57 protein-coding genes, 5 pseudogenes and 2 riboswitches (1 of these 64 cut by a window edge) are annotated in these 57,671 nt (G+C 35.7%); of the genes and pseudogenes, 44 read left to right on the top strand and 18 right to left on the bottom strand.

Annotated features, from left to right (window positions below; all coding sequences use genetic code 11):
* The 3 genes and pseudogenes from AC625_RS12820 to AC625_RS12815 all read left to right on the top strand — a co-directional run.
* Window positions 1-101, top strand: the 3' end of a protein-coding gene (locus AC625_RS12820; RefSeq protein ID WP_049681619.1) for a hypothetical protein. 205 nt of this gene lie to the left of the window's left edge; 101 of the gene's 306 nt are visible here — the last part of the coding sequence; its start codon lies off the left edge, out of view; the stop codon is at window positions 99-101.
* A gap of 442 nt (window positions 102-543) precedes the next feature.
* A pseudogene (locus AC625_RS28385) lies at window positions 544-744 on the top strand (DUF6262 family protein); the annotation flags it as partial.
* Window positions 745-934: 190 nt separating this feature from the next.
* The gene (locus tag AC625_RS12815; RefSeq protein ID WP_156187528.1) at window positions 935-1,486 is read left to right on the top strand and encodes a hypothetical protein; all 552 of its coding nucleotides are present in this window, start codon (window positions 935-937) and stop codon (window positions 1,484-1,486) included.
* Between the two features lie 386 nt (window positions 1,487-1,872).
* On the opposite strand, the gene AC625_RS28750 is transcribed toward AC625_RS12815, so the two are convergent.
* The 3 genes from AC625_RS28750 to AC625_RS12805 are packed head-to-tail and all read right to left on the bottom strand — an operon-like array spanning window position 1,873 to window position 3,060.
* On the bottom strand, window positions 1,873-2,166 hold the full coding sequence (locus AC625_RS28750) for a DUF6198 family protein (protein ID WP_483824053.1): 294 nt from the start codon (window positions 2,164-2,166) through the stop codon (window positions 1,873-1,875).
* Complete coding sequence (locus tag AC625_RS28745) at window positions 2,133-2,324, bottom strand: DUF6198 family protein (RefSeq protein ID WP_483824137.1); 192 nt, start codon at window positions 2,322-2,324, stop codon at window positions 2,133-2,135. Before AC625_RS28745 ends, AC625_RS28750 begins: the two co-directional genes overlap by 34 nt.
* 34 nt (window positions 2,325-2,358) lie before the next feature.
* Window positions 2,359-3,060, bottom strand: coding sequence for a YjjG family noncanonical pyrimidine nucleotidase (locus AC625_RS12805; RefSeq protein WP_049681617.1), 702 nt, complete (start codon window positions 3,058-3,060; stop codon window positions 2,359-2,361).
* Between the two features lie 77 nt (window positions 3,061-3,137).
* Between AC625_RS12805 and yeiL the strand changes: the two genes are divergently transcribed.
* The 8 genes from yeiL to AC625_RS12765 all read left to right on the top strand — a co-directional run bounded on the left by yeiL (window position 3,138) and on the right by AC625_RS12765 (window position 11,067).
* Window positions 3,138-3,809, top strand: coding sequence for a transcriptional regulator YeiL (yeiL, locus tag AC625_RS12800; protein WP_049681616.1), 672 nt, complete (start codon window positions 3,138-3,140; stop codon window positions 3,807-3,809).
* 272 nt (window positions 3,810-4,081) lie between these two features.
* Window positions 4,082-4,191: riboswitch (SAM riboswitch) on the top strand.
* Window positions 4,192-4,319: 128 nt separating this feature from the next.
* Window positions 4,320-5,303, top strand: a complete 984-nt coding sequence (locus AC625_RS12795; protein ID WP_049681615.1) for an aliphatic sulfonate ABC transporter substrate-binding protein — start codon at window positions 4,320-4,322, stop codon at window positions 5,301-5,303.
* A gap of 28 nt (window positions 5,304-5,331) precedes the next feature.
* Complete coding sequence (locus AC625_RS12790; RefSeq protein ID WP_049683721.1) at window positions 5,332-6,168, top strand: ABC transporter permease; 837 nt, start codon at window positions 5,332-5,334, stop codon at window positions 6,166-6,168.
* Between the two features lie 12 nt (window positions 6,169-6,180).
* Window positions 6,181-6,882: an ABC transporter ATP-binding protein gene (locus AC625_RS12785; protein WP_049681614.1), complete on the top strand. Its 702-nt coding sequence runs from the start codon at window positions 6,181-6,183 to the stop codon at window positions 6,880-6,882.
* Window positions 6,883-7,252: 370 nt separating this feature from the next.
* Window positions 7,253-7,331, top strand: a riboswitch (ZMP/ZTP riboswitch).
* A 131-nt stretch (window positions 7,332-7,462) separates the two neighbouring features.
* Complete coding sequence (locus tag AC625_RS12780) at window positions 7,463-8,662, top strand: phosphoglycerate dehydrogenase (RefSeq protein WP_049681613.1); 1,200 nt, start codon at window positions 7,463-7,465, stop codon at window positions 8,660-8,662.
* 304 nt (window positions 8,663-8,966) lie between these two features.
* On the top strand, window positions 8,967-9,182 hold the full coding sequence (locus AC625_RS12775) for a DUF3139 domain-containing protein (RefSeq protein WP_049681612.1): 216 nt from the start codon (window positions 8,967-8,969) through the stop codon (window positions 9,180-9,182).
* 374 nt (window positions 9,183-9,556) lie between these two features.
* Window positions 9,557-10,486, top strand: a complete 930-nt coding sequence (locus AC625_RS12770; RefSeq protein ID WP_049681611.1) for a DMT family transporter — start codon at window positions 9,557-9,559, stop codon at window positions 10,484-10,486.
* Between the two features lie 143 nt (window positions 10,487-10,629).
* The gene (locus AC625_RS12765; protein ID WP_082191261.1) at window positions 10,630-11,067 is read left to right on the top strand and encodes an SRPBCC family protein; all 438 of its coding nucleotides are present in this window, start codon (window positions 10,630-10,632) and stop codon (window positions 11,065-11,067) included.
* 375 nt (window positions 11,068-11,442) lie between these two features.
* Here the strand turns inward: AC625_RS12765 and AC625_RS12760 are convergent, their stop codons facing one another.
* Window positions 11,443-12,705 (bottom strand): DUF445 domain-containing protein, encoded by a 1,263-nt coding sequence (locus AC625_RS12760; RefSeq protein ID WP_049681609.1) that lies wholly within the window; start codon window positions 12,703-12,705, stop codon window positions 11,443-11,445.
* Between the two features lie 687 nt (window positions 12,706-13,392).
* Window positions 13,393-13,725, bottom strand: coding sequence for a YmaF family protein (locus AC625_RS12755; RefSeq protein WP_049681608.1), 333 nt, complete (start codon window positions 13,723-13,725; stop codon window positions 13,393-13,395).
* An 806-nt stretch (window positions 13,726-14,531) separates the two neighbouring features.
* On the opposite strand from AC625_RS12755, the gene AC625_RS12750 reads away from it, so the two are divergent.
* The 4 genes from AC625_RS12750 to AC625_RS12735 are packed head-to-tail and all read left to right on the top strand — an operon-like array spanning window position 14,532 to window position 17,621.
* Window positions 14,532-14,975 carry a MarR family winged helix-turn-helix transcriptional regulator gene (locus AC625_RS12750; protein ID WP_049681607.1) on the top strand — a complete coding sequence of 148 codons (444 nt, stop codon included), beginning with the start codon at window positions 14,532-14,534 and terminating at the stop codon, window positions 14,973-14,975.
* A 51-nt stretch (window positions 14,976-15,026) separates the two neighbouring features.
* Complete coding sequence (locus AC625_RS12745; protein ID WP_049681606.1) at window positions 15,027-15,968, top strand: ring-cleaving dioxygenase; 942 nt, start codon at window positions 15,027-15,029, stop codon at window positions 15,966-15,968.
* 15 nt (window positions 15,969-15,983) lie between these two features.
* Entirely contained in the window at window positions 15,984-17,042 is a 1,059-nt protein-coding gene (locus AC625_RS12740; RefSeq protein WP_049681605.1) for an LLM class flavin-dependent oxidoreductase, read from the top strand.
* A 12-nt stretch (window positions 17,043-17,054) separates the two neighbouring features.
* Complete coding sequence (locus AC625_RS12735; protein ID WP_049681604.1) at window positions 17,055-17,621, top strand: NADPH-dependent FMN reductase; 567 nt, start codon at window positions 17,055-17,057, stop codon at window positions 17,619-17,621.
* A 167-nt stretch (window positions 17,622-17,788) separates the two neighbouring features.
* On the opposite strand, the gene AC625_RS12730 is transcribed toward AC625_RS12735, so the two are convergent.
* Window positions 17,789-18,562 (bottom strand): IclR family transcriptional regulator, encoded by a 774-nt coding sequence (locus AC625_RS12730; protein WP_049681603.1) that lies wholly within the window; start codon window positions 18,560-18,562, stop codon window positions 17,789-17,791.
* 432 nt (window positions 18,563-18,994) lie between these two features.
* On the opposite strand from AC625_RS12730, the gene AC625_RS12725 reads away from it, so the two are divergent.
* From AC625_RS12725 to AC625_RS12710, 5 genes are all read left to right on the top strand, one after another.
* Entirely contained in the window at window positions 18,995-20,158 is a 1,164-nt protein-coding gene (locus tag AC625_RS12725; protein ID WP_049681602.1) for a Gfo/Idh/MocA family protein, read from the top strand.
* Between the two features lie 670 nt (window positions 20,159-20,828).
* Entirely contained in the window at window positions 20,829-21,272 is a 444-nt protein-coding gene (locus AC625_RS12720) for a hypothetical protein (protein ID WP_049681601.1), read from the top strand.
* Between the two features lie 53 nt (window positions 21,273-21,325).
* The gene (locus AC625_RS12715) at window positions 21,326-21,577 is read left to right on the top strand and encodes a hypothetical protein (RefSeq protein ID WP_180320099.1); all 252 of its coding nucleotides are present in this window, start codon (window positions 21,326-21,328) and stop codon (window positions 21,575-21,577) included.
* Window positions 21,578-21,838: 261 nt separating this feature from the next.
* On the top strand, window positions 21,839-21,979 hold the full coding sequence (locus AC625_RS28740) for a hypothetical protein (RefSeq protein ID WP_483824136.1): 141 nt from the start codon (window positions 21,839-21,841) through the stop codon (window positions 21,977-21,979).
* A gap of 139 nt (window positions 21,980-22,118) precedes the next feature.
* Window positions 22,119-22,607, top strand: coding sequence for a MepB family protein (locus AC625_RS12710; RefSeq protein ID WP_049681599.1), 489 nt, complete (start codon window positions 22,119-22,121; stop codon window positions 22,605-22,607).
* Window positions 22,608-23,181: 574 nt separating this feature from the next.
* On the opposite strand, the gene brnQ is transcribed toward AC625_RS12710, so the two are convergent.
* Window positions 23,182-24,522, bottom strand: a complete 1,341-nt coding sequence (gene brnQ / locus AC625_RS12705) for a branched-chain amino acid transport system II carrier protein (protein ID WP_049681598.1) — start codon at window positions 24,520-24,522, stop codon at window positions 23,182-23,184.
* Between the two features lie 790 nt (window positions 24,523-25,312).
* Here brnQ and AC625_RS25905 point away from each other — a divergent pair.
* The 4 genes from AC625_RS25905 to AC625_RS12690 all read left to right on the top strand — a co-directional run bounded on the left by AC625_RS25905 (window position 25,313) and on the right by AC625_RS12690 (window position 28,035).
* On the top strand, window positions 25,313-25,495 hold the full coding sequence (locus AC625_RS25905; protein WP_245645100.1) for an AAA family ATPase: 183 nt from the start codon (window positions 25,313-25,315) through the stop codon (window positions 25,493-25,495).
* A complete protein-coding gene (locus AC625_RS27840; RefSeq protein WP_245645125.1) occupies window positions 25,419-25,580 on the top strand; it encodes a hypothetical protein in 162 nt (53 codons plus the stop codon). Before AC625_RS25905 ends, AC625_RS27840 begins: the two co-directional genes overlap by 77 nt.
* A gap of 417 nt (window positions 25,581-25,997) precedes the next feature.
* Window positions 25,998-26,465 (top strand): MarR family transcriptional regulator, encoded by a 468-nt coding sequence (locus AC625_RS12695; RefSeq protein ID WP_049681597.1) that lies wholly within the window; start codon window positions 25,998-26,000, stop codon window positions 26,463-26,465.
* A gap of 148 nt (window positions 26,466-26,613) precedes the next feature.
* Window positions 26,614-28,035 (top strand): DHA2 family efflux MFS transporter permease subunit, encoded by a 1,422-nt coding sequence (locus tag AC625_RS12690; RefSeq protein WP_049681596.1) that lies wholly within the window; start codon window positions 26,614-26,616, stop codon window positions 28,033-28,035.
* 385 nt (window positions 28,036-28,420) lie between these two features.
* Here the strand turns inward: AC625_RS12690 and AC625_RS12685 are convergent, their stop codons facing one another.
* A complete protein-coding gene (locus tag AC625_RS12685; RefSeq protein WP_049681595.1) occupies window positions 28,421-29,773 on the bottom strand; it encodes an MATE family efflux transporter in 1,353 nt (450 codons plus the stop codon).
* Between the two features lie 130 nt (window positions 29,774-29,903).
* On the opposite strand from AC625_RS12685, the gene AC625_RS12680 reads away from it, so the two are divergent.
* The gene (locus tag AC625_RS12680; RefSeq protein ID WP_049681594.1) at window positions 29,904-30,584 is read left to right on the top strand and encodes a TetR/AcrR family transcriptional regulator; all 681 of its coding nucleotides are present in this window, start codon (window positions 29,904-29,906) and stop codon (window positions 30,582-30,584) included.
* A 102-nt stretch (window positions 30,585-30,686) separates the two neighbouring features.
* Here AC625_RS12680 and AC625_RS25900 read toward each other — a convergent pair.
* The 3 genes and pseudogenes from AC625_RS25900 to AC625_RS12675 form a co-directional block, all read right to left on the bottom strand.
* Window positions 30,687-30,953: pseudogene (locus AC625_RS25900) on the bottom strand (MerR family transcriptional regulator); the annotation flags it as partial.
* Between the two features lie 25 nt (window positions 30,954-30,978).
* Window positions 30,979-31,107 (bottom strand): annotated as a pseudogene (locus AC625_RS26795) (SDR family NAD(P)-dependent oxidoreductase); the annotation flags it as partial.
* A 441-nt stretch (window positions 31,108-31,548) separates the two neighbouring features.
* Complete coding sequence (locus tag AC625_RS12675) at window positions 31,549-32,064, bottom strand: RrF2 family transcriptional regulator (RefSeq protein WP_049681593.1); 516 nt, start codon at window positions 32,062-32,064, stop codon at window positions 31,549-31,551.
* A gap of 137 nt (window positions 32,065-32,201) precedes the next feature.
* Between AC625_RS12675 and AC625_RS12670 the strand changes: the two genes are divergently transcribed.
* The 6 genes from AC625_RS12670 (at window position 32,202) to AC625_RS12650 (ending at window position 37,426) form a co-directional block, all read left to right on the top strand.
* Entirely contained in the window at window positions 32,202-33,050 is an 849-nt protein-coding gene (locus tag AC625_RS12670; RefSeq protein WP_049681592.1) for a sialate O-acetylesterase, read from the top strand.
* Between the two features lie 64 nt (window positions 33,051-33,114).
* Window positions 33,115-33,642: a PadR family transcriptional regulator gene (locus tag AC625_RS12665; RefSeq protein ID WP_049681591.1), complete on the top strand. Its 528-nt coding sequence runs from the start codon at window positions 33,115-33,117 to the stop codon at window positions 33,640-33,642.
* A gap of 141 nt (window positions 33,643-33,783) precedes the next feature.
* Window positions 33,784-34,140: a penicillin-binding transpeptidase domain-containing protein gene (locus tag AC625_RS12660; protein WP_082191084.1), complete on the top strand. Its 357-nt coding sequence runs from the start codon at window positions 33,784-33,786 to the stop codon at window positions 34,138-34,140.
* Between the two features lie 491 nt (window positions 34,141-34,631).
* The gene (locus AC625_RS25895; RefSeq protein ID WP_218971221.1) at window positions 34,632-34,928 is read left to right on the top strand and encodes a tRNA-specific adenosine deaminase; all 297 of its coding nucleotides are present in this window, start codon (window positions 34,632-34,634) and stop codon (window positions 34,926-34,928) included.
* 26 nt (window positions 34,929-34,954) lie between these two features.
* Window positions 34,955-36,181, top strand: a complete 1,227-nt coding sequence (locus tag AC625_RS12655; RefSeq protein WP_049681589.1) for an amidohydrolase family protein — start codon at window positions 34,955-34,957, stop codon at window positions 36,179-36,181.
* A 24-nt stretch (window positions 36,182-36,205) separates the two neighbouring features.
* On the top strand, window positions 36,206-37,426 hold the full coding sequence (locus AC625_RS12650) for an amidohydrolase (protein ID WP_049681588.1): 1,221 nt from the start codon (window positions 36,206-36,208) through the stop codon (window positions 37,424-37,426).
* 211 nt (window positions 37,427-37,637) lie between these two features.
* Here the strand turns inward: AC625_RS12650 and AC625_RS28600 are convergent.
* From AC625_RS28600 to AC625_RS12640, 3 genes and pseudogenes are all read right to left on the bottom strand, one after another.
* A pseudogene (locus tag AC625_RS28600) lies at window positions 37,638-37,730 on the bottom strand (hypothetical protein); the annotation flags it as partial.
* Window positions 37,731-37,732: 2 nt separating this feature from the next.
* Window positions 37,733-37,999, bottom strand: a complete 267-nt coding sequence (locus AC625_RS12645; protein WP_049681587.1) for a phosphocarrier protein HPr — start codon at window positions 37,997-37,999, stop codon at window positions 37,733-37,735.
* 236 nt (window positions 38,000-38,235) lie between these two features.
* Window positions 38,236-38,985: a DeoR/GlpR family DNA-binding transcription regulator gene (locus AC625_RS12640; protein WP_049681586.1), complete on the bottom strand. Its 750-nt coding sequence runs from the start codon at window positions 38,983-38,985 to the stop codon at window positions 38,236-38,238.
* 168 nt (window positions 38,986-39,153) lie between these two features.
* Between AC625_RS12640 and AC625_RS12635 the strand changes: the two genes are divergently transcribed.
* From AC625_RS12635 to AC625_RS28210, 6 genes and pseudogenes are all read left to right on the top strand, one after another.
* Window positions 39,154-39,858 (top strand): ribulose-phosphate 3-epimerase, encoded by a 705-nt coding sequence (locus AC625_RS12635; RefSeq protein ID WP_049681585.1) that lies wholly within the window; start codon window positions 39,154-39,156, stop codon window positions 39,856-39,858.
* The gene (gene hxlB / locus AC625_RS12630; RefSeq protein ID WP_156187527.1) at window positions 39,859-40,425 is read left to right on the top strand and encodes a 6-phospho-3-hexuloisomerase; all 567 of its coding nucleotides are present in this window, start codon (window positions 39,859-39,861) and stop codon (window positions 40,423-40,425) included.
* Between the two features lie 55 nt (window positions 40,426-40,480).
* Complete coding sequence (locus AC625_RS12625) at window positions 40,481-41,647, top strand: mannitol-1-phosphate 5-dehydrogenase (RefSeq protein WP_049681584.1); 1,167 nt, start codon at window positions 40,481-40,483, stop codon at window positions 41,645-41,647.
* 18 nt (window positions 41,648-41,665) lie between these two features.
* Complete coding sequence (locus AC625_RS12620; RefSeq protein ID WP_049681583.1) at window positions 41,666-42,106, top strand: PTS sugar transporter subunit IIA; 441 nt, start codon at window positions 41,666-41,668, stop codon at window positions 42,104-42,106.
* Between the two features lie 77 nt (window positions 42,107-42,183).
* Window positions 42,184-43,623 (top strand): PTS mannitol transporter subunit IIBC, encoded by a 1,440-nt coding sequence (locus AC625_RS12615; RefSeq protein ID WP_049681582.1) that lies wholly within the window; start codon window positions 42,184-42,186, stop codon window positions 43,621-43,623.
* A gap of 318 nt (window positions 43,624-43,941) precedes the next feature.
* Window positions 43,942-44,130, top strand: a pseudogene (locus tag AC625_RS28210) (HAD hydrolase-like protein); the annotation flags it as partial.
* A 32-nt stretch (window positions 44,131-44,162) separates the two neighbouring features.
* Here the strand turns inward: AC625_RS28210 and AC625_RS27830 are convergent.
* Together AC625_RS27830 and AC625_RS12600 are read right to left on the bottom strand one after the other, a co-directional pair.
* Window positions 44,163-44,765, bottom strand: a complete 603-nt coding sequence (locus tag AC625_RS27830) for an IS66 family transposase (RefSeq protein WP_281177273.1) — start codon at window positions 44,763-44,765, stop codon at window positions 44,163-44,165.
* Between the two features lie 376 nt (window positions 44,766-45,141).
* Window positions 45,142-45,759: a TetR/AcrR family transcriptional regulator gene (locus AC625_RS12600; protein WP_049681580.1), complete on the bottom strand. Its 618-nt coding sequence runs from the start codon at window positions 45,757-45,759 to the stop codon at window positions 45,142-45,144.
* Between the two features lie 216 nt (window positions 45,760-45,975).
* Here AC625_RS12600 and AC625_RS12595 point away from each other — a divergent pair, with 216 nt between their 5' ends.
* The 7 genes from AC625_RS12595 to AC625_RS12565 all read left to right on the top strand — a co-directional run bounded on the left by AC625_RS12595 (window position 45,976) and on the right by AC625_RS12565 (window position 54,329).
* The gene (locus AC625_RS12595) at window positions 45,976-47,166 is read left to right on the top strand and encodes a YhgE/Pip domain-containing protein (protein WP_049681579.1); all 1,191 of its coding nucleotides are present in this window, start codon (window positions 45,976-45,978) and stop codon (window positions 47,164-47,166) included.
* Between the two features lie 1,939 nt (window positions 47,167-49,105).
* Window positions 49,106-49,726, top strand: a complete 621-nt coding sequence (locus AC625_RS12590; protein WP_049681578.1) for a recombinase family protein — start codon at window positions 49,106-49,108, stop codon at window positions 49,724-49,726.
* Between the two features lie 125 nt (window positions 49,727-49,851).
* Window positions 49,852-50,775 (top strand): HNH endonuclease, encoded by a 924-nt coding sequence (locus AC625_RS12585; protein ID WP_049681577.1) that lies wholly within the window; start codon window positions 49,852-49,854, stop codon window positions 50,773-50,775.
* Between the two features lie 314 nt (window positions 50,776-51,089).
* Window positions 51,090-51,332, top strand: a complete 243-nt coding sequence (locus tag AC625_RS12580; RefSeq protein WP_049681576.1) for a hypothetical protein — start codon at window positions 51,090-51,092, stop codon at window positions 51,330-51,332.
* 641 nt (window positions 51,333-51,973) lie between these two features.
* Window positions 51,974-53,062: a hypothetical protein gene (locus AC625_RS12575; RefSeq protein WP_049681575.1), complete on the top strand. Its 1,089-nt coding sequence runs from the start codon at window positions 51,974-51,976 to the stop codon at window positions 53,060-53,062.
* Window positions 53,063-53,207: 145 nt separating this feature from the next.
* Window positions 53,208-53,546, top strand: coding sequence for a hypothetical protein (locus AC625_RS12570; protein WP_049683718.1), 339 nt, complete (start codon window positions 53,208-53,210; stop codon window positions 53,544-53,546).
* A 510-nt stretch (window positions 53,547-54,056) separates the two neighbouring features.
* Window positions 54,057-54,329, top strand: a complete 273-nt coding sequence (locus AC625_RS12565) for an HU family DNA-binding protein (protein ID WP_049681574.1) — start codon at window positions 54,057-54,059, stop codon at window positions 54,327-54,329.
* A 254-nt stretch (window positions 54,330-54,583) separates the two neighbouring features.
* Here the strand turns inward: AC625_RS12565 and AC625_RS12560 are convergent, their stop codons facing one another.
* Both AC625_RS12560 and AC625_RS12550 read right to left on the bottom strand, forming a co-directional pair.
* Window positions 54,584-55,858 carry an IS110 family RNA-guided transposase gene (locus tag AC625_RS12560; protein WP_049681573.1) on the bottom strand — a complete coding sequence of 425 codons (1,275 nt, stop codon included), beginning with the start codon at window positions 55,856-55,858 and terminating at the stop codon, window positions 54,584-54,586.
* Window positions 55,859-56,736: 878 nt separating this feature from the next.
* Entirely contained in the window at window positions 56,737-57,036 is a 300-nt protein-coding gene (locus tag AC625_RS12550) for a glycine zipper 2TM domain-containing protein (RefSeq protein ID WP_049681572.1), read from the bottom strand.
* Window positions 57,037-57,671 lie beyond the last annotated feature (635 nt).

Here is a 57,671-nt window from a genome sequence, read left to right as displayed (position 1 = left end):
AGTTGGATAAGGGTGAGCACTTTAGTGAGGGTAAGTTACTATTTAAGTATTCTATTACAAGCTTTGGTGAAAACAGGATGCGTGATACAGGAATCATTTAACTAACAAAGGAGTCGATTATATGCCTGAAATGAGCGAGTTTTGGGGTTTTGAATTAGCTCCATATATTTCGATATTTGGAATAACTGCCTTGGCGCTATGTTGTCTATTTACAGCAAGGACGTATGTGAAGAAATTGTGAATGGGTATTGATAATAGATAGTTAGATGGCTTCGAGTATAAAAACTCGAAGCCATCTTCTTTTTCTGAAAAAAATACCCTTTTATTATCTTACTATAAATTGAATAAATATTTTTAAACTGTTTTCTATTTCACTATGGTAACTCCAAATGAATAACCAAAATAATAGTTATGTTTTTTATTTTAACCACAATTTGATGAAACGGTTCTTACTGGTCAAAAAATACTCATAATAATTTATATTTGTAGTTTTACAAAAAAGATTGATCATTTAGAATTTAACTATACTAACTCCACGATGTCGATATTCGCAAACGGATTGAAGCGTTAAGGCAGCAACAATCACAAGTACCTACACCAAAACAAGTTAAGCGAGAAATAAATGAGAGCAACAAGGATGCCCTTATTGAATCATTGAAACGAAAGATTAAGAAATTAGATGATAACAAACAACTTAGAGAGCAATTGAAGTTTGCTTATGTAGAGGTATATAAAAAAAGGTAAGTTTATTATGGTGAGAACGGTGCTCTTCATCCCTGCTTGTTCAACAAACGGGCCATTTTGCGGAATAACATTCAATAATAGAGTTGGATATTTATGTTAAAATAGAGGGGGGGTAGAATATATACATAGGGGCTGAGCTGAAATTAAAAAAGTTATCTTATGGTTATCGATTATAAGTAGTTTATTCATAATGTTCCTCCAGTTTTTTCAATGGGAACTTATTGAGATATTTACACCATTTTTGATGCCATTTGTATGGTTAATAGTATATGGTTTTTTCTTAGTAGGCTTTATCGTAGCAATCATCGGATTATTTAAGAAAAAGGATTGGAAGCCGTTTGGGATACAGATAATTACTATATTATTATTATTATTATTATTCCTCATTCCATTCAATCAGATTGTATTAGACATAGATTTCAAGGTGAACAAATCGGAAAGAGATGAAATAATTTTAAAAATACACGATGGAACCTTTAGCCCGAATGTTTCTCATAATTCATCACTTATGCACCTACCAGACAAGTATGACCATTTATCAAAGGGTGGGGGAGACATAGTAATTGAAAAACAGGGTGAACATTATTCAGTTCTATTTTTTACATTTCGAGGAGTGTTAGATAGTTTTTCTGGTTTTGTTTATTCTCCGAATGATAAAAAACCACAATCGGGTTCGTTTGGTGGAGATTTTAAACAAATAGTGAAAATAGATGAAAACTGGTATTTTGTTGCTGCTTCTTAAAGTGACAGGTAGATTTGGCATAGTAACTGAGGAACTATTTTTATAGATATTTCATGTTTTTCAATATTCCGTAATCAGGTGCGTTTGTTAAACAAGAAGTAAAAGAGTGGTCCATATTATACATGACTAATATGGACCACTCTTTATTTTTTATGACTTTTTATATTTTAGGTCTTGATAATTTACAAAAGTTTGATAAAAATAACCTCTTTGGATTCTTATCCGTAAGAGGCTATTTTTTAGTCATGCTTTTTATTGAGTTTTTGGTTTCAGCTGATAGTTTTCAAATTTCAATCGTGTATAAGAAATAATGCCGGACAATAAGAAGAAGCTGATAATCGTTCCTTCTCGAATATTGATTGGTAAATTGTATAGTAGTGATATTGTTATTGATAGAATAAATCGACACAATATCTGTACTGAGAGAAAGTGAGTTTTGTTAATTCGGCTATTCGTAAACATAAACTTTCAATAGGAAAAGGAATAATATCTAATGATAAAATAATGCCTATTGTTCCACCGGCTAGTATCGCACCGAAAATAAATAGCCCCATTCTTACTAAATAATTCTCTATGTGAATCATACCGAAAATAGTATAGAGGAAAAAATTAATAACTATTCCAAAGAATAAGATGGAAATGAACATCAAAGTAAATTTCCTGAAATCTTTTTTTTGCATAGGCAGGTATAACCGATTAGAAAAATGAGATTTGCAATGAATGTAATTGTGTCAACCTTGATGGAAGTACATTCAGATATGGATAAATTCATCGCATTAAAACTGCGTACTCCAATATCTGCTTTTAATGTAAGACTAATGCCAATAGCACTTACTATATAGAGTAGAGTAGAATCGATTGAATTACTTTTTTCATGAATCTACCTCTAATAAGTCTAGTATTTGCATTAAATTTGGTATCATATATGTGCTCTTAGGTGAACCTGATTTAGGCATGCTTCTCTTAGGATTAAACCATACGCAATCAATTCCGACATTGATAGCTCCCTGAATATCCGATGTTAAACGATCACCTATCATTAAAAATTCTTCTTTACGATTTATATGCAGGGCATCAAAAATATAGTAAAAGAAATGGGGATTCGGTTTTTCATAACCAATTTCTTCGGAGATAAATAGTTGTTCAAAATATCCTTGTAGCTTGGCATCTCCTAATCTTTTTCTTTGAGTCTTTCCTACACCGTTTGTTCCAATATATAATTTATAATCTTGCTTACTTAAAGCATTTAATAATTCGTGTGCATTGGTAACGGTCTTATGTCCTTGGTTTAAATGTTCACGGTACATAGCTTCAGCTTTTGCTCCGTTTTCATCTATATGAAATTCCTTCAAAAAAAGTGAAAAACGCGTTGTCAGCACGTCTTCACGAGAAATCAAGCCTTCCTCTAATTGATGCCATAATCCATCATTAATGCGCTTATAACATGCAATGGTTTGTTTGTTGTCGGGCAACTCGTATTGCGTAATCATTTGTTTTAAAGCCTTTTCTTCTGAATCTCGAAAATCAAGTATCGTATCATCTAAGTCAAAAATAATATGTTTGTATTTGTTCATTCCTATCCACCTCTTGGTAGTAATATATCGAAAGGAAGAATATAATAATAGGAGATATCTCATATTGAGGTGATAAAATGAAAAAAATCAATTTGAAGGATTACGCTGAAAATTTTGTAGATATATATAATGATATTCAAGAAACTTTTCCGAAAGCAGTTTTACATCAGGCCTTTATTTGTAAGTTTTCTTCTAATGAATATATAGTGCGCTTTGATGAAGATATTCAGTACTTATTTTTATTATTGGATGGGCGGGCAAAAATATATATAGTACACGAAAATGGAAAACGTGCGCTGATTCAGTTTCTAAAGAAAGATGAATTTATTGGTGAATTATCCTTGATTGAGATGGAAAAGAATATAAAAGATGTTGTGGCTATAAATGACTGCGCTTGCTTGGCGGTTCCATTGGTTTCATCGAAAGAACATCTGTTAAATGACAATCTATTTCTCCATAATTTCTCAAAATATTTAGGTGATAAATTACTTAAAAGAACGGATCACTACACAGATATGCAGGATTATGAATTCAAAAATCGATTGGCGAAATATATTCTTCAAATAGAACACGATGAATGTTTTCAAAAGAAGCATACTGAAACAGCAGAATACGTGGGGGGAAGCTATCGACATTTATTATACACACTTAACCAATTCCATGAAGACGGATTATTAGAAAAGAAAGGAAGAAAATATTTTATCATTAATAAAGAAAAGTTAGAACGATTGAGTTCAAAAAAAGATTAATTTAGTTTGATTTGATAACTTGAAATATAAACAAGTTGTTTCACTTTTTTCATTTAAGGCAAGTGAAAATTTAATTTGATGAGAATATCATGGCCTCTTATTTGTAGTATAAGGACGCATTTTTAGATTAAGATTCTAAATTTATTAAACTTTTTTATATAGCCACAATATTGTCTGAAACCCGAATTGAAAATTCAGAAAATTGTTGACATTCATTTTCAGGTGATTTATACTTCAAAACAGATGAACACCCTAATTAAATAATAAATACACTCTTATCGAGAGCGGCGGAGGGAATAGGCCCTGTGAAGCCCGGCAACCATTAAGTGAATGCTTAAAAAGGTGCTAAATCCTGCAGATCATGTGATCTGAAAGATGAGGGAGGTTTTTTTATTAAAACCCTCTTCTTACTAGAAAGAGGTTTTTTTAATGATTATTAAACCAAGTAAACTAATGGGGACTGTTTAATTTATGGGTAGAAGAAAAATAGGGAAAAGTGGAGGTATTAAAATGAAGAATAGGCTTAGAAGTACACTGGCACTAATTGGATTAATATTGCTTTCTGGTTGCTCGAATGATGTAAGTGGTACTGGGACAGATGCTAAACCAAAGAAAATAATCCTCGATTATGCATATTATTCACCGGTCAGTTTGGTATTAAAGGATCAGGGCATTGCTGAAAAAAAATTCAAAGCTGAAGATATTGGTGTTGAATTTGTTCTTAGTCAAGGATCAAATAAAGCATTAGAATTCCTTAGCTCAGAGAGTACCGATTTCGGCTCCGCTGCTGGTGCAGCTGCACTATTAGCTAAAGAAAAAGGTACACCTATCCAAACCGTTTATATTTCTTCGAAACCAGAGTGGACTGCGCTTATGGCAAAAAAAGGTACAATCAATTCTGTTGCTGATTTAAAAGGCAAACGTATTGCAGCTACAGTTGGTACTGACCCCTATATTTTTCTGTTGAGAGCCTTGAAGGAAGCTGGTCTTTCCTCAAAAGATGTCGAAATTGTCAACTTACAGCATAGTGACGGTGCATTAGCCGTACAATCAGGTGATGTTGATGCCTGGGCTGGTCTTGACCCTCATATGGCAAAGGTAGAATTGGAGTCAGACATTCAAATCTTTTATCGTAACCCAAATTTCAACAGCTTTAGCACACTTGATGTTCGCGAGGAATTCGCTGAGAAATACCCTGATTATGTTGAGAAAGTCCTTGAGGCATATGAAGAAGCACGTCAGTGGACAATTGCCCATCCAGATGAAACGGCAGAAATACTTGCTAAAGAAGCTAGCATTTCACTAGAAGTAGCAAAAAAGGAATTGGAACGAAATGACTTTTCAGAACCGATTCCAAGTGATGAACAAAAGGCTATCATTATAGGGTCAGGTGAAGTTCTAAAAGAAAATGGTTTATTAAACAGTTCGACTGATGTTGAAAAGCTGACTGATAAACTATTTAATTCTAAATTTGCCGAAAAAATCCTCAAATGATGGAGCAGAAGGGATTGAAAATAGATTGATGGAGCATAGAGAACATGCAGTTTTAAGTAAGGCGAATAAAACAAAAGAATTACGTTTCACAAAGCCGAAGATAAATCGCAAAGTATTGCTTGGTAGTATCCTGCCGTTGACACTGTTGATTATCTGGGAAGCTTCAGGGAGGATGGGGATAATCGAATCGCACCTTCTTCCTATACCTTCAGTAATAGTAGAAGGGTTGTATCAGATGGCATTGGAAGGAACACTTTGGGGACATATTGGAACAACTTTAATGAGAGTATTTGCTGGTTTTCTTATCGGAACATTCACAGCAGTTATAATCGGATCACTGGTCGGTTATATGAAGATTTTCGAAGAATTAATAGATCCAATTATTCAGGCCTTTCGCTCCATCCCATCTCTTGCTTGGGTTCCATTATTCATCTTATGGATGGGCATCGGGGAATCCTCTAAGGTAATATTGATTGCAGTCGGAGTGTTTTTCCCAGTTTATCTGAATATGGTTGCTGGGATACGGGGTGTAGACAGAAAACTGATTGAAGTCGGTAAAATCTATGGATATACGTCCTTTGAAATTGTCAGCAAAATTATTCTTCCCGCATCACTTCCGTCATTATTAACAGGAATTCGAAGTGGCCTCGGACTTGGTTGGATGTTTGTTGTCGCTGCTGAAATCATGGGAGCCTCAAAAGGCCTCGGATACTTGCTAATAGTGGGACAGAATACGTATTCTCCTGATGTTATTATCGGAAGTATTATCTTATTCGCCATTCTTGGGAAATTCACTGATTGGCTTTTAAAATTTATTGAAGAACGCTCACTAAGATGGCAAGATAGTTATGCAAATCAACGTTAGGAGGGACTTAGAATGTTGTCCGTAGAGCAAGTTTCGCGAACATTTAATAAAAAACAGGTTGGTTTTTCAGATGTTTCGTTCACCGTCAAGGAAGGGGAAATCATCGGTATCCTAGGCACGAGCGGCTGCGGGAAAAGTACATTGCTTCGAGTTCTAGCAGGGCTTGACAAAGACTATACGGGCAAGTTCACATGGGAAAAGGAGCAGGTCGGGATGATGTTTCAGGAGCCCCGTTTAATGCCGTGGCTAACAGTGGAACAAAATGTCGGTTTTGGAATGAAGGGTGATAGCAACTCTACTATTCAAGAGCTGCTCAAGCTAGTAGGATTAGCGGGATTTGAAAAACTTTATCCTAAGGATCTTTCAGGGGGTATGGCTCAACGGACAGCACTAGCACGGGCACTTGTAACTGAGCCCAAGGTTATATTACTCGATGAACCGTTCAGTGCTGTTGATGCTTTTACAAAAATGCAGTTACAGAAGCTTTTGCTTTCCATCTGGAAACAACAGAATACAACCATGTTGCTTGTTACTCATGATATTGATGAAGCATTATTTCTATGTGACAAGATCTTCATCCTTAGAGGCCAACCTGGTGAATTGTATGAGACGATAATAATTTCGGAACCTAAACCGCGAGATCGCGGCGATTTTAAATTAACTACTAGGAAAGCTGAGATCCTTTCTTTACTTGATTTAAAACAAACTGTTTAAAATGAATACCTGCATATTAATTTGGGAATAATTAAAAACTTGTGTATTTTGATTTGACGATTGAAGATATCTTTACATGAGAGAATTGGAAGTAAAGTTACATTATCTAAAGTGTCTGAGAACGTTTTAATATCAAGAGATATAGTTTTTTACAGTATGTGTGATTAATATTTTAGTTGCTAACGACCAAGTTGTATTGGAAGGGGATTAGAATTGGATTAAAGTGAATTCTGTTACATGGTTGTTTATCATCAATTGAGTTAAACCATATCAAGTGTACCAAACAATTCATTCAAAAGAACTAAAATGGATTAATCTTAAAATGATGGTTGAAGATTGCTGAATAATTTGATAAAATACAATAAATGAAAAGACTATGTGTAACTGGCGAAACACGGATCACCGTGAGGGAGCACATAAAGTCGTAGCCGTTCGCCTGGGCAGAGGTAAGGGAAACTTCCCTTGCCTCTTTCTGTATATTAGGAGAGAATATTGAAGGCAATACTATTTTCACATTCCATTTTTTTAGAAAATACAGATTTTCATAAAAATTGAATATTAAAAAAGAGGAGCATACAAAATGAGCACAATAATTTTAGACAAAATGAAAACAATCAAAACTTTAAATAATATTACAGAAAGTGGGCTAAATGTATTCAATAACGATACCTATACTATCGATAATGATACTGAAAACCCTGATGCCATTGTTGTTCGTAGCTTTAACATGCATACAATCGAATTCGGCAATAATTTAAAAGCAATCGCACGTGCAGGAGCTGGTGTTAATAATATTCCAGTTGACAAATGTACAGAGCAAGGTATTGTTGTTTTTAATACCCCTGGTGCTAATGCTAATGCTGTAAAAGAAATGGTACTAACAACATTAATGGCTTCATCTCGTAACCTTTTTGCCGGTGTGGCTTGGACAAAGACATTAGAAGGTGAAGGCGAAAAAATTCCAAAGCTTGTAGAAGCAGGAAAGAAACAATTTGTTGGAAAAGAAATTAAAGGGAAAACTCTAGGTGTAATTGGTTTAGGCGCGATTGGTGCACTTGTAGCGAATGATGCGCTTGATTTAGACATGGATGTGATTGGCTTTGATCCATTCATCTCTGTCGATACAGCTTGGAATTTGTCTCGCAATGTACAGCGCGCTATGACGATTGAACAATTGTTCGCTAACTCTGATTATATTACTGTGCATGTTCCGTTAACCGATGACACTGCAGGAATGTTTAACGAAGAAATATTTAGCATCATGAAGCCAGGAGTTCATATTTTGAATTTCTCACGCGGTGAGCTTGTGAATGAAACAGATATGGAAGCTGCACTTGAAAGCGGGAAAGTCGGAAGATATATTACAGACTTCCCAAATGAAAATGTATTGAAAATGAAAAATACAATTCCAATCCCACATCTTGGTGCTTCTACCCAAGAATCAGAAGAAAACTGTGCCATTATGGCAGCTCGCCAAGTGAAGGAGTTTCTAGAAACAGGAAATATCAAAAACTCAGTGAATTTCCCAAATACTTCCCTTCCTTATACAGGAAAACGACGTGTGGCGGCTTTCCACCTAAACGTGCCAAACATGGTTGGGCAGATCACACAAGCTATATCGAGCCATAACTTGAACATTGCTGACATGGTTAACAGAAGCCGTGGGGAATACGCGTATACGATGATTGATATTGACAATAAAATAATCGGCGATATCATTCCTGATTTGGAAGAAAAAATCAAGCAAATCGAAGGTATCGTTACCACTCGTGTTATTTAAGCATACTTCGATTGAATAAATTTTAGTGTAAGTACGCCTCAATTCCTTTTAGGAGTTGAGGCTATTTTATTTGAGAAGGAAATATAGAAGAATGATCAAATCGTAAAACAAGAACAACTTAATTCGTGTAAACTGAGTTACAAGGAGGAGGTTGATAACTATGAAAAAGTTTATTTTCACTGTAGGAATAGTGGTGTTTTTGCTAGCGGGAAGCATGTTTTATATAATTTAATCTCTTAACCATGGCAGTCCTAAGGAATCTGAAAAGATCGTTTCCTATACAGAAGATAAGGTTATGTAATTTTTGATAAAAGAAAAGGGATACCAAAAAGACGATATATTGAAGGTTGAATCTAAAATAGATCCAAAAGGTTCAGATAAAACGGCATCAAATTATGTAGTTGAAGTTATGTTTTCAGATGAGCCTACTATTTTTTATATGTATAGGGTAGAGGATGGTAAAGTTTATCAACTTGGTCATTCAGGTAGTGCTACAAAACATGTGGACTTAGCTAAATAATGTTTTAAACCTATTGAAACACGCATATTCATATAGATTACGAGTCCATTTCTTATTACAAGCGAAATTCCTTCTCTTATATTAGTTGTTGGTCGTTTCAGATTTATTATTTTAATATAATAAAACCAAAGTGATTTTCCATAATTTTTAGCATATTGGTTGAAATTTAATATATCAATATAATTAAAAACATGAATAAAATGTAACGATGATGATTTTAACTCTTTGTTCTACAAAACAATCCTCTAGAACTAATTATTAATATATTTAATAGTGAAGTTAAGAGAATGTGCTTACATAGTTTAATCAGAGTGTAACGATGGAGTCCTCCATCAAAGAAACAGTTTATGTCAGTATTAAAGGGGGAATGGTTTATGGAAAATCAACGACGCTGGGTCGGGTTTATATTAGTCATACTTGGCGCAACTTTTTGGGGAATTGGAGGTACGGTAGCACAACGTTTATTTCAAGAAGATAGTATAACAGTTGAATGGCTTGTTTCCATTCGCTTATTAATCGCAGGAATTCTACTACTTGTTTTATCATTCATAAAAAATCGAAAACAAGTTTTAAAGATATGGTCAGATAAAAATGCGAGGATACAGATCGTGATATTCGGCTTATTAGGTATGCTTGCCGTTCAATATACTTATATGGCTTCCATTAAGTTAGGGAATGCAGCAGTCGCAACATTATTACAATATTTAGCTCCTGTTTTTATAATCCTTTACCTAGTGTTGGCTAAAGTAAGCAAATTGAAGGCTAGAGATCTAATTGCGGTAGTTTTAGCTTTATCAGGTACATTTTTATTGTTAACGAATGGATCATTGGTTGGGCTTTCGGTACCTATATCTTCTGTCATATGGGGAATACTATCAGGTATTTCTCTTGCTTTCTATACTTTATATGCAGGAGTATTGTTGAAAAAGTGGGGCTCACTAAACGTTATTGGATGGGCCATGATTATTGGTGGAATTGGAATGAGCATAATACAGCCTCCTTGGTCAATTGATTCTAGTACATGGTCACTTGAAACGTATTTTTATATAGGTTTTGTTATTTTCTTTGGCACGATGATTGCTTTTTGGTTTTACATTGAAAGTCTTAAATACTTAAAACCTCAAGAAACTACTTTATTAGGTAGTTTAGAGCCTTTAGCTGCCATCATAACTTCAGTCATATGGCTTCACATCCCATTTGGAGCTTATCAATTTTTTGGTGCTAGCCTTATACTATTTATGGTTCTATATTTATCATTTTTCAAAGATAAATCCGAAAAGGAAGGTTTACGTTTAATAGATTAATGATTCAAATTGAAAAGTTGGTTTGCTTTAACATAGTCACATTCAGAACGCAATTTTATCATTATTCAAGAACAAGATGTATAAGGTATACTTAATGTGAGATCTTATAATATTAAACAAATCGAAGAGGGATGATTTTGTATATGAACAATATGACAAAATTTAAAATAGTAATACCAGCTAATGAGGTATTTGAAGCATTCGTAGACCCTTCAAAAATCGGCAATTTTTGGTTCTCGTCAAGTTCTGAAAGATGGGAGCAAGGTAAGACGGTTACATTGAAATATGATGAATACGACGCACAACTGGATATAAAAATAATAGAAATCGAGCTAAATAAGAAAATTGCATTCAAATGGGGGGAAGCTGAGGAAGAACATCTTGTTACGATTACGCTAACTGAATTGGATTATTCGCATACAATTATTGAAGTGAACGAACAAGGATTTAATGAAAATGATGATGAGCTAGTACATAAATTAGTTGACAATAAAGAAGGTTGGGTTTTTATGTTGACCTGTTTAAAGGGCTATTTAGAATTTGATGTAAATAATTTGAGAACAGGAATCGTGAAGGATTAACCTGATAAAAGTGCCAATTGGCTCTTTTTTATATGCGGATATTTTTCTGATATAGTCATTAAAAGTCAAGTACTAGTTGTTGATTAATTGACATTCTTGTCGAGTGCTGATGTAAGAAATATGCCTGCCCCAATTGTGCTAAGATTCTTTTTAAAGAAAGTGTTTTTATTAAATTTCAAAAAATGTAAAAATAAGTATTAACATGATTGTAAAATTATTAGATGTAAATTCAAAAAACAAAACGGCTGCATTAGAGTAGCCGTTTTGTTTTTCCAAATTAATATAATTCAAATGATTAAGCAATGTAGTAATCATTACATTGCTTTGATCAAGCGAGAGGAACAATGAAGTACTCGCATTTGGTTTTAATGGAAATTATGCTAGCCTAAACAAAGCTTGTATACCTGTTAGTAAGATCCCTATTATAAAACCACAAACTGCTCCGTTCACGCGAATCCACTGTAGGTCTTTTCCAATATTATTTTCCATCATATCAATCAGTGTATCATTGTCTAACTTATCTAAATTCTCTTGTACAAGATTGCCAATTTGTTCATGATTATTTTCAACAAGAATTATTATTTGCTTTTGTATCCAATTATCAATGTCCGCGCTATTTTCTTTTATATTGTCTAATATGTGATTCATTAATGGAATAAGATACATATCAATAAACTCATGATCTTCTACAAGATCTAATGCACTTTTTTGAATTTGTTGAAGACTCTCGGTTATTGTTTGATCAGGTTCCCATTTAGCTAGAAGTTGACCTTTCCATTTTTCAATACTTACTAGTACGTCCTTATTATCGTTAATCCCTTGTATCTCGTTTCGGATATATAAGATTAAAGCTTCTCGATTCGGCTCGTTCTCATATTGCAAACTCTTTATCACACTTAATAAAAGATTTTGCACGATATTGCCGAGTTTTTCCTCGGTAAGCAGACTTTGAATGGATTTAAGTGCAAATTGAAGCATACCATCTGCTTCAATTTTGCTGAGTACATTCATGGAAACTGTTCCTAATCGTTGACTAGTTTGTTCTTTTCTTAACCAAGTCTCAGCTTTTATCAAAATATGATCCAAAGCTTTTTTATCAAACTGTTCGTTAAGCAGTTGTGAACTTACGAGTTGAAGAAATTTGCTCATTTCCATTTTAGATAGAGTCGATATGATTTGTTTTTTTACGAAGGGTGTAATCTTTTCAATTTCTATATATCTAATCATTTGCGTGATCAGTTTAATAATCCCTTTTCTAAACTTATCTGTGTGTATCTGCTTGTCTAAAATGGCGATCAGCTTTTCTGTTAAAGGAATTTGTTTTACTTTTTCCTGAATACTTTCCTTCGAAAGCCAGTCATTTTTCAACATCGAAACAAGTCCATTTGTCATTCTTTTTCGATTATTGGGTAGTAGTGCAGTATGAGGAATTGGTATTCCAAGCGGATGGCGAAATAGTGCAGTAACTGCAAACCAATCGGCTAATCCACCAACAAGCCCCGCTTCAAACCCACCATGTAATAATTCTACCCAAAATGAACCTTGAAATGGGGCAGTTGCAATAAATCCTACCCCCATAATAATTAGTGAATACCTAGCAATTTTTCTCGATGATTTTGATTTTGTTTTTGTTGTCATTAAATTCCCTCATCCTTAAATAATGTACGAGTACTTCAACCATATCATTAGCAAATTTTAAATAGTACTCATGTTAATAATTAAAACTTAATATAGAAATATGTATTACTACTATTTAGTAGTATAACAGGTAGATCAATAAAAATTAACCCTGCATAGGTAAGTGTCATTTATTGAGATAACACGATACTGATATATATTATCTCTTATAAAAACTTCAACATCCATATTATCCAATAAAAATGGAATCATCACTAATTTAGCAATAGCCTACTATGCACAGTGCCATTTGCATTTGAAGATTAAATGAAAAACATTCATCGTGTACATATGTTCAAAGAGCAGATGACTCATTTTACAATCAAACTACTGTATTCTGCCACAAATGGTGTTTTAAGCTCAAGGTGAAGATCATTTCATGTCCAAAAACGCCTGAAGAGTTCGAATATTGTTGTTTTCCTATAGTAGATGAAGGGGAGCCTATTTATAAAGCATATGATACAGAGAAAAACGTGTAAGTGACATCCTTGATTTTCCACAATGTATCTACTAAGAAAAAAATCTCATCTGAAGAGGTTTCCAAAGGTATAAATACATATAAAAGCAGTGAGATTCCCTCATGAATTCTCACTGCTAATCGTTCGCCTCGATAAAAACCTAAGATTAACAGAAAATGTTTGAAATACTTTACTTATTTCCTGGAGCCGGCTGGTCAACCCCCTTTACTCGATGCCGATGTCCATTTGCTTCTGAAGTATAAAAATCGTAATAATGTACATGCATTCCATTTCCTACAGGAATAGCAGGACCCGAATATGCCTGATAATGATGTGTATGACCATCTTCAAAGACCACATAACCTTCTGTGTAATGCACATGGTCATCATCATCCATTTTAACTGGAGGTGAAGTTACATCTAAACACTGATGAACATGACCAGCGTCTACAGATGTATAGTCAACGGACCCATGATTATGGTTTGGTACAAACCCCTGAACAAAATCAACCTTCCCAACCATCCAATCACTCCTAATTACCTTAATCCCGAAAAGGAAATGCCCTGCTCACGTAATAAATGATCGACAAGAAAGGTTTAATGACACTACGGATCTGGCATTATTAATTAACCCTAATCAAGTTTTCTTAAAGGCTTGATCTCCAGTAGTACGATCTTTATTCATTTGGCCGATAATCGGATACGTTTCTATTTGTGGGGCAGTAATTACCTTACATTCTTGGTCTACTTTAGTGAAGTTTCAAAATCACCCCAAACTTTTATTCTGTTTTTACTTAATTTCTTTCAGACTGCTCAATCATGGAATCGATGAACCAAGAATGCCCTACCATAATTTAAAGCCAAAAACCAATTCATTAATAAAGAATCTTGACTGGCTTCTTGAATCCCTTTGTTAAATGTCTACAGTTTACTCCTATATTTTATTTAATAAAATTCAGATTATGTTATGAACAAAGCTAGAAAAAACTTTCCGTATTCATAGGTGAATTACTCTCCGATTAAATTTACATTTATATGCGCAGCAACTCGTTTATTGATCGGTGAGGCCTTAAACTTTTATTTGATTAGTTCCTTTTAAAATCAGAATGTTTCCTATACTTTCATGTATTTAGACAATATTACTCCGTATTAGTAACCGTTATATTCTTATCTTTCTCTTGGTCAAGTGATGTTTTTCGGTTAATTCTTGTTAAGTGAGAAGATTTCAATCAATTTGAATGATACATCAAATTTCGAGATTTTTTGCTTGCTTTCTTTTCATTTGAGTAGTAAAGTGATAACAAGATTAGCGCAGAGGAGGATAACAAAATGCGGAATAATACGCTAGGTTCATTAATTTGGTTACGTTTAATGCGGTTTACGAATCAGAGTAACCAAATGTCGAATGATTTTTTAAAACGATTTGATTTAACAACCGCTCAATTTGATGTTCTCATGCAAATTAGCATTTACCAGCCACTTACGCAGATGGAGTTAGCCGAAAAAGTGACGGTTACGCAAGGTGGTATTTCGCGTATGCTCGTACGTCTTGAAAAAGAAGGATATATTGTACGTAAGCAAGACTGGAAAACGAAGACAATTAGTCTCACAGAGAAAGCGGAAACTATTTTAGAGCAAGCAATGCCTGAACAACTTGCCTTTCAATCGTCATTTTTTGACGATATATTAAGCGAAGAAGAACAAAAAACACTATATACACTAATGACACGTGTCCATAAATATAGCCAAAAAAGAGAATTACCGTCTGAGTAATTTTTTTTACAGCATCATTTGAGTAGTCAAGTTATAAAAGGAGGAACAAACATGTATACAATATCTGGACATCATCATGTTTCGATGCTTACGAAAAATGCGCAAATGAATCATCAATTTTATCAAAATGTATTAGGGCTGCGCCGAGTGAAAAAAACGGTGAACCAAGATAACCCTACTATGTATCACTTATTTTATGGAGATTTAACAGGTAGTGCGGGAACAGAACTGTCGTTTTTTGAAATGCCGATTGTAGGAAGAACTATTCGTGGAACAAACGCAATCACGCAAATTGGTTTACTGGTCCCGTCATTTGACAGTCTTTTATTTTGGAAGAAACGTTTCGAATTATTGGATGTAAAGCATGGTGAAATTACAACATATGCGGGTCGAGATGCTTTACATTTTGAAGATCCAGAAGGCTTACAATTGATTTTGTTAAATAATAATGGTGAAAAAGTTCCTGAAAATTGGTCAGGATGGGAAGGCTCCATCATCGAACGAAGCAATCGCATTTTAGGAATCGGAACAATCGAAATCACAGTACGCTACTTAGCACGTTTAGCGAAAACATTAACGGATATGTTTGGTTATGCTGAAGTGACTCGGTCTGACAAAGAAGCCATTTATCAATCGGTTGCTGGACAGTCATTCGGAGAGATTGTCGTCAAACAGAAAGAAGGACCAAGTGAGAAACCAGGACGAGGAAGTATTCATCATTTAGCCATTCGTGTGAAAGACGAAGAAGAGTTACGCTATTGGGATGAGATCGTTAAAGAACGTGGGTTCCAATCAACAGGGATTGTGGATCGTTTTTACTTCCAAAGCCTCTATTTCCGCGAATCAAACGGTATTTTATTTGAAATTGCGACAGATGGTCCTGGATTCACCGCTGATTCCACAGTGGATGAACTTGGTAAAACTTTAGATTTACCACCATTTTTAGAAGAACAACGTGCTGAAATTGAAGCAAAATTAACACCACTTGATTAAAAGGAGAGAGCAAACATGAAGCAATATCGTATTGATACAGATAAAGGACTTGAATTCGGTTTATATTCAATTGGGGATCATTTACCTAATCCACATACAGGCTCAAAAATTAGTGCTGAACAGCGGATTCAGGAATTAATTGAGGGAAGCAAGCTAGCTGATCAAGCAGGACTTGACGTATTTGCTGTTGGTGAAAGCCATCAAACGCATTTTACAACACAAGCGCATACGGTCATTTTAGGGGCTATCGCACAAGCAACAACAAATATTAAAATTGCCAGCTCAGCAACGGTGTTAAGTACATCCGATCCTGTTCGAGTGTATGAAGATTTTGCCACACTTGATTTGATTTCAAAAGGTCGAGCTGAAATTGTTGCTGGACGTGGTTCACGTGTTGGAGCATATAGTTTACTAGGGTTTGATGTACGTGATTATGAAGAATTGTTTGAAGAAAAAATGGAGCTTCTGATGAAGTTAAATAACGAGGAAAAAGTAACGTGGGAAGGTCAATTCCGTGCGCCGTTAAACAATGCATTCATTTTGCCGCAACCTCAAAATGGCCAAATGCCAATTTGGCGTGCAGTAGGTGGCCCACCTGCAAGTGCGATTAAGGCTGGTTATGCCGGTGTACCGATGATGTTGACAACGCTTGGTGGTCCTGCTATTAACTTTAAGGTCTCGGTTGAGGCTTATCGTGAGGCAGCAGAGCGAAGCGGTTTTGCTCCAGCATCATTACCAATCGCAACAACGAGTCTATTTTATACAGCAGAAAATTCACAGGATGCACTTCGTGAGTATTATCCACATGCTAATTCTGGTATGCAGGCATTACGTGGGGGTGGCTATCCAAAACAACAATTTGCGCAATCTACAGATTATCGTGATGCATTAATGATTGGTAGTCCACAACAAATTATTGAAAAAATGCTCTACCAATACGAATTATTTGGTCAACAACGCTTTATGGCACAAATCGATTTTGGTGGCGTGCCATTCGATAAGATTGCAAAAAATATTGAACTGATTGCAACAGAAATTATGCCAGCGATTAAAAAACATACAGCTAAAAAATAAGGAGTGATTCGAATGAAAATTGTAGGAATCTCAGGTTCTAATGTGGGTTCTAAGACACGCACAGCAATGGATTATACATTGAAATTAGCAAATGAAAAATATCCCGATGCAGAAATCACATTACTAGATCTTGCAGAATATGAAATGGTGTTTAGTGATGGACGAAATTATTGGGAATATGAAGGAGATACTAAGTATGTAACGGAAACCATCATGGCAGCAGATGCGATTATTATCGGTACACCCGTATTTCAAGCATCTATTCCAGCGACATTAAAAAACATTTTCGATTTATTACCAGTCAACGCTTTCCGAGATAAAGTGGTGAGTATAGTTGTTACAGCTGGAACTGCTAAGCATTATTTAATGGTTGAACAACAGTTAAAACCAATTTTAGCTTATATGAAGGCACATATTGTCCAAACCTACGTATTTATCGAAGAAAAGGATTTCCATAGAAAAGAAATAATCAACGATGATATCATTTTCCGTATGGAACGTTTAGTGGAAGACACAGTGTTGCTAGTCCGTGCATACTCAGATATTCGCCAAGCGAAAGATGCGGAATATGATTTTTAATGAGTACGATCTTTAAGAACTTTAGCGGAATTTCAATTAATAGGATAGTTTTTTGAAAATGAATTGTTTACGATCTGGTTTGGTAATAATCATAAATTTGTAATTTCAAGCTCTAAATAAACGCTGATGATGCAGAAAATACTGCAGCATCAGTGTTTATTCATGTTTTATTGTTTTACTTCAAAGTATTGGTTGATGTTTTGGCAAGTTTTAAGAAGAGCAGCCGCTAGCTTTTCTTCATTACCATAAAAACGAGTAGATGGCAGCGGTATCGAGATAGCACTTAAAGTTCTCATACTATCAAAAACAACTGCGCCTACCGCACAAATCCCTTGAATGTGTTCTTCTCTAGTAAAAGCAATACCCTCTTTACGAACCACTTCTAACTCCTTTAAGAGTCCATCTCGATTCGCAATCGTTTTATCAGTGTACTGTTTTAGATGTTCTGGTAGCAAGTTCTCAACTTCTGCTATAGGTAAGGAGGCGAGTATCGCCTTTCCGTTTGCCGTACAATGCAATGGAAAAGATGCACCAGGTTGTGAAATCGCTTGTAATGGATGTGTAGCGATTATTTGATCCACAAAAAGTACCTTTCCGTTATCTAATACAGAGAGATCTACCGTTTCATTTACTTGATTAGATAGTTGTATTAAAAACGGTCTAATTTCTTCTCTTAAATCAATATGGACAGCGGCGGCAAGCATTGCAATCTCAGGTCCAAGACGGATACCACCATTAACAGAAGCTGAAGTTACAAAGTTTTCCTGTTCAAGTGAAGTAACAATTCTTTGAACCGTTGATCTAGCTAAGCTCACTTCTTTAGCAATCTGCGAAAGACTCAACCCTCTTGGATGCTCTCTAAGAATTCGCAGTATTTTAGCTGCACGAGAGATCACCTGAACACTAGATGGTTTATTTTGATCCTGTTTATCGTTGTTCAAAAGTATGTACTCCTTCCTCTTTATATACCAATTCTATTATATCTGAAATCTTAATAGTAAAAATGGATTTTATGTAATTGATCAGTGAAAGAGTGTGTAAATAACAAGCAATGCATTGGATCAATCGGCCGACACAATAATAACAGATTATTGTGTAAATAATAAAATTATTTGACAGAAGATTTAAAAATTATATATACTCAAATTAACCGAATTACGATACATGTGTACCGCATTGTGGTTGAATGTTATTAGTAAGGTTAACATTCTTGCATTTTAGTAAATAGAAAATTTCTTAATCTTAAATCTATTGTTATGAAGCAACACTACAATAAAGGAGAAAAATAAAAAACAGGTATCTTAAACGAATGTTTCCCTTGGATTTTTCATAGTTTTTCAAACAAACAGTTAAAACGTCAGGGAGGGGTATATATGAGTTTAGTGAAAGTTGGCGTGATCGGAATAGGGAATATAGGCAGTTCACATGTTCAAATGCTGAATAGAGGACAAATAGAAGGTGCGACTTTAACCGCGATATGTAGTCGAAATGAAAATCGAATCGAATGGGTAAAGAATCATACTATAGGAGATATACAGGTTTACAAGGACGAAGAGACGTTTTTAAATGAATCAGAAATAGATGCCATTCTGATTGCTACGCCACATTACAGTCATCCAGAACTAGCAAAAAAAGCCTTCGATAAAGGGATGCATGTCCTCATCGAAAAACCAGCAGGCGTCTATACAAAAAATGTATTGGAAATGAATGAAGCAGCGAAATCTTGTGGAAAAGTGTTCGGCATCATGTATAACCAAAGGGCTAATCCCCTTTATCAAAAGTTACGGGATCTTATTCAATCAGGTCAACTAGGTGATATTAAACGGACTAATTTGATTATTACTGATTCTTACCGTCCACAAAGTTATTACGATTCAAGTAAATGGAGAGCCACATGGAAAGGTGAAGGGGGCGGAGTTTTACTAAATCAGGCACTTCACCAATTAGATATTTTACAGTGGACAACGGGGTATATGCCAAAGCGCATTCGTGCAGTATGTAGTTTAGGAAAATACCATAATATCGAAGTGGAAGATGATGTAACCGCATACGTGGAATATGAAAATGGGGCAACAGGTGTATTTATTACTTCTACAGGAGAAGTACCAGGTACAAATCGCTTCGAAGTTGTTGGAGATCGCGGGAAAGTCGTTGTTGAAAATGAAGAACTTATTTTTTACCAATTAACACAATCAGAACGTGAATTTAATACTTCTTTTACTGGCGGTTTTGGTAAGCCTGAATATCGGAAAATCAATATACCTGTAAAGGGTGAAAATGCGAATCATTCAAGTATTATTCAAAACTGGATTGATGCAATTATAAAGGGTTCACCTTTACTTGCACCAGGTGAAGAGGGAGTTAAGGCAGTAGAAATTACGAATGCGATTTACTTATCTTCTTGGTTAAATCAACCAATAGAACTGCCAATTGACGTAGATTTTTATTATGAAAAATTACAAGAAAAAATTAATCATTCAACATTTGAGAAACAGAATGTATCGAATGTTACTTTAGACGTAACGGGAACACATTAAAAAAGACAATTGAAACTAGTTAGATGAAAATAGACTAACCCTCAGAATGTAATGCCTTCTGGGGGATTACTATTTTAATAATCACCTTAGATTGAGGAATTATATAAATAGGAGCAATGGTACAAGTGATATTCATCTAACAAATAAAATTATTTCAATATAATAACAATGATGTGATAAGTAGTTTTGTACATTGGTTAGATTTTAATATATTAATATAATTTATAAAGTAAAATAAATAGCTATTTTGGTGTTTTATGCACATAAAACGTATTGTACTTATATTTTTTGAAAAGGGTTATAAAAGCAGCGAAATCTAAGGCATTAGAGGAAAGACATGTACTAATCCTTATAAAAGGTCAGATGTATTATGTGTTTGGTTGTAATAATCGCTATACGTATATGCCAGTCTAAGCACGGCTTTCAAGTCCTGGTAAATATTATAATGTTCTCAAATCCACTTTATCTTTATTTTCGGATAATAGGAAGGTAGCAAACTTTTTGTTCAAATGGAAACAACGAAAAACGGTAAGCGGGATATCCAGCTTAATCTACTAAAATCGACTTGTAAAATACATATTTCTACATTGGTATCTATTACTATGTATCTAATTCTAGTGAAATAGAACTACACAAAATCATAAAACTAGTAAAAGGAGCAAATGTTAATATGGGTTTTCTAAAAGGTCTCGGTGAAGGAGCCGGTTCTTTAATCGGAGGAGTAACAGGCGGTATCATTAAAGGTGTTGGAGAAATTACTGGTTCTAAATTCGTTCAAGAAGTTGGAGATGTTGTTAAAGAATCGACCGAATTTGCTGGTAAGCAATTAGGAGTAATAACTGAAGGAGCATGGAATATTGGCAGTGGGCTTGTAACAAAAGACGACTCAAAAATAGATCAGGGATTTACCGATATAGGAACTGGAGTAGGTAGCACAACAAAAGCGGTTGGCCAAGGTATTAAATCAACCATTGGGAATGTTGGAGACGTGGCTGGAGGCATTTTAGAGGGGGATGATACGCGTTGGAAAGATGGTTTGCGCAACGTAGGAAAAACTGTTGCTATAGGCGCACTAGGAGTCTCAATTTTAGAGATAGCTGATGTTATCGATTAAATGGTAATGAAGGGGGCATTGACACTAGTAATAATAGTGGAAGTTTTATGGCGGTGGATGAATTACCAGCATCTCCACAAATACAAGCTGTCGATATTGACCAACAGGATCCACTCGAAACAGAGTATATTACTCAAGATAATCCAAATAATCATACTGTTCAACCCCATTGGCGAACGCTCGAAAGTGGAGAAAGAATTTGGGTCGATGGTGATGGTGATAGTAGTATTAACCACACAGCAGAGCAAGGTGGAGGTTGGGATCAAAGCAACCCTGATTATAGAACTCCTATAGAAAAAACCTAAGAACCAAAAGCTATTTGGATTATCATGCTTTTGATCCGTTATTTATTGATTCCAAAAGAAGTTAAACAACCTTAGTCCAATCTAATTTGGAGCTAAGGTTGTTTAATGAATAGTCATCTATATTTGGTATTGTCTATTTGATGTGACTTTGAATAATGTCGCGATGTTTGCAAAAAAGATACCTATAAATGTACGAGAAAGGGATTTATTTATGAATTTGGTGGCTGGACCGATAATCTTGTGTAAAATAGGGATAAGTGGATACCAGCTACTTTAAGATTTAATGATAAGCAAGAAGCTATAGAGTTCATATTAGGATTTGCAAACAAAATTAAGGTTGTTTCGTCAAAAGATCTTCCAAATAAAGTCGCGACATTTGTAAAAAAGTTGCGAAGAAAGTAGTTTAATAGATGGAGTGAAACTGGTTTTTCATTCCATATTTAATTATTTATTTGCATAATAAAAGTATGAATAATTCGGTATTTGTTAAGTGTAAAAAAGGGCAGGAAAAATGATGGATGTATAGGAGAGAGGGGTTAAAATGAAACCTGAAAGTTTGATTAGAGATATTATAAACGAGATTGGAAGTATAGAGAATTTTGATCTAAAACGAGAAGTCCAAAATAGTGAATATGAAGGCTTCCTTTTAATAATGAATAAACACGTTTACAGAAGTAGACTTGCTAAATTAACTCCTAAAAAGAAGGGGTTTTTTGTTGCATTTTGGGAGAAAGATACTAAGGGAATCAATCAAGCTTATAGCTATGAGAATTCACCAGAAAAATTAATCGTATCCGTCATAGCTAACGAGAGGCGGGGGCAATTTATTTTCCCTAAAAAAGTGCTTCTTAAATATGGAATCTTGAAAAGTCCCAAGCAAAAAGGGAAAATGGCACTTAGAGTTTATCCGAGTTGGGTAACTGAATTGAATACAAATGCTGCTAGGACTCAATCATGGCAAGCAGAATATTTTATTGATTTATCAGATGACTTTGAAGTTGAAAAATTAAAGGAATTGTATTTTTTATAATAACTGATATTAAGGAGAGCTATTTTCAAATTCGCAATTGATGGCTTTCTTTAACGATTCGCCTACCGAAATTATCAATCTTTTTTATAGGCTCTTTACGTAAAGATTGTTGTTATTAGCAAAACAAATTCGAACAGATGTTGATTGTAGTGAAAGGTACGAGACTCCTGCGGGAGAAGCGTATTGAGGGAGACCCCCCGTAAGTGCAAAGCACTGAGGAGGCTCCTGAGACCGCCCGCGGAAAGCGAGTACCTGCAACGGAAATCAACCCAAGATATTGATGTAAATATCATTTAAAAGCAACAATGTATGCGAAAACAGCCTTTTTATAAAATGCTCGTGCAGAGAAAAATAATCTCCTCCCTTTTGATCAATCTTTGTTCAAAAGGGAGGAGATTATTTTATGATGAAATCAATGTTTTAAACTAAATTTTAATCGAATTGTATTTCAAACCAACATTTGATAGGAGTAAGACCCACTACTGAAGTCATCGCTTAAGTACATAACAGACGTCTAAAAAATAGGTTCCAGTTCAATCCCTAGAACGCTTTTTAGACTAGATTATTTATTTAATTAATCTAGTTGGTGATTAAGTCCGAATTTCGCTCGTATTATGCTACTGCCATACCCTATGAGTCCTCCAACAATAGCAGGAATTATCCACCCTAGCCCTACCTCGTACATAGGAAGAATTTCATTAAAGAAATTATTAATGAGTGAAAAGTGTATGCCAGCTTCATTTAATCCATCAAATAAACTAATAATAAATGTTAAAAGTAAGCTTCCTTGATAAACTTCAGCTTTCCCTTTAAATAAAGAATGAAGAAATGTTAAGAAAATTAATACAATCGCTAATGGATAAATCGCTGTTAATACAGGGACAGAAATAGCAATTAACTGTGTTAGCCCGATATTAGCAACTATTGCACTAAAAATAGATAAACTAATAGCCATTGTTTTGTATGATACCTTTGGAAATAGTTTATGGAAGAAAGAAGAACAAGATGAAACTAGTCCTACGCTTGTTGTTAAACAAGCGACTGTTATCATTAATCCTAATAATATCCCACCATAAGCACCAAAATAGTAATCCGAGACTTTTGCTAGGATAGCACCTCCATTATCTAAGTGCCCAAGTTTTACTACACTTGAAGCACCCATGTAAGAAAGAGCTGTATAAATGATTGCTAGGATAAAGGCAGCAATACCAGTTGCTTTTCCACAAACAATCATAATTTGTTTTTTTGTTTTTGCACCTTTTTCTTTAATAGCATGAATGATAATGATGCCAAAAACAAAAGATGCTAGTGTATCCATGGTTAAATAACCTTCTCTAAATCCATTAAAAAACGGTTGAACTGTATAATTCTTAATAGGTGCTTGAAAATCTCCAATTGGATGAACAAAAGCAACTATTACTAGGATTCCAATAAACGTTAACTTAATTGGTGTTAAAATCTTCCCTACAATTTCGACAATTTTCGCGGGATTGAGCGAAAAAAGGCACGTAATGCTAAAAAAGATAATTGTGAAAATAAGTAAAGGCAAAGAGCCTGAATTTTCAGGTAAAAAAGGTTTGACACCTATCTCAAAAGAAACGTTTCCTGTTCTTGGCATAGCAAATAAAGGACCAATTGCTAAATAAAGAACCGTTGTGAATACAATCCCAAACACAGGGTGCACACGACTTGCTAACGATTGTAAATCATCTTTCCCCGAAAAACCAAGTGCTAACACACCAAGTAATGGTAATCCAACTCCTGTTACTAAAAAGCCTGCATTAGCTGACCAGATATTTATTCCAGCTGATTGACCAAGCATTGGTGGGAAAATTAAATTCCCTGCCCCAAAGAATAGAGCAAATAACATTAAACCAATAACTACTATAAATGAAAACGGTACTTTATTAGACAAATTAAACCCTCCATAAAATAACTGGAATTTACTATTTTAGAAAAATATTAATTTTTCTAAAAATTAAACATAAACTAAATTTATAAGATCGTATCGTATTATAACCGGATAAAATTAATATTTCAATATTTTTTTATTATATACCTTAATGACTATATCCTCAAATTCAATTTGCTTTCATCTCATCAAAACGGTCTTAACTCTTTTGTTCATCAAAGCAACCCCTAACATAGTTTGAAATCCCTTGAAAAAGCGAGTATACGTGAGCATTATATTTTAGACTAACGGAGTTAAGTGGTTGCACTAGAACCGATGGGCATTTGAAGAGTATTCATAAAAAATATTTGATTTTTTTATGAAGAAATAATTGGATGAGTAATTTATGTTAAATTGAACCTTAATAGTGGAGGTAAATAAATATTATTTTTAAAAGAACACCCACATTTTATTTTCATATTGGAGAACGACCTCAGTTTGTTGATGATTTAGCCGACATAGATGACTCTTCTACCGAATTGTTAATTCGAGGGAAAACAAAGATTATTGATAGGCTAAAATATCTTTTAAGTTGCAAAAACTGTGGATTTACACAGTAAACCAAAATTCAATTATAGGGCGCATTTCTGTAACATAAATTGCACTCTCTTTTTTGTTTTGGACCATATCGTTGAGGAAATAGAAGGTATATGTGATTTTTTATCTCATCAAAATCAACATAATAACCCATTAAATACATTAGATCGGTCTAGTTGACAAAAAACGTGAGTTAGTGAAAAGCTTGTCTAAGGGAATGAGGCAGCGTCTATTATTCGGTCAATCAATTTTAGCCAAACCAAATGTTTTGTTACTGGATGAACCGACAAACGGATTGGATCCCTACTGGGTAAATCAATTCGTTGAAATTTTTAATCAGATTAAAAAAAAATGGTACAATCAACGTTTTTTCTACTCATATTATGGATGTAGCAGCTGAGACGGGGGAAGTCATTGAGTCAATCAAGAATGAGAACGAAATAAAAGAGACGACGATGAAATTGATGAAGCTTCATCGTCAATGAGAGTAGCTTTACCACACCTTACCCAAGTGGATAAAGCTATTTTTCATAAAGAATGTTTATTTAGATTTTGCTATATATTTTGTAATGTCAACTTCAGAATTAGATCTCTGGCCCTCTAAATTACACCAAGGTTATTTGTCGATTTCAGTCTGCGAAATTTGAGTTAACATGTATAAATTATCAATAAAAAAGAGAATAGACACTTAGTCAACGTGTGTTTATTCTCTTCATAAACTATTATTTGTAGGTCATGCGCCGTTCAATTTCCTTTGCAATTTTCATGCTTGTCTGTTTGTATTCTTAGTTGGAATCCTCACTTCTTTTGCCAGCATTGATATCGATTGATTTTATCTTTGTTGTATAGGAAACAAAAAGGCGATATAATATGATTGATGTACCAACAATAGGGGGCAGGCAATGAACAAACAAGAACAGCTAATAATGAATTTCAGAGACTTATTTGACAAGATGATTTGGCTTAATAAGTATAAAATGGAAGACAGTCTTAAGGGGTATAAGCCTTCTGAAGTACATTGTATTGAATCCATTGGAAAAATTGTAGATGCCAATGTTACAAAACTTGCAAAGTCCCTTTATATGACTAGAGGTGCTATAAGTAAATTATCTAAAAAGCTTATAGAAAAAGGCCTTATAGAAACCTACCAAAAGCCTGATAACAAGAAAGAGATTTATTTTAGACTTACTGATCAAGGAAAAGTCATTTATAATATTCATGAAGAACTGCATAAAGAGTTTCAAGAACGAGACAGAGTCGTATTTGAACAAATTAATGAGGAACAATTTGACAGTATGCTTCGCTTCGTGGAGAAGTATAGTAAACATTTGGATGCAGAAATAAAGAAACAAGGCATAGCTATTAATTGAATCAGAAAGATTAGAAAATGAAATTGCAGGCAGTCCAACTCTTTTAAGAGTGGACTGCCTTTTTCATCACTATTTTTGTTGAACAAGAAACAAAACGATGTTATATTTTGTTGACGGGGAAACAAATATTTTCTGAGAGGAGAATAATATGACAAAAGATAAAGTAAAGGAACCAGGGTTACCAAAAGAAATTCTCGCGGCTTCCTGGGCGATTGCACTTGGGGCAATTGCTCCAATGCTTGACTCCACTATGGTGAACATCGCAATCGATACACTGATCAAGGATTTCAATACGACATTAGGTATTGTTCAATGGTCTATTACAGGGTATGTTTTAGCCCTTGCTATTGCAGTTCCAGTATCTGGATGGCTTATGAATAAATTTAACGGAAAGAAAATTTTTATCGGCGCAGTCATCGCTTTTGGTGTGATTTCAGTTTTTATTGGCTTTAGTTGGGACATTTTCAGTTTTATTTTCTTCCGTTTACTTCAAGGATTTAGCGCTGGGATTATTACGACGCTTATGATGACACTGTTGGTTAAAACAGCAGGACAAGAAAGGCTTGGGAGAGTCATGGCAATCGTCAGCACGCCGATGATTTTCGGCCCAATCTTCGGACCTGTCATCGGAGGCTTCATCGTTCAAGGTGCTTCATGGCATTGGATTTTCTTCATCAACGTAATCATCGTTTTAATTGCTGCACCACTTATGATGAAATATATTCCAGACTTTGAACCATTCAATAAAGATAGTAAACTAGATGTTTTGGGGATTATCAATTTGTCCTTAATGAGTGTAGCATTGATTTACGGAATTACGAAAGCAGCGGACCATGCATCATTTAATAATAGCCAAACTATCCTATGGGTGGGGATTGGCTTTGTTTTAGCAGTAATGTACCTTGTATATGATCGAATCAGAAAGAATCAAACCGTGCTTCCGATGAATTTGTTTAGACAGAAGACCTTCTTAGCATCAAGCATCGGTTTGTTTTTAGCGAACATTGCCATCATGGGACCGATGATAATACTTCCATTGTTTTTTATAAACATCCATGATTTCACGCCTATCCAAGCATCGCTTGCGCTAATTCCTCAAGGGGTTGGAATGCTTGTTACTCGACCATTGATTGGTAAACTGATTGACAGGATCGGTGCAAAATACGTGGTTATAGTTAGCCTTTTTATTTCACTTATTGGCTCTATTCCGCTTGTTTTTATTACCGATGAAACAAGTATGATTTGGATGTCCATCATATTATTCATACGTGGTACTAGTTTTGGAGGTATTAATCTTCCGTTGATGAGTGACGCTTATACAGGACTTGACAGCAAACAACTTCCGGAAGCAGGTGTGGGCATTAATATTATTGAAAACCTTGGTTCAAGCTTTGGTTCGGCTGCTATCGCAACAGTGGTTGCAACTGTTATGATAGGATTACAGCCTACGGTTTTCAATGGTTTAAAAGCTTACCATGCCGGATTCTTAGTGTCCGCTATTGTCACAGCAATGATCTTTGTTCCGAGTCTATTCCTTACAGATAAAAAGAAGAATAATAATATAGGGTAGAACTTAAGGACAATGTTCAGAATTAGTTCAGCAAACGGGCGCGATTGTTATATAAGCGTCGCTGTTCTTATTAAACTAACGAGTTCTTTAGTTGAAGATCATCGAGTTGCTAAAGCAGCTCTTTTTTCTTATTGAACTAACGGGGCAGGATAGTTCAATAACATATTTGTGTTTTATCATTTAACTATTGAGATAGATGAACGAGGAAATAGAAATAATACATTTTTATATTTGTTTCGATGTACCGTATCATAAGTTTGGCGAAATTGTTGGCTTTATCCACTCAAGGGCGAGGAGATGACAATAGCCTATTCACCGCCCATGTATCTAAAGAAGGCAGGATTGGGGAGTGCCTTTATCCTGCCTTTTGGGTGTTATATGTTTTCTACTGTACTAAATTATCCAAATCCGGCTGCAATTTGTTCCGTAAAACATATAGCATGATAGCACCAACAAGGAATGAGGCGGCATCTGCAATGACGAGTGACCAGATTATTCCATGGAATCCATTCATGTGATTGGCGATAAACAACACAGGAATCAGAGTAATTCCTTGAATAATTGACATAATAAACGCGGCAGTTCCTTGTGCTGTTGCTTGGAATATACCCGTAAACAACGTGGTCATTCCTGTAATGAACAAGGATAAGAACGTTACATGCAGAATGTAGCTTCCCATTTCAATTAATTGTGGTTCATTCGTAAATAAACCAATTAAGTGATCGGAAATCAGATAGACGATAACGCCGAATACGAAGGCTAACGCCACAATCGCTTTGATTGTAAATCCGATAGTATGCTTCATGCGTAATTTATTCGCTGTAAAAGAAAAGGCAACGAGCGGCACTACTCCCTCGCATAAGCCCATCAGAATAAACTCAGGAAATTGCAATAAACGTGATGATATTCCGTAAGCAGCCACGGCCTGATCCCCATATTCGACAAGAAAATGGTTTAAGATGAGCGACATTGCACCCAAAAAGATACTCATAATAAAGACGGGAACTCCGATTTTGAATACATTGCCCAGAATGTCCTTGGTAGCCTTGAACCATTTTGCGGAAACGGTTAAGAATTGGCTTTTGTATCCTATATGAAAAGCGTAGAATGCACTCGCAACCAAGTTCGAAATCACCGTAGCGGACGCAACGCCGGTCACGTCCCAATGGAAGACGAAGATGACTAGCGCATCTAGAATAATATTCACGACAACGCTGAGAATCATACCAATCATCGACGTGATTGCTGAACCTTCTGAGCGCACGATATTCTCCAGTGTGAAGAACGATATGACAAATGGCGAGCCTATAAGCATAATCATGACATAGTCCTTCGTAAATTCGAAGGAGTCAGGCGTTGCCCCTAGGCCATGAACGATTGGATCGATTAACGGGAGGCCGACGGCTATCACGATAAGACCAAGAACTAAGCTGCTGTAAAAGGCGAATGAAGACACATGCTTTACATCATCATATTTTTTCTCTCCTAGCAAACGTGAGATGAATGTACTACTACCCATGCCAATCAAATTTCCTAGCGCCATAATGATCGCGAATAATGGCAAGGTTAATGCGAGTGCGGTTAACATGGCAGGACTGTGGAGCGTACCAAGGAAATAGGCATTCAAGATGGAATATATGACACTCATTGACGTGCCTAGCATCATCGGTACAGCGAAGTGAGCTACAGCTTTTGCGACCGGTGCTTTTTCAAAGTAATAGAGGTTTTCTGCATCCATGTGGATCACTTCTTTCTTTTTTATAATCATCTAACAGTGTTAGGTTGAACCTTACAGTGTTAGATGTTATCATGAACCTATGAATCTGTAAAGTATAAACTTACACTGTTAGATGAAAGGGAGGATACCAATGAAAAAACAGCAGCCTCAGATTTCGGAGGATAAGATTTTAGAAACCTCGTGGGAGCTTCTTGGAGAGGAGGGCATCGAGAAATTCAGCATGAGACGATTGGCTGATAGGTTAGGGATTCAGGCTCCCTCTTTGTATTGGTACTTCAAGAGCAAACAAAATCTCTACCAGCGTCTGGCCAACCAGGTATCGAAAATAATTCTGGAGGAATTCCACTCCGAGGGGGACTGGAAGGAACAGCTGACGGCGCTTGCGGTAACGGTACGGAGCGTGCTCAGCCGCTATCCCTGCTCTACGCAGATCATGATGATGATACTGCCCCACGAACCGGATATCATCCGGTTCACCAACCGTATGCTGCTCTGCGTGGAATCGACACCGCTTGAGCAAGAGCAAAAAATGCAAGTGGTTACTACGCTGGTGAACTATGTCTACTACTTCGTTCTAGACGATTATCAGCATGAGCGTAATGTCTCCGCTATCCTTAAGGCCAAAGAAATACCTCCGGGAGAGGAGATGATTCGCCTTCTGGACTCCATGAACGACACGGATGCGGGACTGTTCCGGCGGATGTTCACGAACGGGCTGTTTGAGCTGATGGGGACCGACAGGGCGTTTGAGTTCGGTTTGAAGTTGATTCTGCTCGGGATTGAGCAGGTGATAAAGGAGCAGGAGAAGTAGAAGTAGAAGTAGAAAGTAAAAAAACGCTCATCCAGTATCTAAAATTTCAATACTGTTGCAGCATCATAACCGAAAATGTTTTGAGAGATTGTTTACTGAAACTATCAGGCGCAATTGTTGAACGAGATATTGGTAACCTTTCAAATTATTAGCAATCATTGACCAATCAATAAATTGTTTAATCCGTTTAATTGGCATTCCAGTATTTTTTAAACATAAGATCATTTCTAGATATTTAAGTGCTTCATCGTCAAAAACCCGATCCCCTTTTTCGTTTCTTTGAAGAAAAGGAAGCAGCCATTGATCATCGTAATAACGTAATTGAGAAATGGTTAAATGGTTGATTTTAGCAACTTGCCAATAGTATATTTCATAATGTTTTCCTTTGGAAAATTACCAAGGAATTCCTAAGCTTCTCATTTCGTGAACCTAAAAAAACATAATAATCCTTCTCAGCTAATTGACGCACAATTTCATATCCTATTCTTTTATTAGTATCCGTTACAAAAACAAATTTTGTCATATTTATTTCCTCCAATTTTCATATTACAAATAAAAAGATACAACCTAAACTTTAGTTGAGGTCAAGGGTTATCTAAATTATTTATAGGAAATAGTTTTTTTATAACATTTAATATTTATCATTTAAATAAATCGATCTTAATATTTTAGATATGAAGAGAATTTATTTGTTATCAGCTGAACGTGCTTAGCTTTACTCAAGGCTGCGAAACAACTACAGGGGAAGTTCAACTATCGGGGGCTTTGATCTAAGAAGGATTAGCGCTTTTCTGAAATAAGGAAAGCGTCTTTTTTAATGAAAAGGGCCATTTAATGGAATAATTTACTAAGATTGTGAATGGGCCAACTTGCAGGTTAATTGAGGATTGGTTGTAGTCCTTACTAGACAATTGAATGATACGTTTCTTTGAACTAAGAAAAAACCTCTCTTAATTCCCTTTAATTAAGGAATTTCACGAGAGGTTTGTTTTATGTGTTGCTTCGAAAAAAATTTCCGAGTATCTTCACGTATTTGTATGGATAAGACACTACCAAGCTCTTCATTTAACCATGAAAGTGTTTTATTACGTAAGTCATCACGCCTTTTTTCTTCCGCAGAGAGCATAACTAAATTGATGGTGCAAAAGGAGGGAGCTTGACAGTAGTTTTTTCTATACAAATAACCATTATCTTTAATATTTTCACATTGAAAAATAGGCTTAGGGCCTTCAATCGCTTCAATTACATCCCAAAAGGAAATATCTTTCGGAGACTTAGATAATCTATATCCTCCTTTTACCCCGGGGACAGAACTTACAATTCCAGCCTTAGATAATTTACCGAAAACTTTTGAAAGAAATGTCTCAGGAAGTCCTTGGAATTCTGCCAAATCCTTTATCCCAATACTATCGTTGGAAGGCACAACAATTAAATAAACCAGACAATGTAAAGCATATTCAACTCCGACACTATACTTTATGAAAATGCTACAATCAAAGAGGTGCGTGTAAATTAGTTGACGATAGTCTAATTAGACTATAACATTATGTGTAATAGTTTAATTAGACTATTGTAAATGAAAATGTTTCTTACAAATAAAAAAGAAGGATGAAAAAAATGGTTAAATCATTTTTAATGTTAGGACAGTCTAATATGGCTGGGCGAGGGTTTATTCACGAAGTACCTCCAATTTATAATGAAAGGATACAAATGTTGCGCAATGGTAGATGGCAAATGATGACTGAACCCATTAATTATGACCGCCTAGTTTCTGGAATAAGCCTTGCTGGGTCATTTGCAGATGAATGGTGTTGTAAAAATCAAGAAGATACTATTGGCTTGATTCCCTGTGCTGAGGGTGGAAGCTCACTTGAAGAATGGGCAGTAGACGGCGCACTTTTTAAACACGCAGTAAATGAAGCTAAATTTGCTATGCAGAATAGTGAGTTGACAGGGATTTTATGGCATCAAGGGGAAAGTGACAGCACTAATGGTAACTACAAAGTCTATTACAAAAAATTACTTGTAATCATTGAAACCCTTAGAAAAGAGTTGGATGTTCCAAATATTCCCCTCATTATTGGTGGTTTAGGAGATTTTTTAGGTAAAGTAGGGTATGGGAAAAATTGTACTGAATATAACTTTATTAATCAAGAGTTACAAAAATTTGCTTTTGAGCAAGATAATTGTTACTTTGTTACAGCTTCAGGTTTAACTTCTAACCCTGATGGTATTCATATTGATGCAATTTCTCAAAGAAAATTTGGTCTACGATATTTGGAAGCCTTTTCTAATAAGCAACATGTATTGAAGCCATTAATTAATGAATATGAGTTGATAAATCTTAATCATGCTAGAACACATACAAAAGCAGAAAAGATTTATATAAAAAGTTTGGATTTTGCACTAGGAAAAATATCATATGATGAATTTGAATCTCAACTCATACAAATCAACAATGATTAGACTTTATAGTTATGAAAGAATTATTAGCATAATTTAGAGAAAAAATATAAAGAAGGTCATTTTTTTGATACCATTATTAATTTTAGGTTTATTAAAGCAAAACCCAGGTTCTTACGGATATGAATTATTGGCTTTAATGGAAGGGAGACACTATAAGTATATAGTAAATTTCACAAAAGGGTCATTTTATTACAATCTTCGACAATTAGAAGAAAAACACTATATTGAAAAAGTTGAAGTTGTGCAAGTAGACAGCATTAGAGAGACGCATAATTATATTATTACTGAATTAGGAAATAAAGAATTTGAAAAGTTAATGTACAAATATGGTTCCAAAACAGAGTATATAAATTTATCTTTCTATGCAACAATGTTATTTACTAATGAATATAAAAGAGAAGAGCTAATAAAACTAATAGAAATACAAATTGCACAAACTAAAAAGAAAATTTTTTTATTAGAACAATCTCTTGAATATGATAAAATTCACCCTCCTTTTTTTAAAAAAATGTTGGAAAATTCACGTTCTCATCATTTAGTAAACGTGGAATGGTTTGAAGAATTATTAAATGATATGAGAAATGAAAATTAATAAATGCAGTTTAGTATCTTATTATCGCTAGTCATTTTTTGAGACAGTAAGAAAACACCTTATTATGCAGCCAGTTGACGGTATTATACCGAAGACTGGTTGTTTAGATTCGTTTGAATATCATGCGCATTTGTAGTGCTTATGGATCCGAACACTGGAGAAATCCTAACAATGGCTGGCAAACAGTACGCGAGAGATGGAAAGACTGGTAAGATGAAGTTTAACGATTTTGCACTGGGAAATATGACAACATCTTATACAATGGGATCGGTTGTAACAGGAGCAACCACTTTAACAGGTTATGAAACTGACGCGATTAATCCAGGGCAGTCAATGGTTGATGCTCCGATTAATATCAAAGGGTCACCACAAAAGCGCTCGTGGAAATATATGGGTATGATTAATAATTTGACTGCATTAAAGCAGTCATCCGATGTGTATATGTTTAAAACAGCTATTAAGATCGGAGAAGGCGAGTATCGCAATAATCAACTGTAGCTTTGTAAAAAAGATTGATAATTTGTAATAAAGTTTGATTAAAATCATTATAAAGATTGTGAAGATATGTACTTAAACTAACGGAGCAGTTTAGTTGAATAATATTCCTGAAGAAAAAACACCCTTCTTACAAAGGTTGCTTACATTTAGCTATTTCGTTTGGCTTTAACCTTCTGCTTTTGACATCAATAGCCCGCCACTCAATAGTATTTTTATTACTAAAAGTGATAGTCACTAAACTTCTCTTTGGATATGACCGCGTGTGTTTCTCCCCTCAACTATATGAAAAACTTAACAAAAAGTAATTTTTTTTATATTTTTCATATAGTTAATTCCATGATAACATTTATTAATAAAAGAGAGAGGGATGCTATGAAGGTAGGCCGGGGTATGTTAATCGCGACGAAGAAATTATCGCAGAAAGCCCGAATCTTGTAGCTCAGACAAGTGACCCAACTGCACATGCAGAAATATTGGGCAGTTAGAAAAGCATGCTAAAATTACAGACAGAACATCTGACAGTCTATGAAATCTATATCATGGCTAGTCCATGTCCAATGTGCTTAGGCTCCCTTTATTACTGCAGCTCGAAAAAAGTTATTTATATTACAACCCGTGAAGATTATGTGCCTTATCATAAAGATGATCGTAAATATTTTGAATTGGAAACTTTCTATGTTGAATATTGCAATTGCAAATCAGTCAATCAACGCAGACTACTTATGGAACAACATCAACATGGAGACGGCATCAAAGTATACCAACACTGGAATGAATTAAATAAATAAACGCGCAATAACAAGGGGGAAAGCAATTGGCAGATAAAACATATTGGTTAAAGAATGTTCAATTGGAGACCGGCTATCATTATCAAGATGGTGCAGTTACAGGAACTGATACAGAAAGCTTCCATGTGCAAGTTACGGCAGGAAAAATAACAGACATTGTTTCGGTGGACAAGCCTCTAGAAACAAATTTCCCTGAGAAAGACGCAAAAAACTATTTAATGTTGCCTTCCTTTAGAGATATGCATGTACACCTCGATAAAACATACTATGGTGGACCATGGAAAGCACCATCCATTCCAACGAAGGGGCTTATCACTCGTCTGGAAGAAGAAGAAGTATTGCTTCCAAAATTGCTTCCTGTTGCGACAGAACGGGCAGAAAGGTTACTGCACTTACTAACTAGTAAAGGCTCAACTCGTATTCGTGCACATTGTAATGTTGATCCGGTAATTGGCTTAAAAAATCTTGAGGCAACTTTACGAGCTGTAGAATCTTATAAAGAAAAAGCCGCTATTGAAATCGTTGCTTTCCCACAACATGGATTATTGCGCAGTGACTCCGTTCAGCTTGTTAGAGAAGCCCTGCGCAATGGAGCTTCGCTCGTAGGTGGGGTCGATCCGGCAACCATTGACGGAGATATTGAAAAATCGCTACAAACTGTAATGGAGCTTGCTGTTGAAGCAAATGTAGATATCGATCTTCATTTGCATGATGCTGGTCATCTAGGTATCTTTACCTTTAAACGGTTGGCAGCACTAACAGAAGAAGTTGGCTGGCAAGGTAGAGTCACAATTAGCCATGCATTGGCATTTGCCGATATTTCTCGTTCAGAAGTAATCGAAGTAGCTAAACTACTAGCTAAGCAAGGAATTTCAATTGCCTCTTCAGTTCCAATTGGTCATACCATACCAATCCCGCTGCTTCAAGAGGAGGGTGTCAATGTGTCTCTTGGTGTTGACAGCGTTATGGATCACTGGTCTCCGTTTGGAAAAGGAGATAACTTGGAAAAAGTAGGAACATTGGCAGAACGTTTTAATTTAAGTGATGAGCGTTCACTAGGACAAACCCTTAGGTATATTACCGGTGGCATAACCCCGTTAAATAAAGAAGGGGAATGTGCCTGGCCAAAAGTCGGCGACAATGCTGATTTCGTTTTTGTTGATGCAAGTTGTTCAGCTGAAGCAGTTGCACGGAGAGCAACAAGAAAGGCCATAGTGTTTAAAGGGAATTTTGTTACAGACAATCTTTCATGATTCGCTTAAGAAAGGGTAGATAATATGGACAATACATTTTGGATAACAAACGCCCTGTTAGAGAGTAAATATTCAAGAAATAGCGATATGATCACTGGCACAAAGACCGATTGCTGCCATCTGTTCATTCAGGATGGGAAAATCACAAAAATTATCGCTGCTAGTGAGACTATTTCAGACGATTTCCCACAAAAAGATGTAAACCGGGCGTTGCTTTTACCATCTTTTACTGAAAAACATTGTCATTTAGATAAAACATTGCTTGGCGATGAATGGCGTGCAGTAACACCTGTCAATCATATTTATAATCGACTTGAAATCGAGAAAAGAGTACTCCCTTCTCTAAAAACAACTACACAAGAACGGGCAGAAAAATTACTGGATATATACTTGAGAGCGGGAGTAACACATGTTCGCACCCATGTTGACATATATCCAGAGGTTGGATTGAAAAATTTAGAAGAAGTACAAAAAGCTTTGCAAACATTTGAAGGTAAATTATCATATGAAATTGTCGCCTTTCCACAACACGGCTTGTTACGTACAAAGGCACATGATTTGGTAAGGGAGAGCCTTCGCCAGGGAGCGAATTTGGTAGGCGGGGTCGATCCAGCTACAGTTGATGGTAATATTGAAAAATCGTTACAAGATATGGTTGAACTTGCTGTTGAAGGAAATGCTGGAATTGACTTACATTTACATGATGCGGATCACCTCGGCGTCTATACCATGAAAAGATTGGCACAGTTAACGAAAGAAGCTGGGTTGCAAGGTAAAGTAGCACTCAGCCATGCATTTGCACTTGGGGATATCTCACAGGCACATGCAGAAGAAATGGCAGAAATTTTGGTTGATGCAGGAATTTCTATCATTACCAGTGTACCACTTGGAAGAAAATTCCCTCCTGTAGGCTTATTGAACAGGAAAGGAGTCCCTGTTTCTGTAGGATGCGATAATATTTTCGATGTCTGGTCACCGTTTGGAAATGGTGACATTTTGGAACGTGTTGGTCGTTTGGCAGAGATTTCAGGGTGGGCTGATGAACGTTCATTGTCACAGACACTTAGATTTATAACAGACGGGAAAACTACTTTGAACGATGAAGGCAAGCAGATTTGGCCAAAAGTCGGAGACGAAGCAAACATTGTCTTCGTTGAAGCATCTTGTTCTGCCGAGGCTATTGCCAGAAGATCCAATAGAACCGCTACGATGTTTAAAGGCAGAGTAGTTTCAGGTAAAATATAGGTAAGGAAATCCTTGAGACTTCTTCTAATCTAATTCTCCATAATTGCTAAACAACCTAATTATAGTAGCATTTATGGATGTAGATGGGGGCGTACTTTCTTTAAAGTATAAAAAAAGCCAGAGATCCTAGTGGATTTCTAGCTTTTTTTCATTTTAAATATTTTTTTACAATGTTTGATTGTAATTGACATCAATCTTCCGCTTGTTTTACCTTTTTTTCTATATTAAATTTAGGTTCTTCTAAGCGATAAGCTTTTGCAAAAGCAATCCCTGCTGATGCCGCTATACCTGTTAACCCGTACAACGTTATTCACCTAATCCCTGATTTTTTATTGTTTCAGTAAGAGTAGCGAGCGCTTCATTTTCATCTGGTCCAGACGTTACAATTGTGATTACAGAGCCATTTGGAATACCAAGAGCCATAACACCCATAATAGATTTTAAGTTTACACTTTTTCCATTAAACACAAGATTCACATCAGATTTAAATTTTGTTGAAGCCTGTACTAACATGGTTGCTGGACGTGCATGAATGCCTGACTTTTCTATTACTGTATAGTTTTTTTCTACCATGTAAATCAATCTCCTCTGTTTTTTTTCTTAGTTTCATTATTATCTCCATCCCCAAAACAAGTGATCTTCTCGGGACTGGAATAGTCCAACATCAATTTGATTTGTTAATTAGTGAGGTATAATATCCTTTACTGTACATCAATATCTTTTAAATAATTTACCTCTGAAGTGGAAGCATCAAAATGAGCAATTGCAATTTATTCATTAAAAGCTATTTTATCTAGAGTAACCAATACTTAATCCACCACATTGATTCCTTTATTGGCATACAGCGCTTTAACATCTGGTTTAACATGTTCAGTAATGAGATAGGTTAAAGAATCAGATGGGCATACAATGTGATTAGAAACGGTATCTAGTTTATCAGATGTAACCATGGCTAATACTTCAGTAGAAACGGATACCATTTTTCGTTTTACTAAGGCTTCCGATATACTGGGAATGCTGATTCCGATGTGAGGATCGATATTATAAATCCCCATAATATATAGGTCGGCCCTAATCATGTTCAGCGTTTCCACTGTGTCAATCCCCAAGTTGACCATCGACTCTTTAAATAAGGTGCCGCCAATCATGTTAACTTCAACATAATCGTAGTTGGATAATGCCATGGCAATGGGGGGGCTGTTGGTAATGACCGTTGCCTTCAAGGATAAAGGTAGGTTGTTTACTAGGTGTAGGTTCGTTGTCCCCCCATCGATCAGCAAGACCATGTTATCTTTTATAAAATCAATCGCTTTAAGGGCCAAATTGATTTTTACTTCATTGGATATATTTTGTCTCGTAGAAAAATCAACCACTGGGGGCCCAACCCTCAGTGCCCCGCTATGAACTCTTTTCACTAGACCCTGGGTATCCAACTCCTTTAAATCTCTCCTGATCGTATCCTCTGAAACAGACAGACGTTTACTTAAATCGCTGGCGATTACTTTATGTTCATCATTTAAGAAGTGTAAAATCTTTTGTTGCCGTTCTTCTTTTAACATTTTTCATTTCCTCTCTTGTTATTTCTTTTAATTTAACATAGTTTTTTTATTAAGCAAAGACAAAGACGCAAAAAAATGCACAAAGATGCAAAAATATACTTTACTCCGAAAGGGAAACGCTATATAATCCTGTTATAAGCATAAAAACGCAAAAAAGGAGGCATTAACATGCACAATAAGGCAATTATAATTGCACCATCTATTATGTGCGCAGATCTCTGCAACTTAGAGAAAAGTGTAAAAGAGATTGAGCGTGCAGGCTTAGATACATTACACGTAGATATCATCGACGGAGCGTTCAGCCCAAGTATGCCGCTTGGAATCGACACCGTGAAGAAATTACGTGAGGTCACCGACATGGACTTTGATGTTCATATTATGGCCAATAATAATGAGTTTTTCATTCAGGAGATGCTCAACATTGGTGTCCAACAAATCTCGTTCCATCTAGAGACAAGCATCCATATTGATCGTTATATCAATATGATCAGAAAAAATGGGGTGAAGGTTGGAGTGGCACTTAACCCGGCAACTCCATTATCTGTCCTAGACTATGTATTGCCACAGGTTGATACTGTACTTTTAATGCTTATCAATCCTGGTTTTGCAACTGATAAAAACGAAAGCCAAGTATCCTACGCTACACAAAAGGTAGAGGACCTAAGCAAATTAATTCAGAAAAAAGGTTTGCACACAAGAATTGAAGTCGACGGAAGAGTATCTTTAGACACGATTCCTGAATTGGTGAGGGCAGGTGCAGACATTTTGGTTGCGGGGACTACAAGTCTATTTATTCCAAATAATAGTTTAAGTGAAAATAAACTACTAGTAGAAGAAGCGATTACACAAGGACTAAATATAGGGGTGAAATAAATGGTGAATTACTGGGAAGTTTCTAAAGATATTATCAATGAATTAGGCAATACATTAGGCAATACTAACAGAGAAGAGGTAGAACAACTGATTGCTGAAATACAGAAAGCTGAGAAAGTATTCTTCGTCGGTGTTGGCAGGGTACTACTGTCATTAGAGGCTATCGCCAAAAGATTGGCTCATCTTGGCATCAAGACTTATATCGTTGGACAAATCACTGAACCTGCTATTACTGAAAGAGACTTATTGATTGTAGGCTCCGGTAGCGGAGAAACCGCTTTTCCGCTTATTATCGCCAAAAAGGCAAAGCAATTTAAAGCAACAGTAGCCCACATTGGCGCGAATTCACAAAGTTCAATGAGAGAGTATACGGATCTCTTTATTAAAATCCCTGTAAGCACGAAGCTGCATTTGCCAGGTGAAATTCCGTCGGTACAACCAATGACAAGTTTATTCGAACAAAGCCTGCTGCTATTGGGTGATACAATTGCCCTAATGATGATCAAAGAGAAAGATAAAGATAAAGATATGCACTCTCTTTGGCAATATCATGCAAACTTAGAATAGTTAGAATTGGGCTTTTCGTGTAGTTGAGTACTAGATTAGTAAAGGAGACTAGATGATGAAAGCTTTGCATTTTGGTGCTGGAAACATTGGGAAGGGATTCATCGGAAATTTGCTCAGAAAAACCGGTTATGAAGTGTGCTTTGTTGATGTCAATCAAGAAATGATTGACAGAATTAATAGAAGAAACAGTTACTCAGTTGAACTATTAGACGAGAATCATACTGTGGAAACAATCTTTTCCGTATCAGCCCTGAATAGTATTATTCAAGAGAAAAGAGTGATTGAAGCAATTGTAAGTGCTGATATCATCACGACATCTGTAGGAGTCGCTAATTTATCTAAAATATCCAAAGTCTTGGCAAAAGGTCTTTTAGAAAGAATCGCCCAAAATGAGAAGAAAATTGATGTAATCGCCAATGAAAACGCGATTAATGCTTCTTCCACTTTAAAAAAGGAAGTAGAAAAAATTGTGTCAAGCAAAGAACTAGCTCAAATCAATTCCCTTGTCGGCTTTCCCAACTCTGCTATTGACCGCCTTGCTTTATCAAAAAAAGGTACGGAAGGTGACATCGCCCTTGTAGAGCCCTTCTTTGAGTGGGTAATCAACAAATCAGAAATGGTTAACTTTGATCTACCTTTAATCAGCGGTGCTACATATGTAGAGGACTTGAGACCTTATATTGAAAGGAAGTTATACATTGTAAATATGGGGCATGCGACCACAGCCTATTTGGCATTTTTATTAGGAGAACCAACAATACAAAAGGCCTTAAGGAATCAGAATGTTGAAAGAATCGTGAGGAGCGCGATGGTGGAGGCTTCCCAGTATATCATTCGGACTTATCGGTCAGACTCCGAAAAAATGACTGAGTTTATCGAAAAAACGCTCAAGCGTTTTAAAAACAGCAATATAAGTGATGATATTTTGCGTGTCGGACGGTCGCCAATCAGGAAGTTAAGTTATGAAGAGCGGTTGGTCAAACCAGCAAGAGAACTCTTCAAGTTGGGATTGCCTGTAGAAAATTTAGCCGCTTCCATCGCTGCTGGCTATCTGTTCGACAGCCCTGAAGACGAGGAATCGATCACACTGCAAGGTTATATCCGTAGTAATGGAATAGATAAGGCCATTTCACATTTTTCAAGTATTGAAAATGTGAAATTGAAGGTTATGATAAAGAAGTATTACGATAAAATGAAAAACGGTCACATAGTAAACTGTTGAATTGAGAGGAGAAATAATATGTTAAGCCAGTATCTTAAAAATAATGTCCACTTCCTGAACTCAGCCCCTACCTGGGAAGAAGCCATCAAGCTCGCTGCCGAGCCTCTGCTGAATAAGGGAAACATCACTGAGAAATATGTACAGGATATGATTCAAAATGTGAATGTTAATGGTCCATATATTGTCATTGTCCCTGGAATTGCTATGCCTCATGCACAAAATCATGATGGAGGGGTGCTAAAAACCGGGATCTCATTCCTGAAACTGAAAGAACCTGTGTTTTTTCCTGAAGAAAAAGATGTAAACATTCTTTTCGTTTTAGCAGCTGAAGATGCGACAGGGCATTTAGAGTTGATTTCAGACTTATCCTCTTTATTGATTGATGAAGATGCTATGGTCAAATTCAAAGAGGCCAGCAGTGAAACTGAAATCATCGAGATTATTGAATCGGTAGAATAACATTTCCCCGCATTCGTCCAATACAGATGCGGGAGATATTTTAAATAATAAATTTCACTTAAAAGGGAGAGTTTCAAATGTCCAATGCTACAGCAATAACAGAAGTTAAGAACCCTTCGCCTTCGGCTCGTGCTCGAATACAGGCATTTGGTGGCTTCCTCACCAATATGGTTTTACCTAATATCGGAGCTTTTATTGCCTGGGGGATTCTCACAGCCCTATTTATTCCAACTGGATGGATTCCTAACGAAAAGCTTGCCGAAATCGTTGGTCCTTCCATTACCTACCTATTGCCTTTACTATTAGCAGGTACAGGGGGCAGGATGATTGCAGGCCAAAGAGGGGCAATAATGGGAATGATTGGTGCTATTGGTCTTATCGTCGGTTCAGGAATTCCAATGTTCCTCGGGGCCATGATTATAGGCCCATTAGGTGGCTGGGTCATTAAAAAATTTGACAAGTCAATAGAAAATAAAGTTCCAGCTGGATTTGAGATGATCGTCAATAACTTTTCAATTGGTATTCTTGGTTTCTTATTAATGATTTTATCCTTTTATGTCATCGGTCCTGTAATTGAATCTGCAAACAACTTTGTAACATCTGCAATTAAATCATTGGTTGCTACTGGATTTTTACCATTGCTATCTTTAATCAATGAACCAGCCAAAATACTTTTTTTAAATAATGTAATTGACCAGGGGATTTATTATCCATTAGGTATGCAGGAAACACTAAAAGAAGGAAAATCAATCTTCTTTACTGTTGCATCTAACCCTGGACCAGGTTTAGGATTACTGCTGGCATTTAGCGTTTTTGGAAAAAAAGCTGCTAAAAGAACAGCACCGGGTGCGATTATTATTCACTTTTTAGGTGGAATCCATGAGTTATATTTTCCATATGTATTAATGAAACCACTTACAATTATAGCTATGATTGCTGGAGGAATGTCAGGCATTACTGTGTTCAATCTGTTTAATGTTGGTCTTGTAGCTGGTCCAAGTCCTGGTTCGATTTTCTCTTATCTGGCGCTGACACCAAAAGGGAATTTTTTGGGAGTTATCGCAGGTGTTGTTGTCGCTGCCGTGGTTTCTTTCGTCATTACTTCTATAATTCTGAAACTTGATAAAAAAGCCGATGAGGAAGAAGACTTTACAAGTTCAATAGAGAAATCAAAATCCATGAAATCCGAAGGTAAACAAATTTTAAGTTCATCTTTGGTTAACCCTACTTCCAATACTATCAGTAAAATTTCTTTCGCTTGTGATGCTGGTGTTGGAAGTAGTGCGATGGGCGCTACTACGTTTAGGAAAAGATTGCAAAAGAAAAATATCAACGGGATCGAAGTCAAGCATTACAGGATAGAAGATGCTCCAAAGGATTCTGATATTATAGTAGTACACAAGGATTTATACGAAAGAGCAAGGTTGAGTCATAATGACAAAAAGATTATCACAATAAGTAATTATATCGATGATCCTAATCTTGCACAGTTAATCAATGAATTAGAAGAAAAGTAACCATTCAACTCACAGTAATCCGGACTGGATATGTTACAGGGCATAATAGATGCTGTCCTTTATTGGTAATGACAAGTATTTAGAATATAACTAGCTACCTGGGTACTTAGAGAAATCACTAGACGTCCAAATATAGTATGCGAGTTTCATGAAATTAAATCCTATATTATTAGGTAGTCACAAAATACTCCCCATCTATGAAGGGACTGGGGAGTATTTTGTGCTTTTTTAGCTTTATGTTTAGAAGAAACTTGGAATTTTTCAGGAATGGTCGGTGACCAAGGAATTATAGGAGGTAGTGAAGAGTAAAATCGTTAAATAAAGCTTGAAAGGAAAGGGGAAAAGAACTTACTAAAAGCAATCATTTTTGATTTTGATGGTTTAATCATAGACACAGAGACGGTTTGGTATGAGGCTTATAAAGAAACTATAGATTTTTATAAGGGGGGGGTGCCACTTGAACATTTTGCTAAATGTGTTGGAACAGATGCCACTATACTTCATGAACTTTTCAAAGAACAACTGGGAGTCGGTTTTCCTTATTTTAGGGCTGTAAGGATCAAACTCCTCGTGAGACAAAACCATTTAACGCCGTTTTCACTACGGAACGAACCGGACACTTTTTGTTTCACTTTCTCCATTCGGATGTCCCGTTCAGCTTGGTTGTTATCAAAAGGAATCTTCTCATGAGTCAAAAAAGCTAAGATGGCATCACGATCACGGGCAAAACGGTTCAATAAATTTTTGGATGGGTGTTGTTTCGGACGTCCACGCGATGGATTTGGCTCCGTCGTAGTTGGATGAAGCTGATAGCCTTTTTGTAAGATATGTTCATATTTCCGTTTGATTCTCAAGAGGGCCAACACATCGACCTTCCCATTGTTCTCGTCTTTCTTTGTTTTCGCTGATTGAAGGAGTCCCTTCATTTCTTGTGCCCACTCCTCTTTCATTTGTTCATAGATGCCCTGAAGTTCACGAAGAAGATGAGCGTTGCACAAGACGTGTTGACATGTTTCATAGCTGAAATAGGAATTCCACCCATCATGAAAGGCGATGTGAGAAAACACAGGAAGGATGCCGATTTGGTCCATCACTTCTTTTCCACGTTTCGGATGAACAGATTGTTGAAGCGTGGCCTCGATTGGTCCCCCATGTAGGCATGTGTAGTTGAGGTTAATCCTATTTCTGTAAAACGCTTCACCTCACGAATTAATGGTGCACGCTCGTTCCTTTTAATATTTTTTAAAAATTCAAGTAAAAGCTTGTCCTCCATTTCTTGAACTCTAATATATAGAGGTTTATCAAAAATCATAACAGTCTACTTCTTCAGATGATGTTTTGCAATGGTCTGCTTTGAACAGAAGCAATCGATAAAACATTTAAAATCTTAAATTTCCGAACCGATTTTCTTAAATAACATTAAGCAAAGAAGCTAATGTTGGCGAGGCCCTTTATAGAAGAGAGCAGGAAGCTTGATTTTTTACCAGGTTTTTTAAAAAAATTTCACTTCCTTTATTTTTAAAAATTTAAATCCTTCTTTATTCCAGCAATATGTGCTGGGCCATAAAAAGTAATTTTTAATAAAGTTAATGCCATTTCTCGAGGTGATTGCTGCATTCCACTATTTAACCATTGCTGAATGACACCAAGGTGGGCCGAAGTAACATAGGCTATAAGTTGCTCTATTGGAACTGATAGAGACTCATTATTTGATTTTTCCATTATTTTTCCGAGAAAGTTGATTTTCATAAATTGTTTTAATTTAACTTGAAAGGCTGGGTCTCCTTTTGGACCTAAAATTAATTTCATAAAACGAGCATTTTTTTCTATATTCTCAAATAAATTCACTAAAAATGGTAACGGTTCGTTTTGTAAACCAGACTGGTTGATAAGGTCAGGATTGATTTCTTTTAGAAATTCGTACATTTCTTCAATAATCTCGTTTTCACTTTTTTCCAACAAATCGTATTTATCCTGGTAGTGTAAATAAAAAGTGCCACGATTAATATCGGCTTTTTCTGTTAAATCTTTGACAGTAAACCCTTCTAATCCTTTTTCTTCCATTAGATCTGTAAGAGCGTCTCGAATCATTCGTTTTGTACGGATAATTCGTCTATCTGTTTTTTGATCTGACATGCTCATCCAACCTTACTTTCTTTAATTTTTTGGAATAATGAACAATAAAGCTCTTCCTGTTAAGTAATAGACATTCCTACTTTTATTGTTTATTGCTATTTCCTATCAATTTATTATAATTTACAACGAGGTCATTAATCAACGTTATGTCCATTATACGTCCCGACCTTATTTCTGATCCCGTATTTAAACAAATATTAAATGGAGGTACAACTTATGAAATTAGTAAAGAATAAACTTGTTCTTTTATCACCTATTATTGTATTGGCAGTTGTTCTTATTTTTGGTTTGACATTGATTCCGTCAGTGAATCCAACGCCTAAAAACTTGCCTATTGCATTTGTTAATGAGGATCAAGGAGTGACACTTCCTAATCAGACAAAATTAAATATGGGTGAAACAATTACTAAAATGATCCAAAATACATCCAAAACAACATCCGGTGAAGAACCAGCTGTGGATTGGGTTACCGTAAAAAGTTACGAAGAAGTAAAGAAAGGCTTAGACAATCGAAAGTATTACGCTGCACTCGTAATTCCAAAAAACTTTAGTCAAAAGCAAGCTTCGTTTCAAACGCCAAATCCTTCATCACCAGAAGTTCAAATCTTCGTGAACCAAGGTATGAACACAATGGCATCTACAATGGCTGGACAAATGTTAAATGGAATTGTAGATAATATGAATAATAATGTCCGCACCCAGCTAGTAGCAGGATTTGAAAAACAAGGAGGCACTCTAACGACAAAGCAAGCTGTTGCTTTAGCGTCACCAATTACAAAGAATGTAACCAATGTAAATGAAATTGGGACGCATAGCGCCAATGGGAATGCACCTGTATCGTTATTCCAACCACTTTGGATGGCAAGCATAGCTGGGGCAGCTATCATTTATTTAATGCTAAATAAACTTTCGTTTGCGAATCGAGCAGAAAAATTCACTAATCAATTGATGCAGGTTCTTATAGGGGCTGTACTCGCTATTTTTGCAGGTTTTGGTTTGACGTGGTTGGCTGATGCAGTAGGGTTAAATATTTCTAACTTCACAGACATAGCTTGGTTCTTATCAATAGCATTTTTCAGTTTTTTCTTAATGATCTCGGCTGTTCTTTCATGGCTGGGCATCAAAGGAATGCCACTCTTTATCATTATTCTTTTCTTTGGAGCACCGTTACTAGCGATGGCCCCAGAGTTTATGTCTTCGTTTTACCATAACTGGATCTATTCTTGGTTACCAATGCGTTTTATGGTTGACGGTCTTCGCGAATTATTTTTCTTTGGCAAAGGATTAAGTTGGAATCATCCTACGTCTGTTTTAGTAGGAATTGGCTTAGGAAGTCTGGTCGTCTTATGGGCTTCTGCTCTAAAACCAAGTGCTAAAAAAGAAGGGAAATCTCAACCAACCATGTAAAAGTGGTCCATACCATAACCCTCTTTTGAGGGTCTCTTTTTATCCCACCTGTGGTCAAATTAATCTTTTTGATATTCATATCTATGATTTAGACCATTAGGCGGATTATAGATAATAATCTTATTTACCTACTGTAACAGTGGAATGATAAATGGGAATAGAGGAACTTATGGATTTGAAAAAATGAAAATACTAGCCTACATAGCTTTAACTATTGTTCTTATCATTTACAATGCATTTATATTTTTTATGATTATTCAAGATTTTTTTAAATAGCATTTTAAAGGAATGATGGTACGCTAGAGACGATTCTAGGGATTATATTACCGATTAGTCTTTTCTGGAAGCAAGTGATTTTTGAGGTTCCATGCTTTTTTTCATAGCGACCATCAAGTTTTTATCACGTTCTTCCAATTGAGTATTAATCTATTCTTGTTGTTTCTCCAACTACTTAAGGAGCTTTTGAATAAATATATTTTGTTGCTCTTGGCAGGATTTGAATACCTCTAAAAAAGCGCTGTATTTAGCGCCGAATTGGAAAAATGAGGTGGGTTTTATGTATGTTACATGGATCTATAATCAATTCATCACTGTTTTAGTGTTTGGTGGAACAATGTCTACTTGACAATAGAATTAGGAGTTTTTCTAAACATTAAATACTAGGTGTTTACTCAGTGTTTTTTAGCTCCACATCCATTGCTGCAACTACTTTTTTCGCATTTACAAAAGAATTCTTCATTAAAAAAATCCCGACGTAACTCTGGAAAAAAGAGATAAGTCGGGACTTGTTTTTTTATTAATTCACTTGTTGATTCAACTATCTGGCACATCTTTCAAGGTCTTAAATCTCTTTCGACTAATCCGCTATCCTGAAATGTCTTTAGTTGATAGCATCGAAATGCGTATATAACCTTCTCCAAAAAAGTAGGTAAAAACATGTTATAGGATGTAAAAATAATAAAGGATCTTCCAAATGTGATGAAGTTTTTCGGGAAAGAAGCTACAAAGGCTTGAGATTATGGAATAGTAATTGAATAGACAGCAAGAAAGTGAAACAAAAACGTAATTAGAAAATTCCACGTTGATAAAAAACTCAAAAGTAAGGATGGATACAGGGGATTTAACTAGTTCAACATATCATAGTGACCCATTCCATTAACGGATTCTCAAAGGTAAAAAAGGGAACCTTTTTTATGCAATCAACCAACTATCCTCAAATAGATCCAAAGGACTATTCGGTTATTACTTGCAAAGTTAACCAATTACGTATTCTCTTCGTTTTATTTATTCGAGGTCGTTATTGTCTACATGGCTATTATTTTGCACCCTAATATGTACGCGATGTTTTACCGAATGAAGCACATCGGCCATATTGTGCAATAGAAGAAAAGAAATTTATTTGAAAAGCTGTTATTAAAATTCATAAAGATTTACTATAAAAAATTTCATAAAGATTTACTATAAAAAATTTATTGAGATGCATATGGCAACAGCACTAGTACAAATAATTAAACGGCTTTTGAAACATACGTTTGTCCATATGGTAATTGAATGATTTTTAGAAGGCTAGAAAGTGATTACTAGACGATTGATGGTAAGGAGTGGCTCAAAGGATTATAAGATAGTCTTAGAGACACTCTTATTCTTTATTAAGAGTTATCTCTATTTATCATATGGTTATGAGTATACCCTTTTAAAACAGTTTAAAGTTCAGGAAATACAGACATGAAATTGTTCAATTAGAGTTGTTCAAGAAAGCTGTTCATTAATCGTTCGTAAAAGTACACTTTTATGAACGGGTTATTTTTGTTTAAAAACAGTTAATGTTAGCGTTCATAAAATTTTAAAATCATTTTACGGACGTTCGTTGAGTTTCGTATACTTTTATGAACGTTTTTGGTAGACTAATAGAAAAAGAACTAAAATGAAGGAGATTTAAATGGACGTTCGAAAGTTTGGATACATACGAGTTAGCAGCAAGGATCAAAACGAGGGACGACAACTTGAGGCCATGAAAGAAAAGGGAATAGGTGAACGAGATATTTTCATGGACAAACAAAGTGGAAAGGACTTTAATCGAACTCAATATCAGTTGCTTAAACGAATGTTGAGAAAAGGAGATGTGCTATATATCCATTCTTTGGATCGCTTTGGCCGGAACAAAGAAGAGATTTTACAGGAGTGGAATGACATCACGAAGAGCATACAGGCCGATATTGTGGTGGTAAATATGCCTTTGCTCGATACGACTCAATTTAAGGATAGTTTAGGAACTTTCATTGCGGATCTTGTTTTGCAGATTCTTTCCTGGATGGCGGAAGAAGAAAGGGATCGAATTCGAAAACGGCAGCGTGAGGGCATTGATTTGGCTATGCAAAATGGCACAGTATTTGGTCGACCTAAAGTTGAGGTTACTGAAGAATTCAGAGAAGTCTATGATCGTTGGAAAGCAGGAGAGATGACTGCTGTTAAAGCGATGGAAGAATTAAATGTTAAAAAGACGACTTTTTATAAATTGGTTAAGAAATATGAAAATGACATTAAAAAGGTTTCTATATAATAGAAGAAACACGTCAAAAAAGGAGCATTTGGCGATAAGCAGATGCCTTTTCAATAATTTAAAAGTACCATATACAAATACAATAGAAAATAAAGAAACAGGCATGTGGTTTAGGGGGAAGCAATTTGAATAATTTTATTGTTATGCAAGGGCACACTTACCAGGAAGAAAAAGATCTAGGTATTATTTGGTCTCCACAACAAGATAAAGGAGGCAATGTACCACATTCATGGCAACGGATGACGGAAGTAAAGGAAGGAGATCGAGTATTTCACTATGTGAAAGGAAATATCGTTGCTATTAGTATTGCCAGTGAAAGCTGTAAAGCCGGTAGCAAACCATTTATTTTGCAAAGTCATAATAGATGGAATGACGATGGTTATTTAGTGAATTTAAAATACCATGAATTAGACAAACGAGTTAATGTGCGAGAGAAGTTTAATGAGATCTTGCCACTATTACCGATTAAATATTCACCATTCCAGCAAGATGCAAATGGGAATCAAGGCTATTTATATCCATGTAACGAAGAACTAGCGATTAAATTGCTTGAACTAATTAGTGAAATGAACATTTATCAAGTAAATGAAGAGCAGTTAGAAATATCGATTGATGATGTAAGAATAACTGAACACAATACATTAATTCCAGTAATCGTTGAAACAGAATCAGAAGCGAAAATGAAAATCCGTTTGGGTCAGCAAAAGTTCAGGAAAGACTTGTTGCCACTATGGGAAAGTAAGTGTGCATTGTGTGGTATAAATCTACCTGAATTATTAAGAGCGAGTCATTCGAAACCTTGGAAAGATAGTACAAATGAAGAACGTTTAGATCCATACAATGGCGTGCTGCTTTGTTGTAATCACGATGCACTTTATGATAAAGGTTTGATTGCATTCGATGGACAAGGACGTTTGCATATTTCTTCAGTGATCTGTGATAAAGATTATCTGATGTATAGATTAGTACCAAAGGCTAAAATACAGATTCATTCTGAAAATAAAGTGTATTTTAAGTGGCATAAGAAGAATATTTTTAAAATGAACTAGTAAATTAGAAATTCGATAAAGGGGAGTCTTAATAGAAAATAGATTTTATCACGAGTGTTGATAATCCAAAATTAGACAGAATTACCCCTTGGAATTTTTTGTACTTTTGCAGCCATTTCTGAACGCCAGTCAATAGTGTAGTTTTAAAATAAAGTTTGATAATTAATAAAAACCTGAACAAAAGTCCTTTATTGATAATACAGGATTTTTTGTTCCGCAATCGGGCCAGATTGTTGAATAAAGGTGTTGCGAAAATATGATATATTTATATCGATTTACAATTATTAGGATAGAAGAAAAAGGGGGGAGTAGGGTTGTTTGAAAAGTTAGAAAAAATAATACAAGTCATCTCTAAATTTTATGCATTAAATCAACACTATGAAGCGAATGCTAAAAACTTAAAACGTTACAGTGCCCCTGCGATGACTCAAAAATTAAAAGAAACATATCGAGATACTCTAAGAGTGACATATCTTTCTTCAAACGAAACTCCACCTATTGGAGAATATTTAGGCTCGAAAGTAGAATTGCATTATTGGCTTATTTGTCCTTTTTAAGTAAGGAAAAAGGATAAATAATCATCTGTTTGACCATTTCTTATTAAGTTAACCGGTAGCCATAACTCAATAACGAATAATCTTAATTAAACCGAAAATATAAAAGTTTTTTATTCAAACTTTATATTTTTCGGATTATTTGCTATACATAATAACAAAATCAGAAGTTAAAGGACAAGTTGATTGAGTCCCTAAAAAGAAGAATAGCTGAATTGGATGAAGAAAACAAAAAACTAAAAAGCGACAATGCCATTTTACTTGGGAAATTGGCGAATAAATAAAAGGCTATTATGGAGATTGATTTAAAGCTTTTCATGTGAACGAAAAGGATAAGGCATATGATTTCTATAGAGAGAAATTCTTAGAAATTTATCTACCTACAGCTATGCGTAATATACAAAAGTTCAAGCAAGGTTCCGAGTTATAGTTTTAGTTTCCTGTAAAAAGTATAAACATTGAAGTCAAATCTGTATGATTTGGCTTTTTATTTTCAAGTAACCATATAGAAACAGCCTTATTTATTAGAAAAATAATTTTCAATCTTATGAAACTAAAAAGAGAATATTCATTTCTTTTGTCTTTTTTATTGTATTATGTATTTATAAAATAAAGAGTTACTATAGAGAGAGGAAGTATTTTAAATGAACAAAAAGAAAAATGGGTATGGTTTTATAATAAAATTGTTAGGTGTCACAATTTTATTAGGTATTTTTATCAGATTTACACCTTTTCTACCGTTTCTTTCGCTGAGCTTAGGTGGACCAGAGGTTTCAAATAATGAAGTTAGGAATTACGTTAAGGATAAGTACGGGATAGCTGTTTATATAGAGAGTAAGTCCGGCGGAAACGATATTTCAATAGGTGAAGCTGAATACACGGTGGTTCAAAAAAACAATAAAGACGTGACCTTCACAGTCAAAGTTAATTATCTAGGGGATAAACCTGAAATATCTGATGATTACAAATTTGCTTTGGAAGCACACAAAGAGTTTAAACGATTAAAACCTGTGATTCCTGATATACATAAGTTGGGATTTCAAGGTCGTTATAGCAAGAATGGTGAAATCTATATAGATTATACAGGTAATCAAAGAATCGGAAATGAAGACAAAAACATAATAGGATTATCTTTAAAAACAGAAACAAATATTGAATATAAGCCATTTACCGATGATGAAGTGGACCGTTATTATCAACTAGCTAAACTCATTCAAAAAAGTAAAGCGGATATAGATGAAATATACATAACTGATATGAGAGAGCCTGCTTATAGCAATGGTGTGTCTATGGGAAACTTAGATGCCATTAAAACTAAGGAAGATTTTATTGTGCATTTGAAGGCTCAAAACTCAGATATAGCTAGTTACGAGGTAGATAAGAAATGGGAGACAGAAGCTAGAAAAATAGAAAATCAAAGATTTGTTTTTGGTTCAGAATATGAAGATTTCTGGTTGAATTGTGGAGAACCAAGTGGGAAAGGTGATTGTGGTTCTTATTCTGTAATAGTGACATACGAAGAAAATGGGTTAAATCAAACGAATCCACATTTAAAAGATGACCTAAATAGTGTTTTTCTACTCCTAGAGCAAACAATTGCACCGAAAATCAAAGTGAATTACGAATTTGTGGAAGGTGGAGAATCTGATGTGGCAGTTCGTTTTACACACCAGGAACACATTAAGTACAAAACAACAGAAGAGTTAATAAAAGAATTATTTCCAAAGAACTAGTGTATTGGAAAAAGATATGTTGATAATCAGAAAGGAGTTCAATAACCGAACTTTTTTTTTATGTAAATAAACGTATGATAGAACAGGAGTAATTTTGGTATTTTGTCGAATCTATAAATTATCAAATTAGAAAGGAATGATAAGCATGGATATTTATGATTACGCAAAATACCCTACTAAAGAAGATTGGCTCAAGGTATACGGAGATAAAGTTGATACTTTGGATAAGCTTGGTCTTGAAAACAATAAACGAAAATTCAATATTTTAAATTTTGATGAAGGGTATTACGGAATCAAGCTTAGTTATTGGCTACAAGAGTTTAACAACCGAGCTTTTGATTTAACTACTAACTATACGCTTTTGAAAACTTATTATGACGCTGGTATCCCAGGTGATGAATGGTACAAATCTCCTGGAGATAAAGGTCAAAGTGTTCAATATTTCCCCCATTTTGGAGAAGAGCATTTTGGAAATCTATTCTAGTTGATTATTAGGTAATAGTTTTTTGGGAAAACTGATACATCCTAATTTTTTGTTATTTTATATCCCTCGTACACAAGCCAGGCATGTAGAGTATGGGAACAACTGATGGTGAACTGATAGCCCTCCTTTGCAGGGAAACACTACTGCTATCAACTCCATCTGTTTTAAATTAGCCGAATAAAATTTATCGTATCAACCTTATCAAATCTAAATTATTATAACTTGATTAACATTTCTACATTTTGAGAAGAATACTTACCTCAGGTGGTAAGTGGGATAAATCTAGTGTATCCACTTAAGTAGATCCTCGTCCGATATGTTGTACCTACCTGAGTACCGGTTCACATAATACTGCTTATCGGAATGTGTAAAAAGCTAATCTTAGCAATAATGACAGTAATATAATTTTTTATTTTCTAGCCTTACAAGTGACAGACATACCGAACATATGTTATGTTGATGTTGTCATTACTACATACTAATGAAGAATAAAGGACGAGGTGTATGAATATGAACAAAACTGAACTAGTGAATACGGTAGCCGTACAAGCTGAACTAACAAAAGAAGACGCTAAAAAGGCTGTTGATGCATTGATTGAAACGATCTCTGTTACGCTTGCTAAAGAAGAAAAAATCCAATTAGTTGGATTTGGCACATTTGAAGTGCGCGACCGAGCAGCACGAACGGGTAGAAACCCACAAACAGGAGAAGAAATACAAATTGCTGCTTCTAAAGTTCCTGCTTTTAAACCAGGTAAGGAATTAAAAGAGGCTGTTAAATAATATAAATGGATCTAATTATAATAGTGTAAAAATACTCTGGAGATGGGATGTTCTCCAGAGTATTTTCTATTTAAATTAGTATTCTTTCTGTTCTATTCAATGGATGTGAATTTAAAATACAGTTTGATCATTTGTAATTTGACTCTGTTGTGGCTTTAAAACAAAGATTGATAATTTGTAAAAAAGTTTGGTCAAATATCCTGTATTGATGTGCAGGATTTTTTCTTTGATTGTTCAAATTAATGAAAATTAAGTTATGCTGCTATTGGTGTTAAAGGTTGTATTCTTTCTGCACAATAGGGTTCATTACGACGGGCAATTCCTACTAGTATTCTAGCTAGCTTACCAATCAATTTCATAATGGATTTCATTTTCTTCATTTTTTTTACTTTAACATTGTTGGAGTGAAGTTCTTTGAACTCTGGGTTGTTCATCACAAGACTCAATGTGGCTAAGTACAAGAAGCGCCTTAGTCGAGATCTCCCACGTTTAGAAATGACTATTTGCCCTTTCCATTTACCTGAGCTAGACTCTGCTAGATGTAAACCTGCATGTCGTAATAGAGAATTACCATGGGCGAATTTACTTAAATCTCCTGCTTCACCTAATATGCCCCCAAGTGTAATTTCAGTTAATCCTTTAATGCCAAGTAATTTATCTGTATAGGTAACTTTTTCAAGTGCTTTAGTAACTTCTTTTTCGACTCTTTCAAGTTGGGCTGTGGCGAGATCAAATTCTTCAAGTAATTGTTCAAGGTGTAGTTTATAAGCATCAAGAGCTTGGGGACTTCCAACGGACCGTTTAGCTAATTCAATTAGTGATTGTGCTTTTTTCAAGCCGGGCTGACGTTTCATCAGTGTTTTCCATCCCTCGGCAACATCTTGAGATTTCATGGAACGTAGTTCCAATGGTGTAGGGAATAAACGGAGGGTTGCGATGGCCCCTTTTCCTGTTACGTTTTTAAACACTTCTCGAAGTTCAGGAAAGATGATATCTACCCAACGATTTATTTGATTGGTGGAACTTACAAGCCGTTTAACGATTACGTCTCGGTTAGACATTAGTACTCTAAGTTTTTCAAAAGCCTCTGACGATGGACGAATAAAAGAGTAGTAACCATTCTTCACCATATCGGCAATCACGAGAGCGTCTTTTTTATCACTTTTTGATTGCGTATTATCTCGATTTTCTTTATTCTTTTTAACTAGGTGAGGGTTAACGGTTACCACCTCAATACTTTGACTATAAAACCATTTGGATAGGTTTAACCAATAATGTCCGGTAGGTTCCATACCAACTATTACAGTATTAAATCCTTTTGTAACTTTTAGCTGGTTAATCCAGTCTAGCAATCTAACAAAACCCTCTTCATTATTTTCAAAAGAAAGAGGATCACCTATCACAATACCTCTGTAATTTACAGCTCGGGCAACGTGGACCTGTTGAGCAATATCTACTCCGACAACTAGATGGGAGTCTGAGATTCTTTCAATCAGTTGATTTTGTTTGTCTTGCATTTTATACTTCACAGTAGAGCTTCCTCCTTAAGATTGAATTGGTTTGTGTGTGTATTCATCTTAACTGAGGGGCTCTCTTTTTTTCAAAGCCGAAATTTAGCAATCTACAGGAATGCTAACGGAGTGCTTGTGCGGCCGAGCCTAGGTCGTATCATATAGCGGGTGGGATTCCCGTCGAGAAAGAACTAGCCATTCACTCGTAGCGAGTCTTGGAGGGCTAATGGTAACATTAGCCTTTAAGCGTAGACAGTTAGGTGGCGGGCCGAAAGCCAAATGGTTGAAGGGATTGAGCTCCATAATGTTAGTAAATCGAGAGGGCTGATGCCTTAAGCACAGCAGAAAGCTACATTTTATCCATCGTTAAAGGCAAGAAGGATAGAACCTCTCTGGAGTCAGAGACCTTGGCACGTCACACATTGATATGATACGGCAACTCGGGAGACCCTACCGGTCTTTTCTTCTTATAGAAGAGTATGGTGTACAAGCGATAATAAGCAAGGAAGCCAAATGCCGTTGTAGGGAGTCGGATAGCAGCGTAGTACCAATGAAGTTGGGTAATGCCGATGGAGGAAAGGCTGCTACCAAGTTATCACCCTTACTAGGGACACATTTACTACACGCAGAGGTAGGGATAATAAATGGACACAAAACTATTAAGGATAGCAGAATTAGCAAAATCTGAGCGAAAGAGATTAGCTATATTTTGTGAATGGTGACTAGGAGGAGCCGTGTGCGTAAATAGCGCAAGCACGGTTCTGTGAGGGGGGAGGAACACAATCTACCGCAAGGTAGAGAGGTTCCCTTCTACTCGACTAGTGAAAAAAAAGACTGTCTTTTTGACGGTCCTTTTTTGGTGAGATTAACACAAATACATTTTTGTAAAGTGCCTGCTACTTATTTATAGAGTTATTATTGCTCTCATCATGATTTTTGGAAGCTGTTTTGTCATCGACTTCATCCCCCTCTACAATCTGGTTACCAATAGCACCGCCTGAAACACCGCCTATTACAGTACCAATTAGTCCAAATTGAGCACCTATCATAGCACCCGCAACGGCTCCATTAAGAGTTCCTGCTGCTGCTGCTTCACCAAAGTCACTCGCACCTTGATTAGCATTACTACCAGCTTGATTGTTGCTACTTTCTTCTACATTTCCACCAAAGTTATTGCGTTCGTTACTCTGATTCATCTATTCACTTCCTTGTTTATTAATGGGGAATATGCTAATGATGAAAGCACACCATCCTAAACATATACTACCCAGCTGAAGTAGTTTTACTCACTATATGTTGGTTCAAGATATGGTTGTTTTATCGGCAGCTATTTTTTCTTGTTCAACTAACGGGTGCTTGTGCGGCCGAGCCTAGGTCGTATCATATAGCGGGTGGGATTCCCGTCGAGAAAGAACTAGCCATTCACTCGTAGCGAGTCTTGGAGGGCTAATGGTAACATTAGCCTTTAAGCGTAGACAGTTAGGTGGGGCCGAAAGCCAAATGGTTGAAGGGATTGAGCTCCATAATGTTAGTAAATCGAGAGGGCTGATGCCTTAAGCACAGCAGAAAGCTACATTTTATCCATCGTTAAAGGCAAGAAGGATAGAACCTCTCTGGAGTCAGAGACCTTGGCACGTCACACATTGATATGATACGGCAACTCGGGAGACCCTACCGGTCTTTTCTTCTTATAGAAGAGTATGGTGTACAAGCGATAATAAGCAAGGAAGCCAAATGCCGTTGTAGGGAGTCGGATAGCAGCGTAGTACCAATGAAGTTGGGTAATGCCGATGGAGGAAAGGCTGCTACCAAGTTATCACCCTTACTAGGG

It is taken from the genome of Peribacillus loiseleuriae, assembly GCF_001183985.1.
Classification (GTDB): Bacteria; Bacillota; Bacilli; order Bacillales; family DSM-1321; genus Peribacillus; species Peribacillus loiseleuriae.
Note: the sequence above shows the minus strand (reverse complement) of the source record. Positions and strands in the feature narration are given on the sequence as shown.

What these genes read in the sequence shown, in the direction of transcription:
- AC625_RS12815 (WP_156187528.1), top strand. Translation starts at nt 935, where the DNA reads ATGTTCCTCCAGTTTTTTCAATGGGAACTTATTGAGATATTTACACCA.
- AC625_RS28750 (WP_483824053.1), bottom strand. Translation starts at nt 2,166, where the DNA reads ATGCAAAAAAAAGATTTCAGGAAATTTACTTTGATGTTCATTTCCATC.
- AC625_RS12805 (WP_049681617.1), bottom strand. Translation starts at nt 3,060, where the DNA reads ATGAACAAATACAAACATATTATTTTTGACTTAGATGATACGATACTT.
- yeiL (WP_049681616.1), top strand. Translation starts at nt 3,138, where the DNA reads ATGAAAAAAATCAATTTGAAGGATTACGCTGAAAATTTTGTAGATATA.
- AC625_RS12795 (WP_049681615.1), top strand. Translation starts at nt 4,320, where the DNA reads ATGAAGAATAGGCTTAGAAGTACACTGGCACTAATTGGATTAATATTG.
- AC625_RS12790 (WP_049683721.1), top strand. Translation starts at nt 5,332, where the DNA reads ATGGAGCATAGAGAACATGCAGTTTTAAGTAAGGCGAATAAAACAAAA.
- AC625_RS12785 (WP_049681614.1), top strand. Translation starts at nt 6,181, where the DNA reads ATGTTGTCCGTAGAGCAAGTTTCGCGAACATTTAATAAAAAACAGGTT.
- AC625_RS12780 (WP_049681613.1), top strand. Translation starts at nt 7,463, where the DNA reads ATGAGCACAATAATTTTAGACAAAATGAAAACAATCAAAACTTTAAAT.
- AC625_RS12770 (WP_049681611.1), top strand. Translation starts at nt 9,557, where the DNA reads ATGGAAAATCAACGACGCTGGGTCGGGTTTATATTAGTCATACTTGGC.
- AC625_RS12765 (WP_082191261.1), top strand. Translation starts at nt 10,630, where the DNA reads ATGAACAATATGACAAAATTTAAAATAGTAATACCAGCTAATGAGGTA.
- AC625_RS12760 (WP_049681609.1), bottom strand. Translation starts at nt 12,705, where the DNA reads ATGACAACAAAAACAAAATCAAAATCATCGAGAAAAATTGCTAGGTAT.
- AC625_RS12755 (WP_049681608.1), bottom strand. Translation starts at nt 13,725, where the DNA reads ATGGTTGGGAAGGTTGATTTTGTTCAGGGGTTTGTACCAAACCATAAT.
- AC625_RS12750 (WP_049681607.1), top strand. Translation starts at nt 14,532, where the DNA reads ATGCGGAATAATACGCTAGGTTCATTAATTTGGTTACGTTTAATGCGG.
- AC625_RS12745 (WP_049681606.1), top strand. Translation starts at nt 15,027, where the DNA reads ATGTATACAATATCTGGACATCATCATGTTTCGATGCTTACGAAAAAT.
- AC625_RS12740 (WP_049681605.1), top strand. Translation starts at nt 15,984, where the DNA reads ATGAAGCAATATCGTATTGATACAGATAAAGGACTTGAATTCGGTTTA.
- AC625_RS12735 (WP_049681604.1), top strand. Translation starts at nt 17,055, where the DNA reads ATGAAAATTGTAGGAATCTCAGGTTCTAATGTGGGTTCTAAGACACGC.
- AC625_RS12725 (WP_049681602.1), top strand. Translation starts at nt 18,995, where the DNA reads ATGAGTTTAGTGAAAGTTGGCGTGATCGGAATAGGGAATATAGGCAGT.
- AC625_RS12720 (WP_049681601.1), top strand. Translation starts at nt 20,829, where the DNA reads ATGGGTTTTCTAAAAGGTCTCGGTGAAGGAGCCGGTTCTTTAATCGGA.
- AC625_RS12710 (WP_049681599.1), top strand. Translation starts at nt 22,119, where the DNA reads ATGAAACCTGAAAGTTTGATTAGAGATATTATAAACGAGATTGGAAGT.
- AC625_RS25905 (WP_245645100.1), top strand. Translation starts at nt 25,313, where the DNA reads ATGAGGCAGCGTCTATTATTCGGTCAATCAATTTTAGCCAAACCAAAT.
- AC625_RS12695 (WP_049681597.1), top strand. Translation starts at nt 25,998, where the DNA reads ATGAACAAACAAGAACAGCTAATAATGAATTTCAGAGACTTATTTGAC.
- AC625_RS12690 (WP_049681596.1), top strand. Translation starts at nt 26,614, where the DNA reads ATGACAAAAGATAAAGTAAAGGAACCAGGGTTACCAAAAGAAATTCTC.
- AC625_RS12685 (WP_049681595.1), bottom strand. Translation starts at nt 29,773, where the DNA reads ATGGATGCAGAAAACCTCTATTACTTTGAAAAAGCACCGGTCGCAAAA.
- AC625_RS12680 (WP_049681594.1), top strand. Translation starts at nt 29,904, where the DNA reads ATGAAAAAACAGCAGCCTCAGATTTCGGAGGATAAGATTTTAGAAACC.
- AC625_RS12670 (WP_049681592.1), top strand. Translation starts at nt 32,202, where the DNA reads ATGGTTAAATCATTTTTAATGTTAGGACAGTCTAATATGGCTGGGCGA.
- AC625_RS12660 (WP_082191084.1), top strand. Translation starts at nt 33,784, where the DNA reads ATGGATCCGAACACTGGAGAAATCCTAACAATGGCTGGCAAACAGTAC.
- AC625_RS25895 (WP_218971221.1), top strand. Translation starts at nt 34,632, where the DNA reads ATGCTAAAATTACAGACAGAACATCTGACAGTCTATGAAATCTATATC.
- AC625_RS12650 (WP_049681588.1), top strand. Translation starts at nt 36,206, where the DNA reads ATGGACAATACATTTTGGATAACAAACGCCCTGTTAGAGAGTAAATAT.
- AC625_RS12645 (WP_049681587.1), bottom strand. Translation starts at nt 37,999, where the DNA reads ATGGTAGAAAAAAACTATACAGTAATAGAAAAGTCAGGCATTCATGCA.
- AC625_RS12640 (WP_049681586.1), bottom strand. Translation starts at nt 38,985, where the DNA reads ATGTTAAAAGAAGAACGGCAACAAAAGATTTTACACTTCTTAAATGAT.
- AC625_RS12635 (WP_049681585.1), top strand. Translation starts at nt 39,154, where the DNA reads ATGCACAATAAGGCAATTATAATTGCACCATCTATTATGTGCGCAGAT.
- hxlB (WP_156187527.1), top strand. Translation starts at nt 39,859, where the DNA reads ATGGTGAATTACTGGGAAGTTTCTAAAGATATTATCAATGAATTAGGC.
- AC625_RS12625 (WP_049681584.1), top strand. Translation starts at nt 40,481, where the DNA reads ATGAAAGCTTTGCATTTTGGTGCTGGAAACATTGGGAAGGGATTCATC.
- AC625_RS12620 (WP_049681583.1), top strand. Translation starts at nt 41,666, where the DNA reads ATGTTAAGCCAGTATCTTAAAAATAATGTCCACTTCCTGAACTCAGCC.
- AC625_RS12615 (WP_049681582.1), top strand. Translation starts at nt 42,184, where the DNA reads ATGTCCAATGCTACAGCAATAACAGAAGTTAAGAACCCTTCGCCTTCG.
- AC625_RS12600 (WP_049681580.1), bottom strand. Translation starts at nt 45,759, where the DNA reads ATGTCAGATCAAAAAACAGATAGACGAATTATCCGTACAAAACGAATG.
- AC625_RS12595 (WP_049681579.1), top strand. Translation starts at nt 45,976, where the DNA reads ATGAAATTAGTAAAGAATAAACTTGTTCTTTTATCACCTATTATTGTA.
- AC625_RS12590 (WP_049681578.1), top strand. Translation starts at nt 49,106, where the DNA reads ATGGACGTTCGAAAGTTTGGATACATACGAGTTAGCAGCAAGGATCAA.
- AC625_RS12575 (WP_049681575.1), top strand. Translation starts at nt 51,974, where the DNA reads ATGAACAAAAAGAAAAATGGGTATGGTTTTATAATAAAATTGTTAGGT.
- AC625_RS12570 (WP_049683718.1), top strand. Translation starts at nt 53,208, where the DNA reads ATGGATATTTATGATTACGCAAAATACCCTACTAAAGAAGATTGGCTC.
- AC625_RS12565 (WP_049681574.1), top strand. Translation starts at nt 54,057, where the DNA reads ATGAACAAAACTGAACTAGTGAATACGGTAGCCGTACAAGCTGAACTA.
- AC625_RS12550 (WP_049681572.1), bottom strand. Translation starts at nt 57,036, where the DNA reads ATGAATCAGAGTAACGAACGCAATAACTTTGGTGGAAATGTAGAAGAA.